Origin of the sequence: Cellulosilyticum sp. WCF-2, from assembly GCF_003990395.1 — a bacterium.
Classification (GTDB): domain Bacteria; phylum Bacillota; class Clostridia; order Lachnospirales; family Cellulosilyticaceae; genus Cellulosilyticum; species Cellulosilyticum lentocellum.
The window spans coordinates 1,424,555-1,482,225 of sequence record NZ_CP034675.1 but is presented as its reverse complement, the minus strand read 5'-3'; the positions used below and the strand labels follow the sequence as shown (position 1 = coordinate 1,482,225).

General features: G+C 33.6%; 48 protein-coding genes, 3 tRNA genes and 1 rRNA gene (2 of these 52 running past the window's edge). 9 read left to right on the top strand and 43 right to left on the bottom strand.

From position 1 onward, the window contains the following. From EKH84_RS06460 to EKH84_RS06430, 7 genes are all read right to left on the bottom strand, one after another. Positions 1-308, bottom strand: partial view of a hypothetical protein gene (locus tag EKH84_RS06460; protein ID WP_127065650.1) — the 5' portion only. Its footprint begins 247 nt before the window's first position; 308 of the gene's 555 nt are visible here — the first part of the coding sequence; the start codon lies at positions 306-308; its stop codon lies off the left edge, out of view. Positions 309-426: 118 nt separating this feature from the next. Further along, positions 427-750: a DUF1540 domain-containing protein gene (locus EKH84_RS06455; RefSeq protein ID WP_127065649.1), complete on the bottom strand. Its 324-nt coding sequence runs from the start codon at positions 748-750 to the stop codon at positions 427-429. Positions 751-768: 18 nt separating this feature from the next. Continuing rightward, positions 769-1,311, bottom strand: a complete 543-nt coding sequence (locus EKH84_RS06450) for an NADH peroxidase (RefSeq protein ID WP_127065648.1) — start codon at positions 1,309-1,311, stop codon at positions 769-771. A 75-nt stretch (positions 1,312-1,386) separates the two neighbouring features. Further along, entirely contained in the window at positions 1,387-2,574 is a 1,188-nt protein-coding gene (locus EKH84_RS06445; protein ID WP_127065647.1) for an SAM-dependent methyltransferase, read from the bottom strand. A 70-nt stretch (positions 2,575-2,644) separates the two neighbouring features. Further along, complete coding sequence (locus EKH84_RS06440) at positions 2,645-3,679, bottom strand: lysylphosphatidylglycerol synthase transmembrane domain-containing protein (protein WP_127065646.1); 1,035 nt, start codon at positions 3,677-3,679, stop codon at positions 2,645-2,647. Then, entirely contained in the window at positions 3,676-4,740 is a 1,065-nt protein-coding gene (locus EKH84_RS06435) for a glycosyltransferase family 4 protein (protein WP_127065645.1), read from the bottom strand. Before EKH84_RS06435 ends, EKH84_RS06440 begins: the two co-directional genes overlap by 4 nt. A 103-nt stretch (positions 4,741-4,843) precedes the next feature. Continuing rightward, a complete protein-coding gene (locus tag EKH84_RS06430) occupies positions 4,844-5,401 on the bottom strand; it encodes a hypothetical protein (protein ID WP_127065644.1) in 558 nt (185 codons plus the stop codon). A gap of 172 nt (positions 5,402-5,573) precedes the next feature. Here EKH84_RS06430 and EKH84_RS06425 point away from each other — a divergent pair, with 172 nt between their 5' ends. Further along, on the top strand, positions 5,574-7,136 hold the full coding sequence (locus tag EKH84_RS06425; RefSeq protein ID WP_127065643.1) for a putative polysaccharide biosynthesis protein: 1,563 nt from the start codon (positions 5,574-5,576) through the stop codon (positions 7,134-7,136). Here EKH84_RS06425 and EKH84_RS06420 read toward each other — a convergent pair. Beyond that, complete coding sequence (locus tag EKH84_RS06420) at positions 7,133-8,422, bottom strand: aminotransferase class V-fold PLP-dependent enzyme (protein ID WP_127065642.1); 1,290 nt, start codon at positions 8,420-8,422, stop codon at positions 7,133-7,135. The genes EKH84_RS06425 and EKH84_RS06420 overlap by 4 nt on opposite strands. Positions 8,423-8,696: 274 nt before the next feature. Here EKH84_RS06420 and EKH84_RS06415 point away from each other — a divergent pair, with 274 nt between their 5' ends. Further along, positions 8,697-10,355, top strand: a complete 1,659-nt coding sequence (locus tag EKH84_RS06415) for a phosphoenolpyruvate carboxykinase (ATP) (RefSeq protein ID WP_127065641.1) — start codon at positions 8,697-8,699, stop codon at positions 10,353-10,355. Between the two features lie 145 nt (positions 10,356-10,500). Here the strand turns inward: EKH84_RS06415 and EKH84_RS21910 are convergent, their stop codons facing one another. The 7 genes from EKH84_RS21910 to EKH84_RS06390 all read right to left on the bottom strand — a co-directional run bounded on the left by EKH84_RS21910 (position 10,501) and on the right by EKH84_RS06390 (position 16,437). Then, positions 10,501-10,677 carry a hypothetical protein gene (locus EKH84_RS21910; protein ID WP_190283506.1) on the bottom strand — a complete coding sequence of 59 codons (177 nt, stop codon included), beginning with the start codon at positions 10,675-10,677 and terminating at the stop codon, positions 10,501-10,503. A 360-nt stretch (positions 10,678-11,037) separates the two neighbouring features. Continuing rightward, positions 11,038-11,232, bottom strand: a complete 195-nt coding sequence (locus tag EKH84_RS06410; RefSeq protein ID WP_127065640.1) for a hypothetical protein — start codon at positions 11,230-11,232, stop codon at positions 11,038-11,040. 47 nt (positions 11,233-11,279) lie between these two features. Next, positions 11,280-11,474, bottom strand: coding sequence for a hypothetical protein (locus EKH84_RS06405; RefSeq protein WP_127065639.1), 195 nt, complete (start codon positions 11,472-11,474; stop codon positions 11,280-11,282). 35 nt (positions 11,475-11,509) lie between these two features. After that, positions 11,510-11,674: a hypothetical protein gene (locus EKH84_RS21905; RefSeq protein WP_190283505.1), complete on the bottom strand. Its 165-nt coding sequence runs from the start codon at positions 11,672-11,674 to the stop codon at positions 11,510-11,512. A 73-nt stretch (positions 11,675-11,747) separates the two neighbouring features. Next, positions 11,748-13,268 carry a radical SAM/SPASM domain-containing protein gene (locus EKH84_RS06400; RefSeq protein WP_127065638.1) on the bottom strand — a complete coding sequence of 507 codons (1,521 nt, stop codon included), beginning with the start codon at positions 13,266-13,268 and terminating at the stop codon, positions 11,748-11,750. A 286-nt stretch (positions 13,269-13,554) separates the two neighbouring features. Beyond that, positions 13,555-15,573: a methyl-accepting chemotaxis protein gene (locus EKH84_RS06395; RefSeq protein ID WP_127065637.1), complete on the bottom strand. Its 2,019-nt coding sequence runs from the start codon at positions 15,571-15,573 to the stop codon at positions 13,555-13,557. Between the two features lie 210 nt (positions 15,574-15,783). Beyond that, positions 15,784-16,437, bottom strand: a complete 654-nt coding sequence (locus EKH84_RS06390) for a DUF1836 domain-containing protein (RefSeq protein WP_243118645.1) — start codon at positions 16,435-16,437, stop codon at positions 15,784-15,786. Between the two features lie 193 nt (positions 16,438-16,630). Between EKH84_RS06390 and trhA the strand changes: the two genes are divergently transcribed. After that, the gene (trhA, locus tag EKH84_RS06385; RefSeq protein ID WP_127065635.1) at positions 16,631-17,272 is read left to right on the top strand and encodes a PAQR family membrane homeostasis protein TrhA; all 642 of its coding nucleotides are present in this window, start codon (positions 16,631-16,633) and stop codon (positions 17,270-17,272) included. A gap of 112 nt (positions 17,273-17,384) precedes the next feature. On the opposite strand, the gene EKH84_RS06380 is transcribed toward trhA, so the two are convergent. The 5 genes from EKH84_RS06380 to thyX form a co-directional block, all read right to left on the bottom strand. Then, on the bottom strand, positions 17,385-19,079 hold the full coding sequence (locus EKH84_RS06380; RefSeq protein WP_127065634.1) for a methyl-accepting chemotaxis protein: 1,695 nt from the start codon (positions 19,077-19,079) through the stop codon (positions 17,385-17,387). 235 nt (positions 19,080-19,314) lie between these two features. After that, positions 19,315-20,700: an NADPH-dependent glutamate synthase gene (gene gltA, locus EKH84_RS06375; protein ID WP_127065633.1), complete on the bottom strand. Its 1,386-nt coding sequence runs from the start codon at positions 20,698-20,700 to the stop codon at positions 19,315-19,317. Then, entirely contained in the window at positions 20,701-21,537 is an 837-nt protein-coding gene (locus EKH84_RS06370; protein WP_127065632.1) for a sulfide/dihydroorotate dehydrogenase-like FAD/NAD-binding protein, read from the bottom strand. Positions 21,538-21,919: 382 nt separating this feature from the next. Beyond that, positions 21,920-22,117, bottom strand: a complete 198-nt coding sequence (gene cspD, locus EKH84_RS06365; protein WP_013655645.1) for a cold-shock protein CspD — start codon at positions 22,115-22,117, stop codon at positions 21,920-21,922. Positions 22,118-22,469: 352 nt separating this feature from the next. Further along, positions 22,470-23,333 carry an FAD-dependent thymidylate synthase gene (gene thyX / locus EKH84_RS06360; protein WP_127065631.1) on the bottom strand — a complete coding sequence of 288 codons (864 nt, stop codon included), beginning with the start codon at positions 23,331-23,333 and terminating at the stop codon, positions 22,470-22,472. A 273-nt stretch (positions 23,334-23,606) separates the two neighbouring features. Between thyX and EKH84_RS06355 the strand changes: the two genes are divergently transcribed. Beyond that, the gene (locus EKH84_RS06355) at positions 23,607-24,095 is read left to right on the top strand and encodes a dihydrofolate reductase (protein ID WP_127065630.1); all 489 of its coding nucleotides are present in this window, start codon (positions 23,607-23,609) and stop codon (positions 24,093-24,095) included. A gap of 88 nt (positions 24,096-24,183) precedes the next feature. Here the strand turns inward: EKH84_RS06355 and EKH84_RS06350 are convergent, their stop codons facing one another. Together EKH84_RS06350 and EKH84_RS06345 are read right to left on the bottom strand one after the other, a co-directional pair. Further along, positions 24,184-25,962, bottom strand: a complete 1,779-nt coding sequence (locus EKH84_RS06350) for a DEAD/DEAH box helicase (protein WP_127065629.1) — start codon at positions 25,960-25,962, stop codon at positions 24,184-24,186. Between the two features lie 207 nt (positions 25,963-26,169). After that, the gene (locus EKH84_RS06345) at positions 26,170-27,561 is read right to left on the bottom strand and encodes a family 4 glycosyl hydrolase (protein ID WP_127065628.1); all 1,392 of its coding nucleotides are present in this window, start codon (positions 27,559-27,561) and stop codon (positions 26,170-26,172) included. 154 nt (positions 27,562-27,715) lie between these two features. On the opposite strand from EKH84_RS06345, the gene EKH84_RS06340 reads away from it, so the two are divergent. Beyond that, positions 27,716-28,564 (top strand): AraC family transcriptional regulator, encoded by an 849-nt coding sequence (locus tag EKH84_RS06340; RefSeq protein ID WP_127065627.1) that lies wholly within the window; start codon positions 27,716-27,718, stop codon positions 28,562-28,564. Between the two features lie 110 nt (positions 28,565-28,674). Here EKH84_RS06340 and EKH84_RS06335 read toward each other — a convergent pair. From EKH84_RS06335 to rrf, 18 genes are all read right to left on the bottom strand, one after another. After that, positions 28,675-28,756: transfer RNA gene (locus EKH84_RS06335), tRNA-Leu, on the bottom strand. A 121-nt stretch (positions 28,757-28,877) separates the two neighbouring features. Then, positions 28,878-31,490 carry a GAP1-N2 domain-containing protein gene (locus EKH84_RS06330; protein WP_127065626.1) on the bottom strand — a complete coding sequence of 871 codons (2,613 nt, stop codon included), beginning with the start codon at positions 31,488-31,490 and terminating at the stop codon, positions 28,878-28,880. After that, a complete protein-coding gene (locus EKH84_RS06325) occupies positions 31,491-32,759 on the bottom strand; it encodes a TRAFAC clade GTPase domain-containing protein (protein ID WP_127065625.1) in 1,269 nt (422 codons plus the stop codon). Positions 32,760-33,067: 308 nt separating this feature from the next. Continuing rightward, positions 33,068-33,700 (bottom strand): hypothetical protein, encoded by a 633-nt coding sequence (locus tag EKH84_RS06320; RefSeq protein ID WP_127065624.1) that lies wholly within the window; start codon positions 33,698-33,700, stop codon positions 33,068-33,070. Between the two features lie 8 nt (positions 33,701-33,708). Further along, positions 33,709-34,923, bottom strand: coding sequence for a vWA domain-containing protein (locus EKH84_RS06315; protein ID WP_127065623.1), 1,215 nt, complete (start codon positions 34,921-34,923; stop codon positions 33,709-33,711). A 3-nt stretch (positions 34,924-34,926) separates the two neighbouring features. Next, a complete protein-coding gene (locus tag EKH84_RS06310) occupies positions 34,927-37,248 on the bottom strand; it encodes a hypothetical protein (RefSeq protein ID WP_127065622.1) in 2,322 nt (773 codons plus the stop codon). Positions 37,249-37,280: 32 nt separating this feature from the next. Beyond that, positions 37,281-40,667, bottom strand: a complete 3,387-nt coding sequence (locus tag EKH84_RS06305) for a tubulin-like doman-containing protein (protein ID WP_127065621.1) — start codon at positions 40,665-40,667, stop codon at positions 37,281-37,283. Between the two features lie 24 nt (positions 40,668-40,691). Continuing rightward, a complete protein-coding gene (locus EKH84_RS06300; protein ID WP_127065620.1) occupies positions 40,692-42,473 on the bottom strand; it encodes a vWA domain-containing protein in 1,782 nt (593 codons plus the stop codon). A 14-nt stretch (positions 42,474-42,487) separates the two neighbouring features. Continuing rightward, entirely contained in the window at positions 42,488-44,254 is a 1,767-nt protein-coding gene (locus tag EKH84_RS06295; protein ID WP_127065619.1) for a hypothetical protein, read from the bottom strand. Between the two features lies 1 nt (position 44,255). Beyond that, on the bottom strand, positions 44,256-45,167 hold the full coding sequence (locus EKH84_RS06290; RefSeq protein WP_127065618.1) for a hypothetical protein: 912 nt from the start codon (positions 45,165-45,167) through the stop codon (positions 44,256-44,258). 49 nt (positions 45,168-45,216) lie between these two features. Next, complete coding sequence (locus EKH84_RS21900; RefSeq protein WP_013655630.1) at positions 45,217-45,363, bottom strand: hypothetical protein; 147 nt, start codon at positions 45,361-45,363, stop codon at positions 45,217-45,219. A gap of 1,240 nt (positions 45,364-46,603) precedes the next feature. Next, complete coding sequence (locus EKH84_RS06285; RefSeq protein ID WP_127065617.1) at positions 46,604-47,494, bottom strand: carbon-nitrogen hydrolase family protein; 891 nt, start codon at positions 47,492-47,494, stop codon at positions 46,604-46,606. Positions 47,495-47,816: 322 nt separating this feature from the next. Continuing rightward, positions 47,817-47,887: transfer RNA gene (locus EKH84_RS06280), tRNA-Gly, on the bottom strand. A 125-nt stretch (positions 47,888-48,012) separates the two neighbouring features. Next, the gene (locus EKH84_RS06275) at positions 48,013-48,582 is read right to left on the bottom strand and encodes a hypothetical protein (RefSeq protein WP_127065616.1); all 570 of its coding nucleotides are present in this window, start codon (positions 48,580-48,582) and stop codon (positions 48,013-48,015) included. Between the two features lie 129 nt (positions 48,583-48,711). Further along, on the bottom strand, positions 48,712-49,632 hold the full coding sequence (locus EKH84_RS06270; protein ID WP_127065615.1) for a stalk domain-containing protein: 921 nt from the start codon (positions 49,630-49,632) through the stop codon (positions 48,712-48,714). A gap of 337 nt (positions 49,633-49,969) precedes the next feature. Continuing rightward, positions 49,970-50,689: an SAM-dependent methyltransferase gene (locus EKH84_RS06265; RefSeq protein WP_127065614.1), complete on the bottom strand. Its 720-nt coding sequence runs from the start codon at positions 50,687-50,689 to the stop codon at positions 49,970-49,972. A 490-nt stretch (positions 50,690-51,179) separates the two neighbouring features. Beyond that, positions 51,180-51,252 (bottom strand) — tRNA-Gly (locus EKH84_RS06260). A 4-nt stretch (positions 51,253-51,256) separates the two neighbouring features. Continuing rightward, positions 51,257-51,374: ribosomal RNA gene (gene rrf / locus EKH84_RS06255) — 5S ribosomal RNA — on the bottom strand. Between the two features lie 301 nt (positions 51,375-51,675). On the opposite strand from rrf, the gene EKH84_RS06250 reads away from it, so the two are divergent. Further along, entirely contained in the window at positions 51,676-52,590 is a 915-nt protein-coding gene (locus EKH84_RS06250; RefSeq protein WP_127065613.1) for a magnesium transporter CorA family protein, read from the top strand. Between the two features lie 148 nt (positions 52,591-52,738). Here EKH84_RS06250 and EKH84_RS06245 read toward each other — a convergent pair whose 3' ends face one another. Beyond that, entirely contained in the window at positions 52,739-53,620 is an 882-nt protein-coding gene (locus EKH84_RS06245) for a LysR family transcriptional regulator (protein ID WP_127065612.1), read from the bottom strand. A 142-nt stretch (positions 53,621-53,762) separates the two neighbouring features. Between EKH84_RS06245 and asd the strand changes: the two genes are divergently transcribed. Next, positions 53,763-54,854: an aspartate-semialdehyde dehydrogenase gene (gene asd / locus EKH84_RS06240; RefSeq protein ID WP_127065611.1), complete on the top strand. Its 1,092-nt coding sequence runs from the start codon at positions 53,763-53,765 to the stop codon at positions 54,852-54,854. Positions 54,855-54,958: 104 nt separating this feature from the next. Here the strand turns inward: asd and EKH84_RS06235 are convergent, their stop codons facing one another. After that, complete coding sequence (locus EKH84_RS06235) at positions 54,959-55,363, bottom strand: pyridoxamine 5'-phosphate oxidase family protein (RefSeq protein WP_127065610.1); 405 nt, start codon at positions 55,361-55,363, stop codon at positions 54,959-54,961. Between the two features lie 133 nt (positions 55,364-55,496). Here EKH84_RS06235 and EKH84_RS06230 point away from each other — a divergent pair, with 133 nt between their 5' ends. Then, on the top strand, positions 55,497-55,820 hold the full coding sequence (locus tag EKH84_RS06230; protein WP_127065609.1) for a winged helix-turn-helix transcriptional regulator: 324 nt from the start codon (positions 55,497-55,499) through the stop codon (positions 55,818-55,820). Between the two features lie 58 nt (positions 55,821-55,878). Here the strand turns inward: EKH84_RS06230 and EKH84_RS06225 are convergent, their stop codons facing one another. Then, positions 55,879-56,451 (bottom strand): DUF1062 domain-containing protein, encoded by a 573-nt coding sequence (locus tag EKH84_RS06225; RefSeq protein ID WP_127065608.1) that lies wholly within the window; start codon positions 56,449-56,451, stop codon positions 55,879-55,881. 385 nt (positions 56,452-56,836) lie between these two features. Between EKH84_RS06225 and EKH84_RS06220 the strand changes: the two genes are divergently transcribed. Then, a protein-coding gene (locus EKH84_RS06220; protein WP_127065607.1) for an MFS transporter crosses the window boundary here: on the top strand, positions 56,837-57,671 show its 5' portion. Its footprint extends 374 nt past the window's final position; only the first 835 of its 1,209 coding nucleotides appear in the window; its start codon is at positions 56,837-56,839; its stop codon lies beyond the right edge, outside the window.

The following is a 57,671-nucleotide window of genomic DNA, read 5'->3' as shown; positions in this document are numbered from 1 at the left end:
TTAATTTGTTGCTTAACAGCTGCATCAATATCTTCACCTATACCTGAAAAAGTACTTACTTCAAAAAAACCTGTAGGCCCTTCATATTTATCTTCATATCTAGGATTTTTACTCCAGCTTCTAGGGTATTTAAAACTTATTTTATAACGTCTGCTTATAAATTCATCTAATAAGATGCCTGGCACAGTAAATTCTTTATTGCTCTCTTCGCTATTTCTTATGTCTACTAATGATTTTTCATTGTTTTTAACTAAGCTACTAACTGCCAAAACCCCTAAACCTAGCATTGAAATTGTTTTCTTGTCCATGCTTTAATACCTCTTTTAAAATACTTTCATATTATTCTATTTCTAAAAGAGGGAATAGGTTCCTAAAATGGCAATAAAAAAATCTATCTAAGTCCCTATACCTAGATAGATTTTAAATTTATCTTCTTTCAAAGCTAAGACAATCTGTTTCTGTGTAAATCTCTGCTTCTTCCTTTGAAGGTCCTATTTGAAGCTCGTTTAATGAACAATGCTCACTGCTATTATGAATGCACGTATCTACTTTACAAAGAATAGCATCTGTATCTCCTCTATTTTCAGTATATTGCGCCAAGTCACTATAACCTAAACGGTTAAGGAAGCTTCCACAACAAGTACTTTCATTATCTGTAGAGCCTTTGCCTCCAACATTAATAATACTAGCACGGCAAACTTTATCTTGATTATAAGAGCAGGTATCAACACCACAATGAATTTTAGGCATACTTTTTCCTCCTTTATGCTATTTAAAATATCTGTCGAGTAAGCCTTTGAAAGCACAGCCATGACGTGCTTCATCTTTTGCCATTTCGTGTACACTATCATGGATGGCATCTAAATTTTGTGCTTTTGCTAGAGTTGCTATTTCTTTCTTTCCTTGACAAGCACCATACTCTGCATCCACTCTAGCCATAAGGTTAGCTTTGGTATCTGCTTTAACCACTTCACCTAACATTTCTGCAAAGTTAGCCGCATGGTTTGCTTCTTCATATGCTATGCGTTTGTATGCTTCTGCTACTTCTGGATAGCCTTCACGATCAGCTTGTCTACTCATGGCAAGATACATACCTACTTCTGTACATTCCCCCATAAAATTAGCACGAAGTCCTTCTAAAATTTGAGGATCTACTCCCTCTGCTACACCAATGCGATGTTCATCAGCCCATTGGAGGCTGCCTTTCATCTCTTCAAACTTATCGCTACCTACATTACAAATAGGGCATTTCTCTGGTGGTGTTTCACCTTCATAAATATAACCACATACTGTACAAACGTATTTTTTCATTATCTCATCCTTTCCTTACCTAATGATGTACAAGTTTATTATGCGAAAAAAAGGATATTTTATGCTAAAAACTAATTATTTGTATCGTGTATATAAATATTCTCTAGTCATTGGTAATTGGTTATTAACCCCTTTAGTAAATAAAATCTGATGTAAGTCAATAACGCCGTTATTAAAGCTGGCAGCACAAGAACATAAATACATCTGCCACATACGTATAAACCTTTCATCAAACAGATTTCTTACCTCAGGTAAATGCGCTTCAAAGCGCTCATACCAAGAAAGCAAGGTCTTAACATAGTGCCTTCTTAAACTTTCTACATCTTGTACATAGTATTTATAGTCTGCTGACAAATGAATAATCTCTCTTAAACTAGGTATTACCCCTCCTGGAAAAATGTATTTCTTAATCCAAGCATCACCAGGATATTCTCCATAAGCACTAATATAATGTAACAAGAACAAACCTTCTGGTTTTAATACAGCATCTACGCTTTTGAAAAATAAGTCATAATTCTCTCTACCTACATGTTCTAGCATTCCTACACTTACAACTCGGTCAAATTTTAGGTCTGAGACACGTAGTTCTCTATAATCCATTAATTCTACTTGCAAGTAATCCTCTAAACCTTCTGCTTTTATTCTCTCTTTAAAACCTTTATACTGCTGCTCACTTAGGGTAATACCTACTCCTTTAATGCCATAGGTCTTAGCAGCTTCAATTAAAAGATACCCCCAACCACACCCAATATCTAATAAACTCATACCTTGTTTTAGATTAAGTTTCCTCAAAATATGATGTACCTTATTATATTGTGCTTCTTCTAAAGTATCTGTTTCGTTTTTAAAATAGGCACAAGAGTAGCTCATAGACTTATCCAACCAAAGTTTATAAAAGTCATTTCCTAAATTATAATGCGAACAAACTTCCTTCTTTTGATTTTTCGCAGAGGTTGAGGTATGCAATAATTTTTTAAGTGCACTATAGTCTGTAGAAAATTGATTTTGGAATTTAAAAAGTTCATCTAGTGCCTCTATTAAATCCCCTTCTACTTCAATAGCCCCATTCATATAAGCTTCCCCTAAAGCTAGCGAGGTGCTCTTTATAAGTTTCTTGTAGGCTATAGGTTCATGAATAATTACTTTAAACTTCGCTGGCATCTGCCCAATATGCAATTCTTCTCCTGTTTCAAACTGAACGTCAAAAGAAGTCCCATCAAATCTTTTGAGGAACTTCTCCATTAATTTTGCTTGTATGTTCATCTTATCACTCCTCTTATAGAGGAGTATCACCGTTTTAGATGCATCTTATTCCATGTATATTCTATTACAACTAGGCGCCAATCTTACTTTCACCAGTTAAATTTCTAACTTTATGGTCAGGTAGCATGGTCATAACGCCACCTATACATAATGGAATGTAAAAAGTAATCAGTCGCCAACATAAAATAGCAGTCGGCAAAATAGTAGTTGGGAAGAAAAGTTGAAAGAACAAGAAAAAGCTACCTTCTGCTACCCCTGAACCTCCTGGAATAGGAACAAAAGATGAAATCATTACTATAAAAGCCGCTGCTGATATAATAACAAACATTTTAGTTCCTGCTAACCCAAAAGCTTTATACACTGCATAAGGAATTAAAAAGTAAGCTGTAAGCTGCATAATCGTTAACATACTTACTTGTAAAAGCAAACTTGTATTTTTCTTCAACAAACCAATATTTTTATTAAATAAATCAATTTGAGCAATGATTTTTCTTTTAATGCCTGTAGGATGTTTAATGATTCTCATATGGTGGAGTAAATTAACTCCCCAAAATCCTACTCTTTTAAGTTGTTGTTTCATAAATACAGAAGCAACCAAAATCATTACAATACCAAAATTAATTAAAAACCCTATTAAAGATAAATACACAACGCCACTAATCTTAGAAAAAAAGAATGGCATCTGTATTAAAAGTGCAATCATAGAATACAAGGTTAAAATAAGCTGATAAATAATAAATTTCGTCATCAATATACTAATAGACGTTCCTACTGGTACTCCTTGCTTCGCCATAATAAAAGCTTGCATAGGTTGTCCACCAGAGGCAAAGGGTGTAATGGCATTAAAAAACTGACCTGTCATTACTACCTTAAAGGCATTCCATAAGGAATGTCCTCTTTGCATCTTATTAGTAAGCATATATTGTATAATGGTTTCTACTCCTACATATAAGCCAATGCATATTAGTCCTATGAGTAACCATTTAGGTGCTAAAGTTTTAACACTTTCTAACATCATTTTAGGATTACCTTTACCTAGTAAAATCCATGCCATGATTAAACCTAATATGAATACAAATAGAACATTCCATTTATATTTTTTCATGTAGTAAATTCTCCACCTGCTAAAAGTATTTTCTTATTCGCGCACAATATTTCAGCATAAAATTCTTGCCACATTGAAAGGATATGTTCTCTTGAGTAAAATTCACTTCCCTCTTTTGACTTCGCAATATATTTTTCTTTATATGCTATGTCATTTCTAAGTCTTTGAATATGTCCTATGAATTCCTCATTCGTATTACCCTTCATATAGTAATCAAAAAGAATATTAGGATAAATATCTAAATCTCTTAAAAGAATCGGTGTATTGCAATTCATTGCTTCTAAAATAATCATAGGAAAAAGTTCACTATAAGATGGTAAAAACATAAGATCTGCTATGTTATAAAGTTCATTCATCTTATCCCTTTCTACTATGCCTAAAAATCTTACATTCTTAGGTGGATTGTCTAAAAGCTCTTTTACTTCTTTATACCCAGATGTGATATTTCCAAAGGAAAAACCTCCTGCCCAAATAAACTCTACTTCTGGCATCGCCTTAGCAATCTCTACAAATTCAAAAACACCTTTTCTAAGCTGTAATTGTCCTGCACAAAGTACTACAAATTTATCTTGTGGAATGTTATACGCTTTCCTTAATTCTTTTTTCTGAAGCTCATTCATTTTATAAAACTTCTCTTTAGAAACAAAATTAGGGATGTAAGCTATTTTATTTCTTGGAATACCGTAAGCTTCTAGCTTGTCAATAAAATTAGGATTAACAGTTACAAGATAGTCCATACTTTTATAAAACTCAATAATATATTTATAAAAAACGTGTGTAGCAATATGAGGTAATTTAATACTACCATCTACTGTTTCTGGTAGAAAATGTACGGCTCCTACTGTTACACTTTTTCTAGCCTTCGCGAATGGCAAGCTTAAGTAATACGGCAAGTTAATGGTGTGATAATGCATAATATCCGCACACTTTACCTTATTAACTTCTATTGTATATTCTTCTCCTAGTCCGTTTTGTACTAGGTCTAGTTGTTCTAAATAAGCAGAACCAACACCTTGTCCCTTTACCTTATCTGCTGCTGATAGCATATTGATTGTTGGCATATTTAGACCTCCCTGCCAAAATTTCTTATACATTTACAGTCACTATTATACCTTAATTTTTACCTCATTGTATAAATCTTAAGTTTTTTTAATATTTCTCATATTAAATATAAGCTTTAAGGTAATCATAGGCGTTTTTATAAGCTCTTGTATAAATACTACCACCATAGATTGTTTTTTTTTTTCCCTCTTTAGTTACTTTTTCACTTTTTCCGAAAGCTATTAATTCTTCTCCGATATACTCTTCCATGGAAGCTACAAAAAAACTATCTTTAACATATTGTTCCCCAAAATCCTGAAAAACCTCTTTTTTTGGATGTTCCAATATATGTTCCTCACTGTCATTAAAATGGAATTTATAAATGCAAAAGCAAAAGAAAATAACCTTATCTAATGATTCAAGGTTATCAAATAATAAATTATGAAGATATTTATTTCCTACGTAATCCGAGAATTTCATTCCCTTTTCTATTGCAAAAGCCTTTAGCCCTTCTGATGCAGGCTCATCGGAATCTAATTCTAAATCTATCAGTGCTTTTGCATCACTTTTCGTAGCTGCTTCTGGCAAAGTAATTCCTAAAGAACGTGCATAATCTTTTTGCATGCTTGTAGCTGGACTTTCATCTATACGATTAAGTATTTTTTGTCTTTGACTTCTCATATTTTTCCTCCTAAACAACTGACCATTTACAGTCATTATACCTAGCCCACTCTATTAAAATCAACGTCCAATTTCAACTAACTAGTCCTAATTTTTCATAGCTGCACATATACTGTTTTCATACAAGACTTTTAAATGTACCTTACTTTTTCTCTTTGAAAGGAGACAATCTATGAAAGAGCAGACACTTATGGTCAGTACGCTTATTTTAACAGCTACTTCTTTCTTTACCCGGACTATAGGCATGATTTCTATTGTTTTTTTATCTCATATATTAGGTGCTGAAGGCATTGGCATTTATGAACTTACTATGTCTGTTTATACAACTGCAGTTGCCTTTGCTTCTGCTGGTCTTAGCGTATCTGTATCTAAATTAGTAGCTGAAGAATTAGGCCGCAGGGCTCCCCATAACATTGCTAAGATTATGCGTATTGCTTTTACCTTTGCCCTAAGCTTAAGCTTTTTAATAAGTATTCTACTTTTTATAGGCGCACCTTATTTAGCCATGCACATTATTCATGATTCTCATGCTAGTATAGGCCTAAGACTCCTTTCTATTAGCATTCCTTTCATTAGCTGCTCCTCTTGTTTTAAGGGCTACTTTTATGCCACTAAAAAAACTGTTTTTCCAGCCAGTGCAGATATTATAGAACAAATTGTTAAAATGGGACTTATTCTTACTCTTGTACAGCTCTATTCTCCTCTTGGCCTCTCCTATGCTTATGGCGCTATAGGCCTTGGACTTACAATTGGTGAAATGACCTCCTGGAGCTATTTAGGCTCACTCTTTATTTTAGATCGCCGTAAATATCATCAAGCTCATAATAAAGAAAATAGTATCGCTTTAGAGAGCTCTACTAATTTATTTATACGTCTAATTAGCATTTTATTACCTATTGCTTCTATTTCTTATATTGCTTATGTGTTTATGTCTATTGAAAACATTTTAATTCCTACTGGACTTAAGAAATTTGGAAACTCTTTTCAAGAATCTATGGGGCTATATGGCATGCTAAAAGGCATGGTACTACCTATTTTATTTTTTCCTTCTGCTTTTCTTACAGCCTTCTCTACTACACTGGTGCCTGAAATTGCCAAGGCCAATGTGCTAAAGCGAAAAGAACGAGTGATTACAACTACTAATCGGGTGTTACAACTTACCTTTATCTTAAGTATTTTAGTAGTTGGTATATTTGTGAACTATAGCAATGAACTAGGCTTCGCTATCTATAAAAATGAAGCTATAGGCCCTATGCTATGTGCCCTTTCTTTAGTCGTACCTTTTATTTATATTGAAGTAGTTACAGATGGTATCCTTAAGGGCCTTGGTAAACAAATGAGCTGTCTTAAATATAGTATGTTAGATTCCATCTGTCGCATTATTTTAATTTACTTTCTATTACCAATTAAGGGCATGACTGCTTTTATGGGTATTATGATGATTAGTTGTATCTTAACCTCTACTCTTAATTTCAATGCATTATTAAATACGACGCATATTAAATTTCAGCTTACTAACTGGCTTTTAAAACCCAGCCTAGCAGCTGCAGCAGGAGGAACATTCTCTAGCCTTATTATTAATCGTTTTTTCCGTTATCAATTTGGTTTAACAACTAAAGTGATTATAGGTATTAGTTTAACTATTATAATCTATTTAGTTGTTCTCTTTATTATAGAATGTTTATCCTCTGAAGATTTGGCTTGGTTAAAAAAACACATGCCTTTCCTTAACTAATTATGAGCTACCATCATTTCTATCACATTTAAAAATTCATCTACTTCCTCTATTGTATTATAAAGTCCAAAGCTTGCTCTCACCATTCCTGGTTTTTCAAGTTTTGGATTAACTAAATATTTGTACCGTTCTTCATTGTCTATACCTAGAAGACGCATGACATAAGGTTGTGCACAAAAGCACCCTGTTCTAACAGCAATTCCTCTTTTATCTTGTAGAAATTCTCCTACTTTGTCCTGATGCATGCCCTGTATATTAAAGGGTATAACCCCCACTCGGTTTTGTTCTAAATAATCTCCATATAATATGACTTTTGAAATTTGTTTAAGGCCTAATAATAAGTGATTTCTAAGAATTTCTTCATGTGCTTGTATTGCCTCAAAGCTTATCTTTTTCAAAACTGTCATAGCTGCAACAACAGCCATGACACCTAAAAAATTAGGTGTTCCTGCCTCATCTTTATAAGGTGTGTCCTTATAATAAACATCATTATCAAATACAAACGAAACTGTTCCTCCTCCTTTTAAAAAGGGAGGACATTCTTCTAACATTTGCTTTGAAGCTATAACTACCCCACTTCCAAAAGGTGCATACATTTTGTGACCAGAAAACACTAAGAAATCAATGTTTTCATCCTTAGTCTTTCCTTTTATATTAATTTCTCTATGAGCTACTAATTGTGCCGCATCAACAATCAGCTTAGCACCATATTGGTGAACTAATTTGGCAATCTCATGGATAGGTGTAATATAACCAGTTACGTTGCTAGCACCTGTAACACTGACATATTTAATTGTTCCCTGAGCTTTTTTTAGTCGATCCTCCAAGGTATCTATTTCTAGCTTCCCTGTATTTTCATCTACCTCAGCATAAAAAGGCTGAGCTACATTCCTCCATGGTAAATCATTGGCATGATGTTCCATACGCGTTGTTAATATCTTATTGTGATTACGATTACATAATAAGGTAGCTAATAAATTAATTCCTTCTGTAGTATTTTTAACATAGATTACCTCATAACCGTCATTAGGTGTTAATCCAAAAAAATCAAGTACTTCCTCTCTTGACACTTCATAAGCCTTCGTGCAATAGGATGACTTATGCCCACCTCTACCAACCGAACCGTACATCATCATATTTTCATAAATAAATTCATCTACCTTTTTTAAAGGAGGAGTTGTAGCCGCATTATCAAAGTTGATAGGACACACAGACTCTCCATCTATAAGTTTAACCGGCACCTCTATACCATTAAACAATTCTCTGTATTTAACCTTTTCTTCCATCTATATTCTCACCCCCTAGAAAATTATATTCTTTCTAAATAAAATTATGAATATATGCCTATTGGTCTTTTATTTATATAAAATCAGTCAAATATGTTTCTATATTTAACTTTATTTTCAATATTTAATATTATTTTTTATAATAATATACAAATCAACTATATTTGTTGACTTATTCCTAAAAATAAAAGATAATTGTGTTTAGAGAGGTTTATCTCAAATTTAACAAAATAGCATGCAATGATACTATTTTTATTTTAAGGAGGATTTACATATGTCAACAAAAGCAAGATTCCCTAGAACTGAAATTGGAGCTAGTAATCCTATTTTCCACCAAATTCGTACCACAATCGAAACAGCATTCTATGGTAATAATGTAACGCCTGTAACATCTCTAAAAGAAGCTTATAAATTAGCTAAAAACTCTCCTGGTACTGTAGTAACAGATATTCCTGTATACAACCCAGAACTTTTAGGCCTTGATGAAGATAGTAAGATTCTTCTTTTCAATGATGGTGCTGTAAGTGGCCGTGCTGCTGCTGCTCGTAAAATCATGGGCGAACCAGGCGTTAATCAAGGAGAATATGCATTAAAAATAAGTGAAGCAATTTACAAAGCTCGTACTAAAAAGCTTTATCATGCACAAGCTATCGTAGGTCTTGATAAAGATTTCTCTGTAAAAGCTCACCTCTGCATTCCTGAAACTCAAGAAAATATTATGTATTCTTGGTTACTAAACTTCCAAGCGATCAACGAAGAAGTTTCAAGAATGTATGCTGAGTCTAAAGAATATCCAGATGGAGACCTTTACATCTTCTCTGATCCAGACTGGTCACATCCAGATCATCCAATGGGTCTTACCTTCTTTGACCCAGAACACAACTGTGCTGCTATCCTTGGTATGAGATACTTTGGAGAACACAAAAAAGGTACATTAACACTTGCTTGGGCTATGGCTAATCGTCATGGTTATGCATCTTGTCACGGCGGTCAAAAACGTTACAACCTTCCAGGTGGTAAAGCTTTCGTAGCTGGTGTATTCGGACTTTCTGGTTCTGGTAAATCAACACTTACACATGCGCGTCATGGCGGTAAATATGATATTACTGTACTTCATGATGATGCTTTTGTTATTTCAACAGAAGATGGCTCTTCAGTTGCTTTAGAACCAGCTTACTTTGATAAAACACAAGATTACCCACTTACTTGTGAAGATAACAAATACCTTGTTACAATGCAAAACTGTGGTGCTACTATGGATGAAGATGGTAAAATCGTTCCTGTTACAGAAGATGTACGTAATGGTAATGGTCGTGCTGTTAAATCTATTCTCTGGTCACCAAACCGTGTTAATAAATTTGATGAACCAGTTAATGCTATCTTCTGGATTATGAAAGACCCTACTATTCCACCAGTAGTAAAACTTAGTGGTGCTGAACTTGCTTCAGTTATGGGTGCTACACTTGCTACCAAACGTTCAAGTGCAGAAAGACTTGCTCCTGGCGTAGATCCAAATGCTTTAGTAGTTGAACCATATGCTAATCCATTTAGAACCTACCCACTTGCAAATGACTATGATAAATTTAAAGCATTAGTTGCTGAAAGAAATGTAGATTGCTACATCATCAATACAGGAGACTTCATGGGTAAAAAAGTAACACCAAAAGATACGCTTGGTGTACTTGAAGCCATTGTTGAAGGTAAAGCTACTTTCAAACCATGGGGACCATTCTCTGATATCGAAATTATGGAAGTTGAAGGCTTTGTTCCAGACTTCTCTGATAAAAACTATGTTGACCAATTACAAAAACGTATGCAAGACCGTGTAGATTTCGTTGCATCTCGTGATACTGTAAAAGGAGGCTTCGACAAACTTCCTGCCGATGCTCTTGAAGCATTGAAAAAAGTTGTTGCTGAAGCTAAAAATGCTTAATTTATTTTAAATAACCTAGTGTGAAAATCGCCAATTGAAGCACTAAAAAGGCATCCTATCAAACGAAAATCTCTCGTTTCATAGGATGCCTTTGTTTTTTAAGTCTAGCTACTTATCATTTAATAATCTTAGCTCTTATTTATTTTCAAGCTCTATTAGGATATATCTTATCATTCAAAAGTATCACCTTATCTATTGACTGTGGCCTTACAGGATAAACACCATATTTTAGCATAACTATTGCGTTTGTTTTTTGCGAGATACTTATTTCAAATCCACCTGCCATTTCCATCAGTTCATCATCTGTAAGTTGTTTAATCATTTTTTTTACATTCTTTCATTTTAAATTCCCCCTTGATTTATTAAATTTGAATTTTTGATATAGAAATAATGCTTTCCTTATCAACGCCTAACTCAATAGCATCAATAAAAGATTACACCATTTGATTTATAACAAAGCATCTTAAAGTCCGAGGAAAATATGCAATTAGATACTCTTCAGCTTCTATGTAATGTACCCTCATTTAATACTCCTTCTCCTTTAATTTATAGATACAATATTAAATTAATAATATAAGGGAGTTTAGCCCATTCATTTAACTAAACTCCCTTATATAGAAACATTATTAGTACTACCTTTATCTTCACATACTATTTCTAACATACGAAGATAAAGAATCATTTAAAATTTTGTTATAATTGGAGAAATAGCATAAAGTGCCATTATAGGTGGTATTACCTTAACTGGTGGTAATAACGGCGGAAATAAAGGTGGGAATTTAATTATATTTATAATATTAGGAAAACTAACCCCACCTACTAAGTCCATAAGTTCTTCATCTGTTAATGTTTGAATTGCTTTTTTATTTTCTTCCATTTTATTCATCTCCTTATCGATTATTCAAATTTTTTAATTTAAGTATTCTAGCATTTTGTATACCTTCTAATAACACCACCAATAGGTATAAATTTATCAGGTACTGCTACTAAACCTGATAATATAGGAGGCTTCAATCCAGGTAATGTATTGATTGCACTTATGGTTCCTCCTGATATTTCTTGTAATTCTTCAATAATAATTTCATCCATTATAAGTTCTTTTTGCTTGTTATTATCCATACGCTTCTACTCCTACAATAAATTTTTCTTGCTTACTAAAATAATCCCAATACTCTTTTTATGAACTCTGGAAAAATAGGACGAATAGCATACATTAATACTGCTACCTTATTTAGTGAAGTTTCTGCTATAAATCCTCCTGCTAATTCCATAAGTTCTTCATCCGTTAGCTCTTTGGTCACTTTTTCGTTTTCCTGCATCTTTAACCCTCCTTGTTTTTAATATTTATTTTTAAGTTTTCAATAATGAAAATTAAAAATACCTGGTTTTACTCTAAGAAATCCCTAATCTTTTATTAAATAACTCCTCATATGGCTTAAATTCTTTATACTTTAATGTAGCCTCATAAATAAGGGCTTGGGCTTCTTCTAACTGATTATCTTCAACTAAAGTAATTGCTAAATCATAATACGGGTCTAAAAATGTATGATCTGTATGTTCAATAGCTCTTTTTAAATAAGCTATTCCTTCTTCTACTTGTCCCATCTTTGCTAGCGTTAGACCTAGTCCTTTTAAGGCATATACGTCCAACGGATTATTCTTTAAAATACTTTCATTACATTTTTTAGCTTCTTCGTAGTTCGCTAACATAAATGCGACAAATCCATAGTTTTTATAAGCTTCTAAATCAAATGGCTCATGTTCTAAATATAATGACAGTGTCATCTCTGCTAATTGATACTGCTTATATTGTAAAAATTTCATAGACTTAAGTAAGAGTTCTCCAGTGTCTATTACTCGGCTAAAAGTCTCTTGAGCTTGATCCATTACAAGGCTATATGAGCAATACTTGTTTTCTTCATAAATGCTGCCTTTATGGACTAATCGGGAATTCGTACATCCCCCTTTACAAATAGACCCATACTTACATTTTTGGCAATTCCCCTTTAATTGTTCTTTTACTAATTGACGATTCCAACTAAAAGCATCTGCCTTTTCCCAAATTGACTTTAATGGCTCTTCTCTTATATTTCCTTCTACTAACTCGTTATCTCTAATAGATACGCACCCTATAATATCTCCATTATGTAAAATGCCAAAATTATGTTTTCCTGCTCCACAGCCATCCCAACCATATCCTTCTTGCCCTGAGTTTTTTTCTCTTACCTCTATTTCTTTTGCATTGAAATAACCTATACAATCTGCCAAATCAATGATAATTCCTCCCTTTTGAGTTTCTTCATATGCAAAATTGATAATATCATTTATAATTTCTGGTGGAGTTACTAAATCTTGATGGTGAGCCATATTTCCCATCGGTAAGCCTATTTGAAGTTGCCATCTTTCAACACCTTTATCTATTAATATATTCTTTATCTGCTTTAATTCATTTATATTTTTATTATGAATAGTAGTAATAGCTGCCGTATGTACAGAGGTGTTTCTTAAACATTCAAAAGCGTTCATAGAACATTCAAAGGAGCCTTCTCTTCTCATATAATCATGGGTTTCTTGAAGACCGTCTATACTAATTGCTAATGTATTAATGCCCGCAGCTTCAGCCTTTTGCGCCTCTTTTTCTGAAAATAGCCAACCATTTGTAATCATATTTGGTATAACACCATTTTCGTTAAGTGCCTTTGCAATTTGATGCCAATCTTTCCTTATAGTAGGTTCCCCTCCTGATAAAGTAATCCATTTTAACCCCAGCTCCCCTATTTCTTTACATAGTCCTAGTGCTTCTTCTGTGGTTAATTCCCCTATCAAAGCTGATGAGCAACTGGAACCGCAGTGCTTGCATTGCATATTACACCCCATTGTAATCTCCCAAACTGCTGTAATTGGTTTATACATCTTTACTCCCCTTTCGTCTTTTATAAACTTTTCACTACAAAAAGTTTTTCTCTTATAGAATAGTTATGACAAACTGGTGACTTAATAACTAAAAAACAGTACATTCATTTTTAAATTTTCAAAATTTTATAAAAAAATTTTACACTATACTTTTATACACTTCAACCTAATGGCCTGACATGTATGTTTATGAATATATAATGTTACTATTCTTCAAATCATTTACATAAAAAAGGTGTTACATAGCCTCTTAAAACGAGCTATGTAACACCTTTTTTCTATATCATTAATACAGTTTAAATTGTTTTGTTAAACTTGCCAATGCTTCTGATGCTTCTTTATTTTCATTTACTTTGGTTAGTATTACTTGGTTTTGTTTTTCTATACTGCCCATGCTTGCAACAATATCTGTTGCTGCACCTACAATATGAGTAGTTGCATTGGAGATGTCTCCCATATTATGTGTCGTATAAGAAATTGCATCAACGATTTCTTCTGACTTTTCCTTAATTCCTTCTACCATCTGTTTAACTTCATTACCTGCTTCTTTATATTTAAGCGTAATGCTAATCATATTTTCATAGTCATCTAAAACCTGGTGCTTAAGAATATTTAACATGTCTGCTGAAGCCGATGAGAGGTCTTGTACAGCTTTTAACACCTCATTAATATTGTTCTGAATAACATGTACTTGCTCTCCTGTAGCCTCTGCTAGATTTTTCACTTCATTAGCGACAACCGCAAAGCCTCTCCCTTGTTCTCCGGCACGTGCTGCTTCTATTGTTGCATTTAGAGCTAATAAATCTGTCTGCTCCGCAATAGCTAAAATACTGTTAGATACAGTAGTAATTTCTTCAACAACTTTCACTTTCTCTAAAGCTTTTCCTAGTCTCCCACTAGCCTCCATATACAGCTGTTGTACCTGATCTTTAGATGCAATAGTCTCTTCATGTAATTTGGTAGCTTGCAACTGAATATCCTTTGCCATAGCTACTCCCTTTTCTACATATCTATTAGACTGTCCTGTACTATTCTCCACATTATGTATAACTTGATCCATCTCTTCTAGATTAGCAGATACTTCTTCTAAGCTTGCTGTGATATTCTCTACTGTACTTGTTGTATGGCTCACTTCATCTGTAATGCCTTTCATCATACTTTCTATTTCATTTCTACTCTCTAGTACTGCACCTTCTGTATCTTTAATCTCTTGCATTGTCTTATGAAGGACCTTGATCCCCTCATCTAATACTTCTAACGCCTCACCTACGTCATTATTAGGATAATGAGCTACCTGATCTACTATAAGTTCACATCTACCTAATTGTTTAGCTCTTTTGTTCATTCTTTCAAGTGAGTTCTTCATGTAATAACGTATAAGTAAACTTATTATAATAGAACTTATAATAATCAAAATAAGCGTAATAATAATATTTGTCCATAATATATGATTTAAAGGCTGTAGTTGCTCTTTCTTTGACTCAGTAACAAGCAAAGACCAAGCAGTTCCTTCTAGAGGTTCATAGGTTACGTATCTCACCCCATCATTAAAATGATATTCTCCTTGGCCACTTTCCTTAGCCATTAATTGATCAAGTAATTCATTTAAATAGGTACCTTGCTCTAGAAATGGTACTCTATTAAATACTAAGTCCATATCCTTATGAGCCACAAATTCTCCTGCATTATTAACAATACACGCATATCCACTGTTACCAAAACCTACTTGTTGTATAATCTCATTAACACTATCTAAAGTTATACTTCCACAAAGTATACCTATTATTTCCCCTTCTTTTCCCTTAATAGGTGTTGTTAAGGTAATAATGCTGACACCTTCATCTTCTACAATATAGGGCTCCGTAATAACAGGTTCTCCTTTAATGATAAGTTTAAAGAAATCCTCTTCCTTTTGATATTTAATAGCATTTTCTTTTGCATAATGCACATTCCCATCTGTATACGCTACAAACAAATCTCGATATTGCCATGCATTAGCTTCTCTAATCAAAATTGCTTGTTGCTCATTCCACTGCATAGAACGTACTTCATCTAATACTGCAATATTTTCTAATTGTTGTTTTCTTATCTGAATTTCCCGTCCTACGCTCCTTGCTACTTCTCTACCATTTTGTTGTAGGTGATTCATCGTCAAGTCTTTTATTGTTTTTTTACTTTCATTGTAAGAAATCATGGAAATAGCTGTCGCCACTACTATAATACATAAAATACTACATAGCGTAATTATCAAATCGATATGTAGCGACATTTTCTTACTCTTATTTACTGTCCTTTTTCTAGTCATATTGAGTCCCCCTTGATGATTTTGTTTACATAATTTTTTCACTGTATTATAATACAATATTTATTAAATAAAAGTCAATTTCATATACTTTATATTTTTTACTTAAACTAAATAATATATCTTAATCCTACTATTTTGATAGAAATCCCTATACGACTTGCAAACTTCTTTAACGCTAAAAAGACAAGAACTTTTATAGCTCTTGTCTTTTTACAACTCATTTACTTTAATTTTTTCATCTATTATTTTTTCTGCTAATCTTTTATAATAATTTGCTCTTTGTGTAAGCATAATAACCATAAGCATATCTTCTATTTTAGGTTTTACTTTTTCATCTGTCTCTCTGTTCTCAGCTAATTCACTATCTAATTCTCCCACTTGCTTTAGTTCCAATGGGATTAAGTTAGATTCTTCTAATTGCTGATTTAAACTAACTTTAACCTTCTCTACTTGCTCTTTAAAGTCATCAATCCCCTTCTTTTTAAGGGTTAAATAAATTTGGTATATCTCTTCAAGCTTTTTGGCATCAACTCGGTCTTCTTTAACAATAATGCCAAATAAAGTCTTGATATCTGAAATAGTTAAGATTTGCTTCATTTCATATAAAAGGATCATAAGTATAATGTGTTCCCTTGTATACTTTTTCTTCTTAGCAGGCATAAGAAGTTTATCCTTTGCATAATTATTAATCATGGTTTTTGTCAGTAGTTTATCTTCTTCGTTCCTTTTCGTATGTGCCAATTTTTCTTCGAAAAGTGTAATGACTTGATCCATATACAAATCTAAGTTAGGAATGCTTTGAGGTTCTATTACTTCATCTAATTTTAAGGTCTCTATTATTTTATTAATCTCTTTATTTTCCACAGTGCCCTCCATTAGTAGTCTTCCTATCTTTATAAGCTCTACATTACTACTTTCATCATACACATCCCATATATTAAAATCAAGAGAATTTATTTTAAAAACGCTATTGACTTATATGCTAACAATATGATAAATTTTATATATAACATTAAGTAGTATTCGAAACTACTTAATGAGTTTAGGAGATGATTATATGAAACAATATTTACGAGAACCAGTTAATGCCTTAACTCATTTATTCGGTGCTGTACTTTCATTAATTGGCACAATCTTTTTACTTAACCTTACTGATATTTCTCTTAGCACTACAGCTATTGTTTCAATTATTATATTTGGTATGAGCTTAGTTGCTCTCTATACAACTAGTGGCATTTACCACTTAGTCCACACCACTGATGCGATTTTGCTTAAACTAAAAAAATTGGATCATTCTATGATTTTTGTTTTAATTGCTGGTTCTTATACCCCATTTTGTATGCTCTCATTAACAGGTGCTTGGAAATGGAGTATTATTATTACTGTCTGGAGTCTTGCAATCATTGGTATTATTTTAAAAGTATGTTGGATTAATATGCCTAGATGGCTTTCTACCGGCTTTTACATTGGTATGGGTTGGATTGCTCTTTTTGCACTTAAACCACTGTATGCTTCACTTTCTTTAGGTGGCTTTATCTATTTGCTACTAGGAGGATTAATGTACACCATTGGTGGTATCATTTACGGCTGCAAGAAACCTAATATTTCACCTAACTTTGGCTTTCACGAAATTTTTCATATCTTTGTTATGTTAGGTAGTGCCTGCCACTACTGGGCTATTCTTAGATATGTCCTTTAATAGGCTTTAAAGTCTTTAAGACTTTAAATAAATTCACCAATTGAATAAGATAACCTCAAAAAAAGAAGAGCTTTTACAGCTCTTCTTTTTTGAGATTATCTTATTCAATAAATTAAACCTTAAAAGTATGCACGTTATCTTTTAACTGATTGATCATGTCTTTAAGTTTCATTGCTGATTGTGCCACTTCTTCTGTTGCGGTATTTGCTTCTTCACAAGCTGCTGATACTTCTTCACAGGAAGCCGATACTTCTTCTGCAATAGAAGAACTATTTTCAATGCGCATTAATATACTCTCCTTTTGTCGTTCTAAAACATGCGCTTCTTCATTAACTGATTTAATCTGAGGAACAATTTCCTCCACTGCTTTAGTAATCAACTTGAATGACTCAAACATTTGCTTTAAGCTATCATCTTGATGTTCTAATTGCGTAGTCATCTCTCCATTTCCCTCAATAAGTACCTTGGTTTCTACTGAAGCATTACCAATAATTTCAGCTATATTTTTAGTAGCCATTTGACTTTGCTCCGCTAAGTTTCTAATTTCCTCAGCAACCACACTAAATCCTCTTCCCATTTCACCTGCTCTCGCTGCTTCAATAGCTGCATTTAAAGCTAATAAATTTGTTTGTTTTGAAATATTTTCAATGACTATGATAATTTCATCAATATTTTTCATGTGATTCTCAAATGAATTAATTTTTTCACTATAATTATTGAAGTATTCCCCAAAGATTCTCAGTGCTTTCATTACCTCTTTTATATCTTCATTACCTTTGAGAGCCACTTCATTAATTTGTTCTGCTTTTTGATTAATTTGATCTACGGAAGAAATAACTTGAGCTATACCATTCCCTAATGCATGAGCCTCTTCATTAATACCTACTAAGTCAGTAGCTTGATCTACTGTACCTTCTGCTACGCCTTGAATAGTCATAGTGATATTATCTATTACCTTTGCCATATCTTCTGAAGAATTAGATAACCCTGCTGATTCACTATCCACCTGATCTGCCAGATGATTCATATAAACTAAAGTCTCCCTGATGTCTTTTTGCATCTGTGTAACACTTCTGCTAATATCTCCTGTTTCATCAGCAAACTCTTGGATATAATTTGAAGCCTCATATGTAAAATCCTTGTCTTTTAAGTAATCTACTTGCTCGCATACACTTATAATACGCCTACTAATACGTGTACTTACAATTCCCATAGCAATAAAAGCCGCTAATAACAGAATTAATGTGGTAATTAAAGTCCACTTCAAATAGTTCTCTATATTTGCTATATGCTTCGATCTATCTGCTGCCATAAATAACATCCCTATAGGCGTCCCTTGCTCATCTTTAATAGGCTCATAACTACAAGTGTAACTAATTCCCTTGATTGTCCTTCTTTCTTGAAATAATTTTCCTTGCTTTAGTACCCTATCAATAATTTCATTACTTATTAGTTCATCACTATTTACCTCTTTAATAGTACTAGCAATTATAGTTTGCTCACAAAAGATGATATACTCATATCCTGTATATTTCTTTAGTACATGAACTTCTTCTATGCCTGTTAAACTCTCGTCTCCTTTTATCAAGTCATTTTCTACTTTTTTGTAGGATCCAGGATAACGGCTATCCATGTCAAAGTTAAAAAAAATCATATTAGTTTTCATTTGATCTCTTACTAAGCTTGTTGTATTAAAAACAAATGAAATACTACCCAGAATAGTAAATACTATGCTTATGACTAATACCATGGGTATAATTAAAGCATATAATCTTCCTTTTAATCTCAAATTTAATCTGAATTTCACTACCTTTTCCTCCTACTTATCCATTTATTTTCATATTTTAACACAATATCACAAAAACACTCAATCTTCTTTGCTCAAAATAATTGACAAATCTAAATAAATTTTTTAATAAATATAAGATATTTTTTTGTATAATAGTCAAGTTGTTTACAATTTCACATGAAAAATAAGGCACATATGGTCAATTAGCCATATATGCCCTATAAACTTCAAAATTTTTTTCTGCTAAAGTTGATTATTTCGATTGAATGTATTCATCCATTGCTGCTGCTGCTTTTTTACCTGCACCCATAGCCAGAATAACTGTTGCTGCGCCTGTTACTGCATCTCCACCAGCGTATACACCTTCTCTAGTGGTTAAGCCAGTTTCTTCTTCTGTAATAATGCAGCCACGTCTATTGGTTTCAAGGCCTTTTGTAGTACTTATAATAAGAGGATTAGGACTTGTACCAATGGCCATAATGGCACAATCGATGTCTAATACAAAGTTAGAACCTTCTTTTACAATAGGACTTCTTCTTCCTGATTCATCTGGTTCACCTAATTCCATTTCTACACATTCAACACCTGTTACCCAACCTGCTTCACCTAGGATTTGTACTGGGTTAGTAAGATTTTTAAAGATAATGCCTTCTTCTTTAGCATGCTCTACTTCTTCTCTTCTTGCCGGCATTTCTTCTTCACCGCGGCGATACACAATATATACGTTTTCTGCCCCAAGACGCTTAGCACATCTTGCAGCATCCATTGCTACATTACCACCACCAAATACAGCTACACTCTTACTATTATGTATAGGTGTATCACTTCCTTCTTTATAAGCTTTCATCAGGTTAACACGTGTTAAAAATTCATTAGCTGAATATACCCCTTTTAGATTTTCTCCTGGGATATTCATAAAGTTAGGAAGACCTGCACCTGAGCCTACAAAAATTGCCTCAAAGCCATCTTCGAAAAGTTCATCGATAGAAATAACTTTACCAATTACCATATTAGTAAGAACTTCTACTCCCATAGCCTTTAAAGTATCAATTTCCTTTTGTACAATGGCTTTTGGAAGTCTAAATTCTGGAATACCATATACAAGTACACCACCAGCTAGATGAAGTGCTTCAAATACTGTTACTTTATAGCCCTTTTTAGCTAAATCCCCTGCACAAGTAAGTCCTGCAGGGCCAGCACCTACAATTGCTACCTTGTGTCCATTTGCCTCTGGTACTTTTACTTCTTCTTTGCTATTAGTCATATGATAATCCGCTACAAAACGTTCAAGGCGGCCAATACCAACACTTTCTGTTTTAATACCCCTTACACATTTAGCTTCACATTGTGTTTCTTGAGGACAAACTCTACCACACACAGCTGGTAAACTACTAGATTCATGAATCACTTCATAAGCTTTTTCAAAATCACCTTTTTGAATTTCAGTAATAAAGCCTGGTATATTAACATTTACAGGGCAGCCACTTACACACGGTGAATTTTTACAATTTAAGCAGCGGCTAGCTTCTTCCTGTGCCATTTCTAAAGTATAACCTAATGCAACTTCCTCAAAGTTTCCATTTCTCACTGTAGGATCTTGCACTGGCATTTCTAATTTTTTAGGGCTCATGTTTGCCATTTATTTCACCTCCATTAGATTACAGTGATGTTCTAGTGCATGTTTTTCAAAGTCTTTATACATGCTAGATCTAGAAATAGCTTCATCAAAGTCTACTTCATGGCCATCAAAATCTGGTCCATCTACACAAGCAAACTTCACTTTGCCGCCTACTGTTAAACGACAACCACCACACATACCTGTACCATCAATCATAATAGGGTTCATACTCACTACGGTCTTTATACCATATTGTTTAGTAAGCTGTGCTACAAATTTCATCATGACTAAAGGTCCAATAGCAATGACTTCATCATATTCATTACCTTCTTTAATCAATTTTTCAAGAGCTGCTGTTACAAGGCCCTTTTCTCCATAGGAACCATCATCTGTCATAATAAACAGACGATCACTTGCAGCTTTGAACTCCTCTTCTAAAATAAGTAAGTCTTTATTTCTAAAACCAACAATAACATCAACTTTAGCTCCTAAGTTATGTAATTTCTTAGCAACTGGATATGCAATAGCAGAGCCTACTCCTCCACCAATAACAGCTACTTTTTTAAGTCCTTCGACATGAGAAGCTACTCCTAATGGTCCTACAAAGTCACAAATGAATTGACCTTCTTCAAGTTCACTTAGAGCTTGGGTTGTTTTTCCTACAATCTGAAAAATAATGGTTACTGTCCCGTTTTCACGGTTAAAATCTGCGATTGTTAAAGGAATACGTTCTCCCTCTTCATCTACTCTTAAAATAATAAATTGCCCTGGTTCTGCTTTTTTAGCAATAGCTGGTGCTACAATATCCATAAGTACGACTGTAGGATTAAGCACACGCTTTTTAACAATCTTATACATAGTATCCTCCTTTATTCTTCGTAAATATATTTCCTATATACCAAGTACCCTTCCCCTGTGTATTTAAGAAAAGGCCACGATGATCGCAGCCATTTTTATTACCTTAATTGCCGCGATTCATTGCAGCAAAACGAGTTGTTAATTCCTTAACATTCCATTTCTAGTTTATCATTGTGTCCTTTATATTTCAACAAATTTTTATACTATTATATACTTTTTGTTAATATTATTGTATTTTTATTCATTTTAGTTTTCATTTTCATTCTAGATTCTAGTATGCAACTTCTTTATAGGCTATAATTTGAAATTTTTTATAGCTAACATCTACAAAAAAAGACGATACCCAAAAGTATCGTCATTATCTACAATTATTTAACGCTAACTATGCTTTTGTAACGTTAGCAGCTTGTGGTCCTCTGTTACCTTCAACGATATCGAAGTTAACTTCTTGACCTTCTTCTAATGTTTTGAAACCGTCGCCTTGGATAGCTGTGAAGTGTACGAATACATCATCTCCACCTTCTCTTTCGATAAATCCAAAACCTTTTTCTGCGTTAAACCATTTAACTTTACCTGTCATGTTACTAGGCCTCCTTAAATAAAATCTTTTATTGCTAAAACACTGCTACGCAAAACGTTATTCGGTCTTGCTAGTTTTTTTGTTACAAGAGGCCTACCTATCCGTTTTTGTTTCAATATTTTAACTTACTCACTAATATTATCATAATTGTCGCGAAAAATCAAGATGCTTTAAATTTTTTTACATAATGATATTAGAATTATAAAAATTTTTTAGAGGAATTTTTGTAGATTTTCCAATTCATACATCTACTGTTTAGCTAATATTTTATCTCATTTAACAAAAGGGCAAGGCCCTAATAATACTTTTACTAATCCAGTACTATGAAGCCTTGCTCTTATAATATTCTTGATTATTTCTCATATTTTTTAATAATTTTACCATGCTTTTCTTTATAATAAAGCATCTTACCACAAGTCATCTTACCTTCTTTACATTTCCCATGAACGCAGGTAGGGACTGCATACTTGAATATAGTTGGAGCAATTTCCATACAAGCTAACCACATTTCATAGGCCATATCTCTAATTTCTTCTTGTGCTCTATCACATAGTCTTTCTTTAAAGAAATTAAAAAGTGCTCTAACATTCATTGTTACTTGAATTTTTGTTTCACATGCATTTGGAAGCACATAACGTGCATTTTCTATAGCAATCTTTTCAAGCTTTGAATAGAGTTTTTTATCACTATCCTTGAGAATCTCCACTAGAGCCTCTCCCTCTATACCATTTGCTATAGCTGAGCTCACTTCTTCCGTTACTTTGCCAGTTGCTGCTTGTTCTTTGATTTGTTCCACTAACAAACTAAGGGTGATATGATTATAGTCCTCTTGCAATTTCTCCATCATCTTAATATAGTCTGCTTTTAAACGATCATATTTAGCTATTGGCTTTGGAATAACATACTCAAACTGTCCTTCACTTACATAACGTTGTGATTTCTGAGAATAGCTGCAACCTATTCTATGACGTACTAATTGATGCGTTAAGGAACGACTTACACCTTCAATTCCAAAGGTAATGCTACTATGCTCTAGAATGGAACCATGCCCGATTTCTAAAATCATATTTAAAAATCTTTCTGCACTTTCTGGTGTAATTTGGTCTCTTAATTCTTCTATATCTGCTGAACTATAGCAAAGTCTAGCTCCTCTTACTATATTTTGTTCAAACTCTGGTGTATGACTTAATATGACTACATTTAATTTAGTTTCCACTTGATTCTCCTCTTATCTTTCTGTATATATTAGACAACCTATCTAAACTAACGCTTATGGTTTATACTATAATTTGATTAGTTATAGATAAAAGTAATAGTAGATTAATTTCTCTCTATGATGAAAGTGTATTACAAAAGACTTCCACTGGCAAGTATCTTATTAAATCCTGTCTTTCATTAATGACTATTAACCTTCTTTTCTATATTAACCTATTAGTATCATATCCTTGATATACTATAACTCTATCAAACTTTAAAGGAGATTACACTATTGATTTGTTTAATCGCAGCTGTTAGTAAAAATAATCAAATTGGACTTCACAATCAAATGCCTTGGCATATTCCTGAAGACCTAGCTTATTTTCGTGAAATAACAAGTGGGCATACTGTTATCATGGGAAGAAAGACCTTCGAAAGCATAGGTAAACCTCTCCCCCATAGAACCAATATGGTTTTAACTACAAACCCTAACTTCTCTGCGGAGGGTGTTGTTGTTCTGCATAGCTTAAATGAAGCATTAGAGTTATGCAAAACAACAACAGAAGCAGTCTTTGTAATTGGTGGTGGTGAAATTTATAAAGCCTTTTTACCTTTCGCAGAATATTTATACATTACTTTAATTGATGAAGTTGTTGAGGGAGATACTTGTTTTCCCGATTATCAAAAAGATTTTCTATTGATAAAATCCACTTGTAGTAAGTCGCAAACACCTACTGGTCATTATTTTTTCTTTACTCTTTGGAAAAGAATAGGTCATTAATATATATTTCCTACAATAAAAAATTGCTATCTCATATATATTTTACAATATATGAGATAGCAATTTTTATTGACTTCATTTGCTCATATTATCTATTATTCTTATCATTACTACGAGAACGGTAGTTTGAACGGTTTCCATCTTGGCGTCTATTACTATCTCCACGTCTCTCACCATTGTTTTCCTGACGTCTTGATGTACTACGACCCATTTGTCTATCTCTACCATCTTGTTTTCTATTAGCTACTTCAATATTCACTCTTCGTCCTTTTAAGCTTTCGCCTACAAGGTTAGCCATAATATCTCCAAGATGTTTTTTTGGAATTTCAAAGAATGAGAATTTATCAAGCATATCTACACGGCCAATTTCCTTACCTGTAATATTACAGTTAGATGCGATAAATTTAACAAGTTCTGATACTTGAAGGTCGTCTTTACGTCCAAGGTTAATAAATAAACGTACAAAGTCTCCATCAATTTTGCTTGTATCATAATTGCTACGTGCTGCTAAGTCTTCTACTGAATACTCTGCTGAAGCTCCCATAACCATTTTATCCATAGTCATTTTAAGGAAGGCTGCTGCTACTTCTAGAGATGTTGCGTAATTTTCATCCTCAATGTCGCCTACTTCTTCAAGCATCTTTTCAATAAAACCTGTATATTTTGTAAGCTTACCTTCAGCTAAAATAGCTTTTACTTCATCTATAATTCCAGAAAGTTTATTTTCTTGAATATCTTCAATTGAAGGTGGCTTAATAAGCTTAATTTTTGATTTTGTATAACGTTGAATATCACGTAATTTAGCTAATTCTTTACCAGCTGCAAAAGTATAGGAAACACCTTCTCTTTGTGCACGACCTGTACGACCAATACGGTGTACATAGTACTCTTCATCACTTGGTACATCATAGTTAAATACTGCATCTACATCATCTACGTCAATTCCTCTAGCGGCAACATCTGTCGCTATAAGAATATCAATGAGCCCATTTCTAAAACGAGACATAACATTATCTCTTTGAAGTTGTTTCATATCTCCGTGAAGTGATTCTGCACTGTAACCTCTTGCTTGAAGGTCTCTACATAAATCATCTACACGTCTTTTAGTGTTACAGAATACTACTGAAAGCTTAAAGTTATTCGCATCAATTAGACGAGATAAAACTTCTACCTTATTGCTATCTCTTACTTCTAGATAGTATTGTTTAACTGTTGGTACTGTTAACTCTTTATGAACAACATTAACAGTGATTGGGTTATTTTGATATTTATTAGCAATATCTAAAATGGCTTTTGCTAAAGTAGCTGAGAAAAGTACAAATTGACGTTCTTCTGGTACACTTTCTAAAATAACATCAATATCTTCACGGAATCCCATGTTAAGCATTTCGTCTGCTTCATCTAAGATAATCATTTTTAAATGTTCTAATTTTAAAGTTCCTCTTCTAAGGTGATCCATAATTCTACCTGGAGTACCTACAATAATTTGAGGTCTTTTTTTAAGAGCTATAATCTGTCTATCTATTTGTTGTCCTCCATAGATAGGAAGAGTACGTATACCTCTCTTATATTTAGCAAGAGCTGAAAGCTCTTCTGTTGTTTGGATAACAAGCTCACGTGTTGGACAAAGAATAAGCACTTGTACTTTTTCATTCGTAGTGTCAACACTTTCTATTGCTGGAATACCGAATGCACAAGTTTTACCAGTTCCTGTTGGCGCTTGTGCAATAATATCATTACCTTGTAAAATAATAGGGATCGCTTTCCCTTGAATAGGCGTTGTTTCTTCAAATCCCATATCATGAGCCGCTCTAATAATGTCTTCTGATACTTCTAGTTGGTTAAATAATATACTTTCTATAATCATTACCTCTACAATCTATTAAATAATTTATAAGTGAAATTAATCTATTCGCTTACATCCATACCTTTAATCATACTACATATTACTTGAAACCTCAAGGAGTAAAATGTTCCTATTATAGGAAAAATGCTTCTATTCAAGGGCTAGCGAGTTTCTTGAATAAAAGCATTTTTGTGAATTATTTTCTATTAAATTTTAACTGCTCTATATTTATAATTTCCAACCAGGTAAATAATTTGCTGTATTTTTGAGCATTTCTTCAAAAAGCTCCTCTGTATCCTCTAAGGATATATTAACTAATGGGTCATTAGCAAAAGCTACAAAAGCTTTTTTCTTATCTTTTTCTAATGCGGCTTCTAGAATAAGATGTGCATTGGTAATATGACGTGTTGCTATTCCTTGAATAGCACTTGGAAGTTTTCCCGCTACTATAGGTAATACCTGTCCTCTTCTAAAAATGGCATTGGTTTCTACAATAGAGCCTCTTGGCAGATTAAAAATTTGACCTTCATTAGGCAAGTTAACATTGGTTACTAGGTCTTCAAGACCAACTAATGCCTTGATTTGTCTAACGCCTTCTTCTCCTGAATCTTTAACTTCGAAAACTTCTTCGCCTTTAACAAGTCTCTTGCTTTTAGCTAATCTTTCTTTTAAATCCTCTTTTCTCCAGCTAACAGGTGTTAAACTAAATTTCCAATCCATAACTGTTTCTGGATTCTCTATATACCAGTTACCTGACATAAACTCAGCTAGGTGTCTATCTCCTGCTGCTGCAATAATACCGTATCGCTTAAAAAGATCAAACTTCACTCTATTAGCTGATTCAAAGAAGTCATTCATCCAATTTCCTGTTTTCCCTTCTTCAAAACCGTTTTCATAATATTTGTCTACAAACTGCTTGTAGATTGGCATTAAATCTAATCCTTTATAAGAAGCCTCATCAATCCAGGTAAAATGATTAATTCCCTTGACATTTATCTTGATTTCTTCTCTTGTAGCGCCCTCTATGCCCTCTATATCCTTTAATGCTGCTGCTAATAAATTCTGTGCATTAAATACCTCGTGGCAACAACCAAATGCTTTAATCCGTGGAAATACCTCATAAAGCGTTTTTACACATAAAGACATAGGATTGGTATAGTTAATAACGAAAGCTTCAGGACAATTCTTTTCTATAGCTTTTGCGAACTCCACATACATAGGGACGGTTCTTAATCCCCTAATAAGTCCCCCTGGGCCAACTGTATCCCCAACAGATTGATAAATCCCATATTTTTCTGGTGCGTGTACATCGGAAGCCATCTCATCAAAAGTACCTGGCAAAATGGAAATCACAACAAAATCCGCTCCCTTTAAAGCACTCTCCAAGCTTTTATCTGCCCTATATTGCCACTTACCTTTGACATCTTCTCTATCTTTTAGGCGATTACCTATTTTTTCATTCTGCAATGCTGCTTCATAATCAATATCATAAAGCGTTACTGTCCCCGCTAATTGTGGCTCTCTTGCCAAATCACTCATCAGTTGCCATGCCCAACCTCTAGACCCCCCACCAATATAGGTGATTTGTATATCTTCGACTCTATCTTCAATGTACTTCATCTTTTTTAGGCTCCTTTCCCCTATCATATATCTTTATTGTACCTTTATTATTTTTATATTTCTCTGTATTTATTGTTCTTTTTCTTTAAATTAGTCTTTTTTTGTTCCTATTTAAAATTATATATTATATACTTAACAAGGAGGTGCATCTTCGATGAGTGACAAACAAGATCCTATCAAGCAAAGCGGCTATATCATTGAATATGTTAAGCGCGAAACAGCACTTAATATGCCATCTAATCACTATCATAGCTATTATGAAATTTATTACCAACTCTCAGGTGAACGTTATTATTTCATTAAAGACCGTTCTTATTATCTCAAAAAAGGTGATATTGCTCTTATTAATAGTTATGAACTACATAAAACACTGCAAGCTGGAGGCAATACTCATGAGCGTATTTTAATTTACTTCGATCCTAGCTATCTAAAAACATTTAAAGAAGCTGTTGACGACTTTGATTTATTTCAATGCTTTGAAAAAACCACTCCTGTGTTTAATCTAGGTCCTAAAGAACAACTTTTTATAGAAAAGTTACTTTACTGTATGCTAGAAGAAGATACCCAACGCTCAGAGGGCTATACTTCTTGTACAAAGGTTTACTTATTAGAGCTTCTTATTTTTCTAGGTAGGTTTTCTCCTGAAATTAAAAATAGCTACTTAGAATTTCCAAGTAGCCTACACAAAAAAATATCTGAAATCACTAGCTATATTAACATTCATTATAAAGAAGACCTATCTTTAGATAAAATAGCTAATCTGTTTTATATGAATAGTTACTATCTCTCTAGAACCTTTAATGAAGTAACAGGATTCCATTTCACTCAATACGTTAATACTGTTCGTATACGTGCTAGTGAAGAGCTTCTTCAAAAAACTAATTTAAGTATACTAGAAATTGCCATAGCAGTGGGTTATAGCAACTCTACTCACTTTGGGCGAGTCTTTAAACAACTTCTTGGTGTTTCTCCTTTGCAATATCGTAAAATTAATAAATTTTAATAAAACACAGATGAAGTGAGAAGAATATCTTCTCACTTCATCTAATAAAAAACTATTTTATTCAAACAAAAAAAGACGTATTCATTTAAAATGAATACGTCTTTTTATTATGCGGGCGAAGGGAGTCGAACCCTTACACCTCGCGGCGCTAGATCCTAAGTCTAGTGCGTCTGCCAATTCCGCCACGCCCGCAAACCTGATACTTGATTATAATAACAGAAAGTATCGGGTTCGTCTAGTCTTTTTTTTATAAAAACTTGTCTTTTACCATAGTTTAAATATTATATATTTTTCCAATCACTTTTCAACTTATTTAGTTTCCTGTATGAGATGAAGTATTTTCTTGCTTCTTATTGTCATTTTGCGATGTATCTGGTGTTTCAGACTTAGTCTTAGTTTCTGCTGGGGTCTTTACTTGTTCCTTATCATTTACTGATGGCTGAGTTTTTTCTTCTTTTACATCTGCCTCACCTTGCTTGTCTTTATTAGTTTCATCAGTTTCGTTTTGCTTTTTATTATTTTCTTCTAAAAGCTTAAGCTGAGCTTTCACTTGGTCTTCGGGTAATCCCAGCTCATTTACTGGTAGTTTAATACTTTGCTCTAATTCTGCTGCTGTTGTATCTATAATAGGTGGTGGCGCTAGGTAATAATTATAAGCAAAGTAACCTCCTATGCCTACCCCTGCACAACCTATTAGAATCATGCCGGTTATAGCTATTGTCTTCCCATATTGACTAAGTAGCTTTATAATGGCTGGTTGCATTGCTTTATTCAGCTTAGCATATAAAGTCTTTGTTTTTAATTGACCTTCTAACTTTTGTTTAGCTAGTTCTTTAGGCCACTTACCCTCTTTTTCTTTAAGTTTAGTAAAGAAACGAATCACTGTTGTATCAAAGCTGGTCTTATTCATATAAATTTCTTGTCCCTTACTCCAAATAATAAAATCTAGCATGATAGCAGGGCTAATAGGATACAAATATTCCAGAACTTTGGTTAAATTTAAACGCCACATTTCCTCACTATAAGCCTCTTTGTTTGGCTCAAGAAATGCATACACTAACATATAAAAATCTTCTTTTTTTACAGTTTGTTTATAAAAGTGTTGAATTTGTTTTTGTACAGCTTTATTTACTTTGATATGCTTCGGACTCATTGCCTCGAGACTTGTCTTCAGCTTTTGATAGTCTTTAATAGCTTCATAATTTTCATCATCATAAATATGTTTAAATGTAATATGACATAAAGCTACTTCAGACTCTATTGCTTCTAAACGTATATGCTTTAAGAAATGTTCTTCTGCTAAAACAACAAGTTCTTCATATAAACGCCCTTGATGCTTTTCACACCACTGCTGGACTTTTTCTAATAGCTTGACTTTATTGCTAGCTGCCCTTAAGCAGTCCATAAATCTCGTTTTCACTAAATTAGAGTAATAAACATCAGTAAACAAAATACTTTCTATAGGCTCAAATTGTTTTACCTGAGTAATAAAAGCATCTAGGTTATTAATACCCTCAAATGCTTCTTTTATATAGGTATAAGCCACTTGTTCTTTTAATTCTTCTCTACTATATAATTTTCCAAATAAACTTTGATAAAGCGCTGTTTCCTTGCTTGCTTTAGCAAAGATTTCTTTTATATAAGCTCCATTATTTTCTCTTCTAGCTACTTCTATGGCTTCTAATAAAATACGTAGCATATCTTCAAAGTTAGTTTTACTGCCTTGATTAACCTTAAGTTTAAATTTCAGCATAGCTACTATTTCTTCCTGACTTAGAAGCACTCCACCTCTTAAACTAGCTTCTAAGCTACTGATTGCATATCCAATCACCTCTATGAGTTCTCTCTTAAACTCATCTCCAATAGGTAGGTTTAAATAACTTAGTGCTTCTGTTAAAAATCCTTGTCTTTCTCTACCTTCCTCTAATACATAAGGCTTATGATTAGACAAATACGCATAGATAACAAATAAAGTAGCCGTACGGTTATAAAAGCTAAGGGTCTTCTCTCCCTTGTCCTTCATGGCATTTAAGAGCTGCTCACCATAGCTATTAAATTTTTCCCATAATGGCTTTATCGACCTAAACATAGCTGCCACTTTAAAATAAGGATCTAAATGAGTGGTCTCATCTAAGTTTAAGAACTTTTGACTCACGAAATCTAATACAAATTCCTTTGTTACTTTTCCATCATAACGAAGTACATCCTTCTCTAAAAAGGTAATATGAATATTCTTTTTAGCTTCGCTGCTACGTGAATAGGTGCTTACACCTAATTCCTCTGTTACGCTCCAAGGCAAACTAAGGTACACATGATAAAGTAAAGCCTTGGCATAAGTCCCCAGTTCAGAAATAGGAACATCTAAAACAATAAAGACCTTTTTCTTTGAGCTCGCTGCAGTAAAAATGGCAGCTAAAAGCTTTTCAAAAAGTATTTCATCCATTTTTAGCTCACTTAAGAGGCGTGCTCTATCCTTAAATAATACTGAATTTCCTTCATAAGGAATAGCTGCTAAAGTTGGAAGCTCTGATCCTAAGCCTATATCATAAGCTGTTTGAAACTGGGTAATACCAAATAACTTTTCTGGTTCTTTTACATAACGGTGTTTTTCATTGGCTGATAGCACATAATTATGCATGAAGAATGTAGAACGAAGACCTGTAAAGTCTTTACTTTTATAGACCGCTTGTCCGATAATGAGTTCACCTGAAGCTACTGGCATAATCACAAGATTGGGGGGATATTTAGTCTCATCTTCCTCCCCACTTTTTTGTAGTTCGCTAGGGCTATCATAGCTACATAATGGATGAAGATATTTTTTAATAAATTCTAGCTTGAGCTTAGGAGACTTGGCAATGGTATCATAACCATCTGTTTTTGAGAACAGACCACCACGTTCCCTTGTATAATATTGTTGCTCAATCATTTATTTCACCCCTTCATTGCTACTTATATAACCTAATTTATATAATAGCCATAAAAATGGCTCATCAATACGCATAGGTTGAATCACCTTTTCTAATTTTCCTTCTACTGGATTTTGTCCTAGTGAAGACACTGCGAAATAAGAGACATTTTTAAAATGTACTTCTACGGCGTCTTTAAAAGCAAGATCTACTTTTTCTAAGAAACGTTGTACTTCGCCATTAATATTTTCATATTCATTTAAGTTAAAATAACCCTTGTGGATATAATTTTCAAATACATTACTATTAGGTTTAATATATTCCCCTTCTTCTTCTGCTAAAGAAGTAAGCATATCACTTTTAGTAATCACAACAGCTGTTGGTATACTAGTTTTCCCATCTTCCTGGCTTCCAATAAAATGTTCAGCAAGGGTTACAACTACATCTCTAGATTCTTGATATTGAGAAGTAAAATCTCCTCCATTGTCATCTTGATTAAGTATTAACTTACGTCTGATAGTAGAGAGCTGTAATGGATCCACTAAGAACAAAATCCCCTCTGCATTTCTAATATGATTAGCATAAAGATCTAAATATTCCTCTTCTACCATTCCTTCTCCTGCTACATCAAAGAATACCAAGCTTAACGGTGCTTTAGAAGGATCCTTGAACTTAAATTGAAAAATAAAGGGTTCTTGTTTTCTTTCCTTTTGGGTAGATTCTATTAAACTATTTTGCAAGAATAAAGGATCTAAATATTGACTACGAAAACGTCTACTTGTATCACTATTGATTGGTAAACAAGCTGCTTCAAAGTTATGCGCTGTAACGTTTTCTAAAGTATTAATAAGCGAGGCCATATAAACAGACTTCCCTACTTGAGAGGCTCCGATAATAGCAATGATATTACTTGGAGCACGCCCTGCTGAATAAGGCAAATCATTGTGACAATAAGGACATAATCTCTTCTTTGTTTCTACGTTATATTTGTCTTTCATGCTAATGAGTACATCATCTACATAATGCCTATTTTCTGCTGGTACCAAATAAGGATTAAGAACAGCTTCTAGTTCCTCACTTCCCTCTAAGCCAAAGCGCTCTAAGTATTCATTCAGCTTAGCATCTTCTTGAAGACAATACTCTTCATCTTCTTCCTTTGAATGAGCTGCTCTAAAGACGACTGTATCTGGACTAAATTTATTAAAACAATGCGGGCATACAATAGGAAATTTCTTTTGCACAGGTGCTTCTTCTTTCCTCCCGCCAAATAAACTTTTAAACAAACCCATTTCTTCACTCCTTTCAATATTTAATTACACACCTTTTTTATCTTTAAGTTATATTAAAGTTATATTTAACACATGATTGCTGTTAGAAATGAGAGAGGGGGCTGTCCTCAAGGGACGACTTCGAAGTATTTTCAGCCGTCACTTAGTGAGTGTTTTGGATGGTTTTTAGCCCACGTGTTTGAGGCATAGCCGAGTTTGTGGGCGTTCATCCAAATAAATGAACTTAGTGACGGCGAAAATATTGAGCGGAGTACCTGAGGATGGTCCCCTCTCTCATTTCCTCAACAATGTTTAATATATATACTTTTCTACTCTTTATAAATACCATACACTTCTTTATGCTCTACTTCATCTGATAAGTAAATTCTAACGTACTCATCCTTAGCAACTTCTATTTCTGGTAGCAGATTATCACCAGCTACAAAATCCGAGATAAATTGAAATTGCATACCGTCCTCATTATTAACAGGAATACTTCCTTTTTTCTTGACATAACAAAGCGCTTCCCTAGGTAAATCCACTTCACAAAACACTTGCATTTGAACCATCTTACTATTACTAAAAAGCTTTTTTCTTTCTTTTAAAATGTATCTAATGGCTATTTTTCTAGTCATGACCTGTACTCTATTATTGCCTTCTTCGCTACTTATCAAATAAGTTTCTTCTGGTGTTTGTACATATGGACATACTTCATATTCAATAAGTCCCATCCCTGGATGCGAATCTATAACCCCTCCAAAACGCACATATTCACTTTGAGTATATTTTCTATAGGGCTTATCCCTATTAAAATCTTCCTTCTCTAATAGATTTCTACGGTAAATATAAACTTGCTCCAATTCCCTAGGCCATTTAAAGCTAAGATATACTTCATCTTCTTTTACCTCAGCTTTGAGCCCCGTGAGCCTAAGGAGCGTATTATCACTCATTTTTACTTCCATCTTTTAGCTTAAACCTCCCTTGTTCCGTGATAACTATCTTTAAAAGTTATAAGGCCTGTAAAAGTTGCGAGGCAAAGCCCAAACATAAGCCAATAGCCTAATCTTACCATGTAAGGTGTTGTTCCTTGTTTAAATAGCATTTCTACTACAATACCACCAATTAAACCTCCTAAAGTGCCACCTATCATCAAGCCTTTAGCCAAGAAACGATTGTCAAACATAATCCCTAAAGCTAAAGCCATTAGAAAGGCTAAAATAGTTAAAAAGCCTACTCTAAGAACCATATAAAGCGTTACCTCTGCTTTTTCATCAGAACGCTCAGTCATAAGTTCTCTTTTGCCCTCGTCATAACGAATTTGTCCAAAAGCACCTGCTATCATAGTCGTATCAGAAGTACTATAATGCTGCCCACCTGTAAGATTAGCTATATCTATTAAATACTGCTCAGCAGAATTATCGCCATACATCATACCTATGGTATAAATAGGGATATTATTTTGGACATAGTTACTTACTAAGCCAGGGATATTGGAAGCTGAATCATCTGAAGGTGCTCCATCCGAAATCATAATCAAACTACCACTATGATTTTTTGAGTTATTTTGAATTAACTCATAAGCTTCATTGATCATATCTCTTACACCAGTCTGTCCATCGTCATTCTGCTGATAGCTAGCTATCTTAGCTTTTACAACTTCTTTTTGTTCCTTCGTAGTAGCTTCCATAAAATTAAATTGAAGAATCGGACTATCGTCAAAGGTCATAAAGGCAATTCTTCTATTGCCTTCTAAATTGTCAATCAAACTACTAGTTGCTTTAAAACGTTCACCATTAGGGTCTGATTGCTCCATACTACCAGAGGTATCTATAGCAATAACAATATCTTTAAAAGCTTTTTCCTTATTCACATTCATACCATATAGGAATTGAAATAAGCCACCACTTAGGCCTAGCATTAATAAGGTAACAGGGATAAATAGTTTTAAAGAGGTCTTAAAATACTGCTGTTTCCATCTATAACCGATTAGTTGTGGTGATAGCCATTGTGAGGTCAATAGCAAAGCTGCTACAAACATAGTACCCACACCAAAATAAAGCCCCATCCTTAAATAAGCTGGCCATTCCTCCCCAAAATGAAGTAACAGTTCGCCTACCAAAAAAGCTAAGAGGCCCCCTATTACACTAAGTACTACAGCTGTTATACTAAATCTCTTACTTCCCATTCCTTAATCCCCCTTTTTACTTATTTCCTGGTTACTTGAAAATAAATAACCTTCTTTTATATATGCATCATAGTAGCGCTGAGCTGTTCTAGTGAAAATTAGGTCTGAAGCCTTAAAGCCCCCCATAAGCTGAAGTTTTTCTAAGCTACTTTTTCTTTGATCATTAATATAGGCTAACTTATAACTTCTAGAGGTTTTATCCTTTTCATAGGCATATATCATAAACTCACTCTTGCGATCACCAAGGAAGTACTTTTCCTCATAACGATGAGTGGTTGCCGCTGAATCTAAGTAAACACAAGGCTTAGAATTCTCTTCTAAACTTAAATAGAGCATGTGATAAAGCTCACTTTTAGCTGCTACATCTTTTTCCTCATAGCTGACTAACATATTGGCCCTTGCTAAAAGTTCTTCTTCAAAAGATAGTCTAAAGAGCTTTTCATCTTGTAAAATATATTTTTCTTGCAATATAAAGAGCTTTTCTAAAAACTGCTCTCTGCTCTGACTTAGAACGCTGGTGATATCTCCCATATATTTTTCTTCAAGTAGGAAATGTTCACCTCTAGCTTTCTTTAATTGTTCTAACTTGTTATGTACTAACTTTTCATAATACTCATTAACATTCTGTACAAGGTAAGCCTCTTCAAATTTATTGGCTTCCTCCATTAGCATCTTCAGCAAGCTACCTACTTCTTCTAATTTCTTAAGCTCTATTTTGATTTCGTTATAAATTTCCTCCAGAATGTCTTTTATAGTCTCCATAGCCTTAAGCTTTAATTTCTTCTCTAACCTTTCATACTTCAAGCTATAAACCTCACTTACTAAATACCCTTTTACATCCCTTAAATATTTCTTATCAAATAAACCAAACTTACTTCCTATCACTTCTCCAACTGATTTATTTTCTTTTTCTTCAAGGGTTACTTCTAGCTGTTTTATTTCATAGCCATATTGTTCTCTTAGCTTATCTATAGCCCTCGTTTGTTCTATCTTAAAGAGTTCTTCTAATGCATAAGGACCATAATCTGGATGATTGATGACCTCAGCATAGATTTGCTTTTTTATTTTCTCCTTACTCACTTTCTCTGCTAACTTTCTTTCACTACTCTTAGTAAAGTTGGCACTGAAAAAATCCTCTAGACTTTTTTTATAAAGCTGCTTTTCAGCATCTTGAAAACTTAAACCCTTTAATTCTCTAAAGCCTATAGACTGAGAAATAACACTATAAATCTCACCCAGGTTTTCTTTTGGCGGTATAATATCATCTATCAAACTACTTAGCCTCATTTCATTTAAGCCTACAGCTTCTAATAAAGCCTTGCTTTCCTGAATGCCATGATAGCTCAATTCTTCTTTATAGGCATTAAAGAGATGATAAGCTGTAGCTAAATAAATACCCACCCGAGGCTTTTTCACCTTTGCAAGTCTTGCACTAGCAAAACGATGTTCGCCTCCACTCATGATATTTGTCATAAATACACTATTATTATACTGCTCTCTAGCTTCAGCTAATTCGATTTCCTTTTGTTCTCTATTCTTTAACAAATTAAAAGCTGCTATGGTTTCATAATGCTTTTCTTTAGCGTGCTCTATTTTTTGCCCATTTTCTTTTTTATCAGATAAAATGAAAGTTAAATTAAATAAAGGTTGATTATAAACTGTATTTAATTTTAAGCCATCCTCTAAAAGTTCTAATGGCTTCTCATAACAATAATCTCTAGCTTGGTAAGTCTCAATTTCCTTAAAGAAACTCATACTTATAGCTTGCTCTAATGGTGTATAAATGGTCTCCTCTAATACTGTAAATAAGTCCACTGTCACTTGTTTAAAGTCTTGTTCTAATTTTTTCTTTAGGAGCACAACAATATCCGGCAATAAACTATTCATCTCTTCACTGGCATCTGTAATCACACTGACCTGAATCTGCTCCCAATAGTGAAACATCTTTCCCTTTTCTAAAATAGCTTCTCTTACCTTGGTTATTTGCTCATTTAAAATCTTTAACGCATTTTCCTCTTCAAATAATTGGCTACTTAAAGTGCCTCTAGACGACTTTTCCTCTCCTTTACCTAGTGGTAATACAAGAGACGAAGTCTGCCCATCTTCTATTCCTTGTTCTAGTCCAATATATAAATACATGATGCCTTCTGCATTCATGACATTTTGGCTAAACTCAGTCTTCATGCTTTTTATACTCTCTTTAACCTTATCTCCTAAAACCACAAATAAAATAGGGGACTTCGCCCGAATTTCATTACTCCTCAAAACACATTCATCATCCCCTAAGGCATAATGATATGCTCTTTCTAGAATTTCCTCTTTCACGCTAAGGTCCCCCCTTTTTGATTTTTATTAAACTAACTTAATTTCTTTTTCAGTTCTTTTGTATAACTTAGTATATCACGGTAGAAATCATAAATCTCCCTGCCATCTACAATCTCATGAACTTCATCTTCTATTTCTTCTCTTCTTTCTCCATAAACTTCAAGAATCTGTTCTAAGCTTGCCATAAGTTCACTAATATCTTCGCTTTGAGTTAAAGCTTTTACACGTCTTTCTGCTTTTCTAAGCATCACTTCCTTCTGTTTGCCTTCCATAGCTGTAAAGCGTTTGAAAAGTTCATACTCAGGATATTTATTAACATCCATCACATTTAGAAGTGGGTCCCAAAGTTCTTCTTCTGCATCTTTATCATAAATATAAAGTGCTCCTTTTTTATAAATAGTCTTAGTATAAATCGCCTTTACAAAGTTCTCTGTTGCTTTAGCTTCTTCTTCAGCTAGGGCAATAGCACCCCTTAGTTTTTCGATATAAGCTTCTACTGCTTCATACTTTTTAAGCTCTGCTTTTAAAAGTTCCTGTTGTTTTGGATAACGAAGAATACCTGAAAATGCCATTTCTTCTGAATAGCTATTCATAATAGGATATTCTACCTTATTACCTTTTAAGCCTTCTTTTACTTGCTCTTCAAAGTCTGTTAAAGCTTTTTTGATACTTGTAAAGTTTGGTTTTTCAAAGTCTATACCATAAGCTTCTGCTTGCTTTTCTAAATCAAAATCAGTTACGCAGTTTAAAACATATTGATTAGCAAGACCGGTTTCTTCTTTTTTAGTTACCACATGATATTTAAGAGCTGCTGCAAAACGTGTTTTTAAAGTACCTGCTTTATCCTCAATACGATTATTTTTATAAGTATCTCCCCAAGCTTCTACTGGAATAGGAGAAGGTAGATTCATCCAGTTTTCCTTCTCTGTCATAACCAAATGGCGGCCTACACCTTCTTTAGTAGCAATGGTTTCCTCATAGAGTTTTTCATAGCTCTTAAGTGGTCCATAAGCATAAAGAGGTATACCATTTCTAGTAGTTACCCAGAAAATACGATTGGTAAGCTTGCTTTGTCTAAGTGAGAACTTAGCTGCAGAATTAGGATACTTTTCTTGGAAGTTCTTAAGTCCCTTATAAATACTTGGTGTATTGGTTGGTACAGAAACCATAGCATAGTATGGGAAATTAAATTCTGAACTATTGGTTAAGTAGAATAATGGCACTGCATCTCTTGCTAATTTGGAAGCAATTTGTTTTTCTACTAAATCTGTTAAAGATTGTTCCTCTCCATATTTCATGACTAAGAATTCTTCCATGGTTTTAGAAATAAGATCTGAGAACTTATCTGTAATAAAGTCAGAAATACTTGTGATAATATCAATCTCAGCTTCATTAATCCAGCTATCTGCTTCTTCTAAAAGCATACTTGTAAACTCAGAAACTAAAAGCTGTGGATCATACCCATCGATAACTTTATCAATATGTTTTGAAATATCTCTTACACTTACTACGTTCCAGTGATAAGTTACATTTCCTCTTTCATCTACAGACTCATCTGCATTTACAAGGATTTCTCCATCCTTTTCAAAGATATTTCTAAGGGTACCTAAGATTTCCTTAAATACAGCATACATTTTATTATTTTGATCAATAAGAAGTAATCTTAAATCTTCATAAGCTGCAATCATCTTTGTATATTTCTCTGTGTCAGCTCTTAAAATATATTCTGAAATTTTGCTGCTAATGTATTCATTCTTTTTCTTTTCTTTAGAGATAAACGCTGATTTGGCTTCTTGCATTTTTTCAATACAAGTATCTACTTGATATTGTATTTGCTTAGGCAAGTTAGCAAGCTGTTCTTTAAGTGAAACAATATAAGCCTCGATGGTTTTAACTAAAGAGAAACCTTCTCTATTCACAATCATATTTGAAGCATACACTGGGCCATGCTCTGGACTTGTGAAAAGACGTCTTATTTCCCTGGAAATAGTTTCCTTTAACTCATTAGGAAGCTGATTAGCTGCTTTGTTATATTCTTCTCTTGCTTTCAAGAGGTAGTTCTTTTCTAACTCTGCATCCATATTAATAGCTTGTGTTTTTACGACGTTGTTATATGCATATGCCTCCCTTGTTTCAAAGCCTGGCAGTGGTTCTGGTACGCTATCTTCAAAACGTTTACTCACACTATCGATGTCTAACCCTAAACGTCTAGCCAGTGCCATAACCTCTTCTTCTGTAGGTACAGCATCAAACATACCTTCAATACGTTTAAACACTTTAAAGGCCATATAAGTTGTCATTTCTTCAATTGGTAAAATGGAAGCTGAGGCACCTATGATATTGTATTTATAGTTAGCTGGTAGTACGGCTTCACGCATTTGCTTAATATTCGTTTCAATATTGCTAATATAGTCATGGATAGCAAATTCTTCTCCTGACTGTTTATCTTCACTAGCCATAAAGTTAGTGATGTTCTCTGCTGTTACATTCATGCAGTAATCATAAGCATTGTGAATGGTCTTACCCTCTGTATCAGTAGCAGAAATAAGGTGGCAAAGATCAAAAGGTGCTACCTGACAGTTAACACTTAATCTTGTGCCATAGTCTTGGATAAAGTGTTCACCACGTTCTTCAATGTTCATCCAATAATCTAGCTCCTTAAGAGCTGCATAACCATTCTTTTTAATATATTCCTGAGTATGTATACTAAGAGATGGATTAGCAAGGTTCACATCTGGTGTAAATAAATACCCCATAATGTCAGAACGATCAATACCACTACCACCTGCTTCAATATCTAATATTGCTCTAGTGATATAAGCAATATCTAAGAAACAACCACTACCTGTTCCACCTGATAAACCTGTTAATAAAAAGATATAGATCTTTTTATCAGTTCCTTTTTGTAGCTCTTTAATCTTCTTTTGAATGGCGTCTACAACTTGATTAATCTTAGTGAAAAGTAATAATCTACCACCTTGCCTTACCCCAGAAGCTCCATTAATCCCATCTGCAATATGAAGCTCAGATGAAAGCCAAGATGACACACTTGGATGTAATCTACTTCTATTTTGAAGCATAGAACCTATCCCTGCTTCTGAGAGAAGTACAAGTTCATTAAGTGGATCTAGCCCAATCCCCTTATACTTTTTATTTTTATCTTGTTCATTGGTTTCAAAAGCTAAGAAATCTACATTTTCTGGCTTATCTTTTCTCTTCTTAGTAAGTGGATCTACTGGCAAGTTAAAACGTCTGTTAATTTGATATTTAAGTCTTAGCAAAGCATCGATACCTGTACCACCTAAACCAATAACAAGCATAGGATTGTCAATCGTATCTACCCTAATCTTCTTACTTACAATACCTCCACCCTTTTGGATGTCTAACTGTTCGATATGATCTCTAATAATTGGCTTCATTTTCTTCCTCCCTTTGTCCTTCTATTATAATAAATACTCTATTTGTACGGTCTGACCACTGTCTGCAATATTAATACTTAATCTGTCACCCTTTTTAAGTTCAAGCCCTTCATTTGCTTTCACCACTCTACCACTTTTTTCAATAGCATAAGCTGAGTTATTATACAAAATCACCTTATCACCTGGTGCTGCCTTTAAAATAACCTTCTCTGTTTCTTTAAACTCTGGTGCAAATTGTAATAAAGCATGTAAACTTACTTTACCTTGGAATAAACTTAGCTTTTTGTACTGTGGTGGTGTAAGCTTTCCTGTGGTATTATCCTTGAGTTCTAGTACGACTTGACCAACTAAAGGTGTTTTCGCCACTTTATAAGCTTTTAAAGCAGGAGCGATAACAATTAGTAAAACCACGCCTAAAATACCAAGACCTATATAAAGCCATAGTGGATTACTTTCTTCTTTTGTATCTTCCGTGTTATTTAGATTGGGTGTTGCTGCTGGACTAGTTGTAGCTACTGCACCTACTTGAATCTGAGTTTCAGTACTTTCTCTTACGTAGCTTGTATCTTCTACAATCACCTTAACTGTATAATCGCCCTTATCTTTTAAAGTATATTCACCTGCAAAGCTTTGTCCTTGTAGTTGCATATTAATTCTAGTTTCTATGCCTGTTTGATTCTCTGTTAAAACCAAGTAGCCTTTAGCACTATTATATAAATTAGGATCATTTACAGCATTCCCCTGTAAACTGAGATAAGCTTCCACACTCAGCTTATCACCTACCCCATAGTTACTTTGACTTAAGGGCTTCATCGTTACTTCTATATCGTAGTTGTATACTAAGTCAATATTAATTTGATCACCCGCAACCCCTTTGACATACAGTTTCCAATCTCCCTGCATAGGCCTTGCTAGTTTTAAAAGACTATAGCTATTAGAAGTATGTAAAGTGATATTTTGTGATGGAATCGTTTGCTCATTTCCATTTGGGTCCACTAACTTAAATTCTACCGGACTTTTTGAAGTTGCTGATAAGTTAGCTTCTAATACATTGCCATTGGGAATATTAACAACCACTTCTTCAAAATTACCTGTTCCCGTAATAGGTCCTAAAGATTGTACTTTTAAATTAGAATGTGCCGCAAAAATTTCAGTTAGGATATCTGGTAGTTCTGCTGGGTCTTTAGTTGCAAATGCCTTTGCCTTTGTATCTACTGAAATTTTTTCTAAGTAAGCTTCATTCAATTTACCATTGTCATTTAAACCAATTGTATAAATCGGATAACCTTCTGACTGAGCCTGGTTTATAATAGCAGCTAAGTCTTTATCAATATCTGCTGGGGTGCGGTTAGCCACTCCACCAATTGCATTATTACCATCTGTAAAAACAACAATCAAGGGACTATTTCCAGAAGCATTCCTTTGATTTAGCATCTTCACTGCTTCTTTTAGACCTGATGTAATATCTGTATACTCTAAATCTCTGGTGATACCATCTACGAAGTTTTTAATATTTTCCTTGTCGCTTTGGTTCTTAACCAAACTCATAGGGTAGGTCTGAGACACATCAGAACCATAGGTTACTACACCCACCTGATTATCAGTAAACCCCAACATATCTACAAAGAGCTTAACACCCTCTAATCCTAATTTATTAGGGTCTGTTTCCTTCATAGACCCACTAGCATCTATCACTAGAACAGCATCTAACTGTGAATCACTAGTAGCTGCCATTAACATGCTTGGAAATAGAAGGAGCATAATGGCAAACCCTATTATAAAAATTCTATTGATATATTTTCTCACTTGCCCGCCTCCTCTTACTCTTTTTGCATTTCTAATACTCTAATTTTAGGCCTTAATACCTCTAGCTGAAGATCAGTATTATAGAATGGCTCCATACTTACAATTTCACCAATAACCGTATAAGAACCTTTGTTAATGGCCACACCATCTTCTCTATAAATATAAGCCATTGAATCAGAATAGAAAGTATTACCTACATAATAGTATGCATTTACTATACCATCATTTGAATCCTCTGACACATAACAACTAAACTTAACTAGTTTGCCCTCATAATTTGCTAAATTAGTATCTGATAAATTAATAGGTGTGGTTGCTATTTCTTGTTTCTCATAGCCCTCTTCTCCTAATATATAATCATAGGTATAAGGAATCGCCTCATTACTTGGATTTGTTATTTTCAAATGTTTAAGGCCATCTATTAACTCTATCTGATCGCCTTCAAATTCTGTTAGATATTCTAATCTATTATTGGTAAAACGTAATATTGGCAATCTAATCGCTTTATTGGTTCCTGCTACTCTGAGTCCAACTAAATAATCCCCTACATCAATCTGCTTTACCTCATCTGGAGTAATACCTAAATCATTTAAGTTAAACTCATGGGTATTAACTTCATAATCTTGATATTCGCCTATGAAAAGTATTAATTCTAACTTATTAGTATTTTTGTTCATAGCTATAAGATACTGATTCGCATCAAAACTATTTGTTCCCGTTTGAATAAAGTCATACTGCTCTATAGGCTGCTGAAGCAGCATTTCCGGATGCTCATACTTTTGCATCTTCTCGGCCACTTCTATTTCCTTTGTATAGTCTTTAAAATACTTCAATTCCTTATAAAGTGTGATGAGTGTATCATATTCCTTGGCTTTTAAAAATTTTTCTATTTCCTTTTCTTTTTCCACCATAAAATCTTCTACAATCTTCTCTATAGCCTCATCCTTATAGGCTGGGTCTGCTCCACTTCTATAAGCACTTATGTACTGTTCAAAAGTCTTAGTCTCTTCTTTTGATTTTTGTATTAATGTCTCATACATGAATCTTTTAACTTGAGGTGTTAACCACTCTGTCTCAAAATCATACGCTCTATTAGTCACATAAATGTCACTTAGTTTGTCTATTAAATCTCTAAAAGTTTGAATGCCTGTAGCCACTGCATATCTGTCATAAAGTTCCTGATCACACTTTTTAAAGAGCGCTAAGATGGCATCTTCCTTATCTTGTGAAAAATACTGGGCTGGTACTAAAAATATTTTTTCCTTGGACCAATTATACTTGCCTTGCATAGGATTTTCTAACTCATTTACAATACTAGCTTTAAAATGTGTCCATCCAGTGAAAATAGCTTGATCAATCGGATATTTTTCTAAAAGATACTGTCTTTGTGAATCTGTTAGATTTAAGAATCCCGATACTTCATATTCACTAACATAATCCTCAAAGGCATCTAAATCTTTGCCCTCACTACTTTCTGTTACTTTTCCATATAAATCAGCTATGTAATCTTTATACTCCGTGATCCAGCTTAATGCTGTAAGTGTACTAGTAGCTTCTTCTTCCTTGTAATGAAACCATCTATAACCTTTTGCACGCTGTAAACTTTCTTCAGCTTCTATCCACTGCTGCTTTTTATAATGCTCTATCCCATCATTTACAAAGCCCATTTTCCCTATGATATGCCTTGCTTTAAAAACGACTACCACTAATATTACTGCAAATAATAGGAGAATAAACCCTTGAACTAGCTTTCCTCTTTTATATCTATTTCTTTTATTCATCTCATTTCTCCCCCACCAATGTCGCTATCTGACTAATGATTTCTTCTCTAAGGGCCTCATCAGAGATCCCATCTTGAATCTTTCTTAATCTTAATAATCTTTCTTTTGGTAGGTAAGGTAAATACTCTTTTAATGCTAAAGCATATTTATTTAATAAAAACTTAGAGCGAAGTGCTCCCCCAAGCACACTAGCCACTATTTCTTCGCCCTTTTCTTCCGTTAAAACTTGCTGTCTATAACGTAGTATGTAATTAATGGTCGCTTCATCAATAAGCTCTTTTTTTAATTTTGCTACTTCATAAATATATCTAATAAGAAGCATATTACAATCTGGCAAAAGTACGGTTTTAAGTTCTAATGGTAAGTCTTTTCTTAAATGAAAATGATTTAAGCAAATAAGCTTATAAACTCTTATTTCTTCATTATCTACTAATTGGCTTAAACATCTTAGCTTTTCATAAGCACCTAAGTAATCTCCATTATTCATCTGTTCTTTACACACTTCCCATTGCTTTTCAAGGTCTAATTTGATTCTCTGGCTATTGGCTCTGACATGCTTTTCTAATTCCTTTTTACAATAAGCTTCTTTATAACGTAAATAAATTCCCCCATAAAGTACTATACAAACTATTGTATAAACTGTTCCCCAGAAAATTGCAGTCCAGCTCATACTTACTACAAACATGAGGGCATAAAGCATCACAAGAATACCCATGCCATTTAAAAAATGTCTTTTAACTGTTTTTTCAGCAATACATTCAAGAGATACACTTACATCAGCTTTCCCACATTTAATGCAAGGCTTTTGATCATTCATATGATAGGTATTACAGCCCATGCAATAAGCTAAATAGTCAAGCGGACTATCATAAACTGGTAGCTGGTCAAACTGTACTACTAATTTTTCTGTCATATGTTTACTCCTTTAGTTCTTCTTTTTACAAAAGTCTTCCATACCTTTATTATTTTCCATTTACTAGCTCTATCAATTCCTCACCAACAACTTTTTTATCTTTGGCTCTCTTTTTATATTTAAGCCCACAAAAAAAGTAATGGCCTAATAAAACTAATTGGACAGCTCCAATAATCCCCATTAGTATAATAGACATATTCCACCTCAGAATCCTATAATATACGCTTATTATACGCTCTAGCATATTATTTAACAATAAAATATCCTTTACATTAATATTAATTTTATATTTAGTTTGCCCTTATAAAAATTAAGATTTCTTAATAAATATTAAAAAAAGGACTACCCTAAGTACTTAACCAGAAGTATCTCTTTCATACTAATCATAGGTTAAGTAGCATAGGATAGCCCTTAATAATTTATATATAACTAACTTATTTAAAGATTTTATTTAAAAATCAAATAGAAATTTGCTTGATCGTTTATAAGGATTGCTGCTAGGCAGAAATGAGAGGGGAGAGCTGTCTTCCGTGACTCCCCTCTCATTTCTTACAATCATTATTGACCTTACAAACGTTCAAGACCTTAAACGAGGAGTGCAAAAAAGATATAATAACAATTCGTTACTTTTTATTAGGGATTCGGCTTTTTGGCTACATATAGATAAGTGTAGAAACAAAATAAATAACTTCCCACGGCATAATTACCACAGCTTCAATCTGAGGAACTGACCGGGTCAGCCAAGTCTCAATCTATTGTTATAGGTACCTCTGGACTTAAGGAAAATGTTCACTGATGCGCTGCAAGGAAGGCGCCACTTATAAGTTGTTCTAAATGTTTTTATACGTAGCATTACCAAATAAAGTTTTAAATCAGAGTCTTAAGGTCTTAGCTTCCTAGCATAGGGTGCACCGGCCAAGACTTTTAGGAGCTCCTCACTCATTGGTTTAACTTTCATAACTAGTCATAGTAGGCACTAAGCTATAACGCATACGTGCTGAGGAGCCATCTTGCGCCTTGTTTAAGGTCTATTTAGCTAGCCACGAAAGTTCATTTCAAGAGTCTGGAACAAAAATAGCTCTTCAAGTATTGATACTACTTGGGGAGCTATTTTTGTTGTCTCTAACTGCTATCAATAAAATGAATTAGCTTTTCTTTTTCTTGAAAACGCTTTGGGAGAGTGACTTTACGCGTTATTGTTGGTAGAACTGAGAGAAGGTGGCTGTCCTAGCGGGGTGACTTCGGAGTATTTTCATTAGGCACTTAGCGAACGTTTTGGATGGTATTTAGCCCACGTGTTCGAGGGAACCGAGTTTGTGGGCGTTCATCCAAAAAAGTGAGCTTAGTGCCTAATGAAAATACGGAGCGGAACCACGCAGGATAGTCACACTCTCTCAGTTCCGCCCAAATAGCCTAGTGAAGCCACCGACACATTTCTACTTTTCTCCTGCAAGCTCTTTATACCATTTCGCATAAAGTTCTGGCCTAAAATCCGAATGTCCTAGTCTAGAGTTCTCTTTAAAGATCCCTCTTTCAGCTAAACTTAGATCAATAGTAGCTATATACATTTCTTGCTCACCTGCATCTGGTGCATCAAAGGGTTTACCTGCGTAATAATAAACCTCTTGCATCTTTCTAGAAGGCCCTATGATGCTACTGCCTCCCCAAAAATCATTCACTAAATCTATGCCACATAAATTAGCCGTTGCTACATATACGCCATTCATTAAAACCGTACTTTCTAAAGTCGCTCTCCCTTTGGCTGCTCCTCTACTTTTAGCATATGCAGTACTATTCACAATCAGTCTCGCTCCTTTAGCTGCATAATAACGAATCAGTTCTGGAAAAGCATATAGATCATAACAAATAGCAATTCCTATAGGTCCCCAAGGTGTTTCTACTAGAAGTGGCTCTTCCCCTGGCGTAGCCCAATTAGGTTCATCTAAAGCTAGATGTATTTTTCTATAAGTGTAACTCATACTTTCTGGTGTAAGTACTAATGCCGAGTTATGAATAGTTGCATCATCCTTCTTATTTCTCTCAGGCATCCCCAGCACGATATACATATTATATACTTTAGCTAAATCTAATAGTTCACTCACCATTTCTCCATATTTATTTTCCGCTAACCTAACTTGCATCTTTTGTTCTTTAGCCACATGGTTTTCATCATCATAACCTGTTAAACATAATTCTGGTAAAACAATAAGATTTACTCCCCTTCTACTAGCAGCCTCTATATATCCTACTATTCTTTCATAGTTAATGCTTTTCTCTCCCCATCTAGCATTAAAATTTACAACTGCTACAGATATAATCTGTTTCATACCTATCACCTCTTTTAAATATAAATTATTTTAACTAGTTAATAATAATGTTTATATGACCAAACAAATTGAGCTAATTAAAATTATAGTATTAATTATTTAATAGTTCAAATTAATTTTATCCACATTTTGAGGATAAAAGGCATGTACTCTGTGTATAACTTGTTATTTTCTTGTTAGTATGTGGTTATTTATGGGGATAATATAATCACTTCTTATATCTAATAACAATTTATATCAAGAAGTAAATTACTTTTTTTATGAATAGAATCAAAAAAATAAGAGCTACGAAATTTTTCATTTCGCAACTCTTATTTAAGTAAGCGGGTGATGGGAATCGAACCCACGTAGTCAGCTTGGAAGGCTGAAGTTCTACCATTGAACTACACCCGCAAATGTTGTTTATCACTATATAAATAATACAAAATTTATTACCATATGTCAAGCAATTATTTTACTTTTTTTTGAAAAAATCTAGGCTAATAAAAAGAAGGCATCCTAGAATGTCTTCTTTTTATTTATTCGTTCTTTTGCCCACAGTTTGGACAAAAAGTAGAATCTATCTTCATTTTTTGACCACAGCTTTTACAAAACACTTCTGGTTCTGCTGTTGTAGTTGGTGACGTTTTAGCTGTAAACTGCTCCACTACTGATTTTGGGATTTCTACTTGACTTACAAACATATCAGCTTCGCTTGTATCTTTCCCTGAAAGCTTTTTGTTAATCTCACTTGTATTTTTGCAAATAATGATGAGTACTAATAAAAACTCATAAGAAATTCTTAATATAATATTCCATAAAACAATGATCGCAATGCCTAATACAAATGAATCAAACAAAGAAACAATTCCTAATAAAGTTATAAAACATGCAGATATTAAATAAATAACCTTTAATATGGCTTCCACTAAGAGTTTCTTAAAAGCCAAAAAATCATATAACCATCCCATAAAACCTGTAAACTTCTTGTCGTTTTTAGGTGTTAAAAATAGAAAGTATAAAAGTATACCACCAATAATAGCTACTAAAAAACATACTCCTATAGCACCTGCGTTACTTACTCCTCCATAATAACTTCTCTCAAACATCTTTTCACCCCCATAGAATTTTGTACATGAACATATTTTCTTCATATACAGATTTATTCTACCATAGGCAATGTCTGTTTAAAACAAAAAGTATCATCATTTACGAAATATTGTATATTTTTATACAAATCATTTTAATAAATGAGCTGTCTCCTCAGAAACCAAAATACTACCTGCTTGTAATTTATTTACTTGCTGTAGTATTTTTACTTGATTATTAATAGAACACGTTGATTCTCCTATTTTAAAGGTTACTTCTAATTCTCCTTTAGTGAGAGTAACTTGCTTATTTTCATTATCCCAATTGATTTCATATTCTAAATCAGTAGCAATCTCTCGCAGCACTTTATAATCCGCTGTTACTTCCGTTTCTCTTTCGCTATTCTCATTTATTAACTCTCCACTAGCTACTTTTTCATTATCTAAAATCATTACAAAAAGTGGTGTCGTTTGCGCTGGAATACTACGTGTAGTTACATCATAAATAACAGTAGCATTTTTATTTTTAATATCATCAGCAGTAAAGACGCGGCGTTCACCTTTTATATTCTTAATCACTGTATTTTCACCAATATTAAGTTTCAAGGTATTCGCTTCATTTACTAGATTTTCATCAAAGTATCCTACTTCTATCGAATTTTTAGGTGAATTGATTATCACTAAAACAGCTGATGAAGACATTGGTGGTTGACTTAATGCCATTGGTGAATTCTTAGGATATATAACAGTTACTTCCATCCCTTCTTTTAAATCCTTTTGAGATTTAAAGCTTAATGTATTAGCATCTAATACAGGTACTTTAGGTTGCAGATTAAAAAAGATACCATTATTATAGTCTCCTACTAAAATACGTGTACCATGTTTTGTTGTATCTATTTCTGTTATTTCACCCTTTTGAACTAAATATAAACCCTTTTCTTCTTTTTGATCCATAACAATTTGAGTTGCTTGTTCTACTTCATTAACACTTACTGCCTGAGCCATTACACTGGCTTGTGTTACTAATAAACTCATTCCTAATACTGCACTTAAAAATCTTTTCTTATACATTTTCTCACTCTCCTAGAATATCTTCTACTTTAGTATGAACTAACTCTAATTATTATATCCCACATTTATGGTGTAACGTACTTATGTTATCTATTCGTAATAATTTTTATACAATTAACCTTTTATGTTATTAGGTCTCTTTATTGGTATAGCTTTATCAAAAGTGTTTAAAGAAAAACATGTAAAGAAGATAGTGATTATCATGCTTATCTTTTCCGGACTATCTCTAATCCTTAACAATCTTATTCTCTAGTAATCCTCTCTATAGACACAAAAAGCCGTAAATTCTTTTTTCGAATTTACGGCTTCATTAATTAGTTTAATCATCCATATAACATTACTTTTTTATTGCTGTCATAAGTACTAATGTAAGGTAGTTTTCTATATCCGCATCATGGAGATCATAATCAGCTGTCATTCTCCAGATTGATTTGCCGTCAGGAATTTCTTGCGCACAAGTAACATCTACCAAATCTGTCTTTTCCCAGAGCTGTTGCCACCACCCTGCGCTGTGCCAAGCATACATATTAGGTTCCCAGAAAGGTTTCATTTTTTCTGGTAAACCGTTAGTAAACTCCTTTGAAAGACCAGGATTGACAAGGCCAAACTGTCCACCTGGTTTAACTAGCTTAGCATAATGATCATATAAATAGCATTCATCTGTACCAAAGTAATGATAAGCATCAATGCTGATAGCTGCATCGAAAAAGTTACTTGCAAAAGGAAGATTATGTGCTTCCGCTCTAAAAGGGAATACTCTATCTTCTACTCCGGCTTTTACAAATCGCTCATAGTTCTCTGTTGCACAAGACCATAAATCATTTGCAAATACAGTAACACCAAATTCTTTTGCCAATATAATTGAAGTGAAGCCTGCTCCACAACCCATGTCCAATACACGCATGCCAGGTTTTAAATTTATTTTTTCACATAAAATTTCAATAAGACATAATGCATCTGGTCCCATGATATATTTATAGCTATGACTGTTATTAAAATCATCAATTAAACTTTGAATTAATGTATTATACTTTTCCTTTAAAATAAAATTCCGCATTTGCAGAACCTCCTATTATTGTTATTTTTTGATCTTCATAGTTGAAGGAGGCAAAAGAATAACAACCTAAGGCGGTAAAAAATGGTTAAGATGCCATCGGCTTTATCCTAATGCCACCTCAACAACAATGCTATATTTTTTAAACATACTAATCACATCCTTTCCTTATTGTACTTAAAATATATCAGCTAATTAATCCAAACTCAAGTTAAACTTCTGAATATTTTCATTTGTTTTCTGTGTTTCATAAAAGGTATTATTTTTTGATACTAACCCTATTAAATCAAGTTTTATTTCTATCTGTATAAAAGTGGTGAATTTAAGGAAATATTAAAAGTACAAGAGAAAGGGAAAAAGAATTAAATTTCATAGATGAGTTTCTGATTTTTCTAACATACGAGCAAATAACGGAAATGAGTCTTGATTAACTATGCCATAAATTATATATCTGCACAACAAAAAAATCCCTTGAAATTCAAGGGATTTCATAAGCGCGAGACGGGACTCGAACCCGCGACCCTCTCCTTGGCAAGGAGATGCTCTACCAACTGAGCCACTCGCGCATAAATCTGGCAACCACTTACTCTCCCAGTCAGTCTCCCGACAAGTACCATCAGCCGCTTAAGTCTTAACCTACGTGTTCGGAATGGAAACGGGTGTTTCCCTTAAGCGCATCATCACCAGAAATTTCGTCGTCATTTCTCTTGACGACTATTTAAATATACACTATCCCATTACATATGTCAACTACTTTTTAAGATTTATTTTGCTAAGTCGCTATTCTTTCTATACTCAGCAGATGAAATTCCTGCTACACTTTTGAATACCTTTATTTTTTGTATTAGATACCTAAATTTTATAAGGTATCCTTTTTTCTAGAAAGTGATAAAATAAAAATTAGGAAGTCTGAAGAGTGAGAAGTATAAATGAAGAGTTAATCGTTTATGGTGGAAAAACAATAAACAATCAAGAAATCAGGTGAGTTAATGTATTATATGATTAAAGAACGGCTTGTACCTTTAGAAGATAAGCCACAAGGGGATTTAACCGTAAAGACCGTGCAAATAGTGACATTAAAGGAGTGGCAAACTAGCGGTGCTACTTCTAGTGTGCATGCAGAAAGTTTTAAGAGCTATGCAAATATTCATTTATGCAAATTAGAGAACTATGCTGATTATATGTTAGGAACCTTTTGTATACCCTCAAAACAAAACTCTAAACAAAAAAAGCGCTTTATCTATTATATTCACAAGGATGGCATTGTCTTTGTGGATGATAGCGATTTAGTCAAAGCTTTACTTGAAAAAATGAGTCATACCAGAACTTGGGATACGCCTACCTTAGAGACTTTCTTTAGTAATTTTTTGGAACTACTTATTGATAAGGATTTGCTTTATTTAGAGGAACTTGAAAATAGAATTGCTAAGATGGAATCTACCATTTTGAATGGAGAAATTGCTCATTTTAATCATACGCTTATGGATTTTAGAAAAGAACTTCTAACACTTCATTACTATTACTCACAACTTGTAGAGGTAGGAGAGGTCTTGGGAGAAAATGAAAATGATTTCTTTAACGAACATAACCTAAGACTTTTTGACTTTTTTACAAGGAGAGTCAGTCGTCTTCAAAGTAATGTACAAATGCTAAGAGAATATGCCCTTCAGGTAAGAGAAGAATATCAATCCCAAATAGATATTAAACAAAATAATACCATGAGGATTTTAACTGTAGTAACTACTATCTTTTTGCCACTTACTTTAATTGCGGGTTGGTATGGTATGAATTTTACTTATATGCCTGAATTAAGATGGAAGTATGGTTATCCTCTTGTTATTGCCATCAGCTTAGCTATTATTTGCTTAAGTATTTGGATTTGTAAAAAGAAAAAATTTCTTTAGTCTTCTGTTTTGAAACCCTAGGTTTTATATTTTGCTATTTTAAGCACAGTAAAACATATCATATTGGTCTGAGGAGCTATTACTATGTTCTTTTTTAATTAATGTTTATTTCATACTTAATGCTGCACAAAATTAAAAACCAACTTACTTATAACATCTCTTTGCACAAATTAATAAACGCATCTAACGTCGGTGAGATCCATTTATTTTTATGATATAAAACCTGTGAAACTATTTCAAATTCTGCCCCTTGCCATTTTAGTGGTATTAACTTACCACTTTTTACCTCTTCTTCAACTGCTACTCGAGGGAGTAATGATATGCCTAATCCACTCATAGTAAATTGTTTAATAGCATGAACACTACCTGATTCTAGAGTGATACGAGGACTAATCCCCTCATCTTTTAAAATGCGTTCAAAGGCTGCTCTGTAGCTACAACCCACTTCTGTTAAAATAAGTGACTCTCCTTCTAAATCTTCTGGAAGAATCTTTTCTTTTTCTAATAAATGATTACCTGGATAAGCTAAAAGTAGCATCGGTTCATCTCTTTCTATCTCAGAAATAAATTCACTTCCATCAATTTTGGCTCCTAACGAAAAGGCTACATCTATTAGATTATCATTTAAATAGCGTCTAAAATCTGCACAACTTCCAAATTTAAGGGCTATCTCCACTTCTGGATATAGTTTTCTATATTCCTTAATAATCTCTGGCAAGCGTATGACACACAAAGATTCTGCTACGCCAATGGTCAAAACACCTTTTGGGTACTCATCTTCACTAATATTATTTTTAATATCTGTAGAGAGCTTCAGCATTTGCTGTGCATAAGGAATAAGCTTCTTACCATCATGTGTCAATGATATATTCTTTCCAATCCTCTCAAATAACTTTACACCTAACTCTTCTTCTAACAACTTAATTTGAGTAGTTACAGAAGACTGAGCATAATTAAGTGTATCTGCTGCTCTTGTAAAGCTTTGCAATTTACTAATCATCAGAAAAGTATTAAGCTGCTTTAAATCCATAAGACCAACCTCCTATTAATGAAGTTTCTATAGTTCAAAAAAATCGAATGATATTATCTATATTATCAATTTTACTAATGCTTGATTTTATCATATGCTAATAAAAAAGAAAATTCAATCATTCATTAAGGAGGTTTGTGAAATGAAACAAAAATTACAAGTAGGTATCATCGGCGCTACTGGTATGGTAGGTCAACGCTTTCTCTTACTTTTAGAAAATCATCCTTGGTTCGAAGTTACTGTTTTAGCAGCTAGCAAACAATCTGCCGGTAAACCTTATGAGGATGCTATTAAAGATCGCTGGAAAATGTCTGTTCCTATTCCTGAAAAATATAAACAAATGATGGTAGAAGATGGTGAACAAATAGACCTTATTAGTCAAAAAGTGGATTTTATCTTCTGCGCTATTTCATTAGATAAAGCTGCAACTAAAGCTTTAGAAGAAGCTTATGCCAAAGCTGAAATTCCTGTCATCTCTAATAACTCAGCTAACCGCTATGTAGAGGATGTACCTATGCTCATTCCTGAAATTAATGGACATCATATCGCAGTTATTGACTCCCAAAGAAAGCGCCTTGGTACCAAAAGAGGCTTTATCGTTGTCAAACCTAATTGCTCTATTCAAAGCTATGTGCCGCCACTTTCAGCTTTAATGGCTTTTGAACCAGAAACTATTCTAGCTTGTACTTATCAAGCCATATCTGGTTCTGGAAAATCCTTTAAAGAATGTCCTGAAATCCTAGACAATGTCATTCCTTTTATACCTGGCGAAGAAGAAAAAAGCGAACAAGAGCCCCATAAAATATGGGGAAGTGTTCAAAATGGTAAGATTGTTAATTCCAATTCACCACTCATTACAACTCAGTGTTTAAGAGTACCTGTTTCAGATGGTCACCTAGCTGCTGTTTATGTGAATTTCAAGAAAAAGCCTACTAAAGAAGAAATCTTAGAAGCTCTTAATCATTATGAATTCAATCCACTGGCCCAAAATCTACCTAGCTCCCCTGAGAAGTTTTTATGCTATATGGAAGAAGAAAACAGACCACAAACAAAATTAGATAGGAACTTTGGAAAAGGGATGGGTATTACCATTGGTAGGCTTAGAGCTGATACTGTATTTGACTATAAATTTGTTTGCTTATCTCACAACACATTAAGAGGTGCTGCTGGAGGTGGTGTATTATCTGCTGAATATCTAGTAGCTACTGGATATCTCTTTGCAAAATCACTTTAGTTGTCTCAATCACATATGATAATTTTATGAGAGACTATAACATTATGAAACTTAAAAAGCACGTACTAGCTTATACTAGAACGTGCTTCTATTAAATATATACTTTATAACTCATAAGTTTTTGGCGGATTACCTGAGAAATCAGCTATAGTAGCTTTTGCTTCATCAAGATAAAAGATTTCAAAGATAGGATTTTCTGCTGTTTGGTAAATAGATTTAACAAGGCCACTTGTTGCAAGAATGGCTTTCTTTATTTCTAAATCCGGAGAAAATACTACTTTTCCACTTAATCTCAGCCAAGCAAACTTCGGACTAGAAGTCACAATTTCTACATAGGGATTGTCTTGCATTTCTTTATAAACTTCTTTTGTATTATTAGTACAAAAATAAAGCTTGCCACCTTGATCAAGCATGAATTGAAAAGGCCTTACCTTTGGTCTGCCATCAAGTCCTATTGTAGCAAAATACTGTACTTCATTCTCTTTTAAAAATTGAATTACTTCATCCATTCCTTCATTCCTCCAAATTAACTTTATTGCAATCGATTGCTTATGAATTTATAATAATTCTAAAAGTAACTTTTGAAAAGTAAGCACCTTAAAGTACTATAGGTACCTAGAAGAAACTATTGGAGGAATAATTATGCAAAAAATACTACCACCTTGTCCAATTGAAACCACTCTACTTCTTATAGGTAACAAGTGGAAAGTACTCATTTTAAGAGATTTATTTGATGGAACCAAACGCTTTGGAGAACTAAAAAACTCTATCGGAGATATTAGTCAAAAGGTATTAACTCAAAACCTACGCAAAATGGAAGAAGATGGCCTTATTAACCGTAAAGTTTATCCAGAAATACCACCTAGAGTTGAATATTCCTTAACTGAACTAGGTCATACCTTACAACCTGTTATGGACTCCCTATGGCAATGGGGCGAAGGTTATCAAAATCTGAATAGCATCTAAGTATGTATTTTATTTATCTAAAAACACAGGGCAAAATTTTTGCCCTGTGTTTTCTTTACTATGGTAGTATATCTATATACATTTTACTTTTTAGCTTAGCCTTCCATAATTTCTTTTCTTCCCTACTACTTAATATACCTTTTTCTACTAAACTTCTAACTTGCGCTCTAGATATTTCCAATTGCCTACTTAATACTTTATCCATGCGTATAGTAAATACTTCTTCACATTCCAGAAGTATGGTTACCTTTTCTTCCAATGCTTGTATATCCAGTGTTTTCCCTTCTATTGTATATTCTATTTCATGGTAATCTAGAATTGAACCATTTCTTCTATGAGTATCTACATCAAATGCGTAAAATCTCGCAAGCTCCTTATCATTATCTATAAACCATTTATACTGATTATTTGGTATTTCTTTTGGATTAACTCTTGACAAAATAGTCATATTCCATGTTGTCTTACACTTTTTGCACTGGTAGATAAGCCAAACATCTAATTTACTTTGATTAGCATTCACTCTAAATTTTTTACTATTTTCAAAGTGTGCTTTTCCTCCACATTTAGAACAATTCCTTATTACATTGGGTTCATTGATAGGTATAACCTTCCATCTAATAATCTCTTGCATCTTGTGCTCCTTTTTTTATGAAGCCGCACAAAAATATAAGATTTTTTATTTTAATTTAAAAATGTATTCCTATTTTCATACAGCTTATTATTGAATAGAATAAGAACACATTTGAACTGGTGTAATCATAAGACATTTCCTCCTCTGATATGATGTCCTTAGCATATCATCTCTCTCATCACAAAAACACCTTAACCTCATTATAGAATAAAGAATAAGGCCTACCAAAGACTAAGCCTTTTGCTCTATAAAATTTCTTAAAGATGAATATGATGTAACTTTTATAATTTACCAGTAATATACTATAAGATTTATTAAAACCACAAAAATAACAAGCAGAATAATATATAATGAAATTATAACTTTGTTTTTAAAGGAGATAAATATGAATTTTCATTATAAGCACACCATGTATGCTTCATTCACTGGCTATATAGTTCAAGCTATTATTAATAATTTTATACCTTTATTATTTTTAACATTTCAATCACTATATGATATACCCATTTCTAAAATTACTTTTTTAGTAACCTTTAATTTTGGAATACAATTAGTCATTGATTTATTGTCAGCAGGATTTATAGATAAAATCGGTTACAAGGCTTCTGTGATTATTGCCCATATTTTTTCTGCTTTAGGCCTTATATCGCTTACTATACTGCCAGAAGTTTTTAGTGATCCTTTTATAGGATTGATGATTTCAGTTATGATTTATGCTGTTGGCGGTGGCCTTATTGAAGTACTTATAAGTCCTATTGTAGAAGCTTGTCCCACAAATAATAAAGAAGCTGCCATGAGTCTATTACATTCTTTTTATTGCTGGGGTCATGTAGGAGTAGTTTTACTATCAACCTTATTTTTCACTTTGTTTGGTACTTCAACTTGGAAGGTACTAGCTCTTCTATGGGCTATTATCCCTGTACTTAATACCTTTTTCTTTGCAAAGGTTCCTGTTACTCATCTGATTGAGGAGCATGAAAATGGATTGACTATACGGGAATTATTTTCTAAGAAAATTTTTTGGAATATGTTGCTTTTAATGATTTGTGCTGGGGCGAGTGAGCAAGCTGTAAGTCAGTGGGCATCTACTTTTGCTGAAAAAGGACTCGAAGTTAATAAGTTTATTGGAGATCTAGCAGGACCAATGTTTTTTGCTGTTATGATGGGGCTTTCAAGAATGCTATATGGTAAATTGGGTGAAAAAGTAAATCTTGAGAAAA

Bases quoted from the DNA above. Each gene is read 5' to 3' on its own strand.
- EKH84_RS06320 (WP_127065624.1), bottom strand. From the start codon at position 33,700: ATGGAAGTAAAAATGAGTGATAATACGCTCCTTAGGCTCACGGGGCTC.
- EKH84_RS06440 (WP_127065646.1), bottom strand. From the start codon at position 3,679: ATGAAAAAATATAAATGGAATGTTCTATTTGTATTCATATTAGGTTTA.
- EKH84_RS06425 (WP_127065643.1), top strand. From the start codon at position 5,574: ATGAAAGAGCAGACACTTATGGTCAGTACGCTTATTTTAACAGCTACT.
- EKH84_RS06325 (WP_127065625.1), bottom strand. From the start codon at position 32,759: ATGGGTTTGTTTAAAAGTTTATTTGGCGGGAGGAAAGAAGAAGCACCT.
- EKH84_RS06405 (WP_127065639.1), bottom strand. From the start codon at position 11,474: ATGGATAATAACAAGCAAAAAGAACTTATAATGGATGAAATTATTATT.
- EKH84_RS06350 (WP_127065629.1), bottom strand. From the start codon at position 25,962: ATGATTATAGAAAGTATATTATTTAACCAACTAGAAGTATCAGAAGAC.
- EKH84_RS06445 (WP_127065647.1), bottom strand. From the start codon at position 2,574: ATGAACATACAAGCAAAATTAATGGAGAAGTTCCTCAAAAGATTTGAT.
- EKH84_RS06305 (WP_127065621.1), bottom strand. From the start codon at position 40,667: ATGAAGCCAATTATTAGAGATCATATCGAACAGTTAGACATCCAAAAG.
- EKH84_RS06415 (WP_127065641.1), top strand. From the start codon at position 8,697: ATGTCAACAAAAGCAAGATTCCCTAGAACTGAAATTGGAGCTAGTAAT.
- EKH84_RS06395 (WP_127065637.1), bottom strand. From the start codon at position 15,573: ATGACTAGAAAAAGGACAGTAAATAAGAGTAAGAAAATGTCGCTACAT.
- EKH84_RS06315 (WP_127065623.1), bottom strand. From the start codon at position 34,923: ATGGGAAGTAAGAGATTTAGTATAACAGCTGTAGTACTTAGTGTAATA.
- EKH84_RS06295 (WP_127065619.1), bottom strand. From the start codon at position 44,254: ATGAATAAAAGAAATAGATATAAAAGAGGAAAGCTAGTTCAAGGGTTT.
- EKH84_RS06430 (WP_127065644.1), bottom strand. From the start codon at position 5,401: ATGAGAAGTCAAAGACAAAAAATACTTAATCGTATAGATGAAAGTCCA.
- EKH84_RS06420 (WP_127065642.1), bottom strand. From the start codon at position 8,422: ATGGAAGAAAAGGTTAAATACAGAGAATTGTTTAATGGTATAGAGGTG.
- EKH84_RS21910 (WP_190283506.1), bottom strand. From the start codon at position 10,677: ATGATTAAACAACTTACAGATGATGAACTGATGGAAATGGCAGGTGGA.
- EKH84_RS06290 (WP_127065618.1), bottom strand. From the start codon at position 45,167: ATGACAGAAAAATTAGTAGTACAGTTTGACCAGCTACCAGTTTATGAT.
- EKH84_RS06345 (WP_127065628.1), bottom strand. From the start codon at position 27,561: ATGAAGTACATTGAAGATAGAGTCGAAGATATACAAATCACCTATATT.
- EKH84_RS06235 (WP_127065610.1), bottom strand. From the start codon at position 55,363: ATGGATGAAGTAATTCAATTTTTAAAAGAGAATGAAGTACAGTATTTT.
- trhA (WP_127065635.1), top strand. From the start codon at position 16,631: ATGAAACAATATTTACGAGAACCAGTTAATGCCTTAACTCATTTATTC.
- EKH84_RS06330 (WP_127065626.1), bottom strand. From the start codon at position 31,490: ATGATTGAGCAACAATATTATACAAGGGAACGTGGTGGTCTGTTCTCA.
- EKH84_RS21900 (WP_013655630.1), bottom strand. From the start codon at position 45,363: ATGTCTATTATACTAATGGGGATTATTGGAGCTGTCCAATTAGTTTTA.
- EKH84_RS06370 (WP_127065632.1), bottom strand. From the start codon at position 21,537: ATGTATAAGATTGTTAAAAAGCGTGTGCTTAATCCTACAGTCGTACTT.
- EKH84_RS06435 (WP_127065645.1), bottom strand. From the start codon at position 4,740: ATGCCAACAATCAATATGCTATCAGCAGCAGATAAGGTAAAGGGACAA.
- EKH84_RS06225 (WP_127065608.1), bottom strand. From the start codon at position 56,451: ATGCAAGAGATTATTAGATGGAAGGTTATACCTATCAATGAACCCAAT.
- EKH84_RS06285 (WP_127065617.1), bottom strand. From the start codon at position 47,494: ATGAAACAGATTATATCTGTAGCAGTTGTAAATTTTAATGCTAGATGG.
- gltA (WP_127065633.1), bottom strand. From the start codon at position 20,700: ATGGCAAACATGAGCCCTAAAAAATTAGAAATGCCAGTGCAAGATCCT.
- EKH84_RS06275 (WP_127065616.1), bottom strand. From the start codon at position 48,582: ATGTTTGAGAGAAGTTATTATGGAGGAGTAAGTAACGCAGGTGCTATA.
- EKH84_RS06245 (WP_127065612.1), bottom strand. From the start codon at position 53,620: ATGGATTTAAAGCAGCTTAATACTTTTCTGATGATTAGTAAATTGCAA.
- EKH84_RS06270 (WP_127065615.1), bottom strand. From the start codon at position 49,632: ATGTATAAGAAAAGATTTTTAAGTGCAGTATTAGGAATGAGTTTATTA.
- EKH84_RS06410 (WP_127065640.1), bottom strand. From the start codon at position 11,232: ATGGAAGAAAATAAAAAAGCAATTCAAACATTAACAGATGAAGAACTT.
- EKH84_RS06340 (WP_127065627.1), top strand. From the start codon at position 27,716: ATGAGTGACAAACAAGATCCTATCAAGCAAAGCGGCTATATCATTGAA.
- EKH84_RS21905 (WP_190283505.1), bottom strand. From the start codon at position 11,674: ATGCAGGAAAACGAAAAAGTGACCAAAGAGCTAACGGATGAAGAACTT.
- EKH84_RS06455 (WP_127065649.1), bottom strand. From the start codon at position 750: ATGCCTAAAATTCATTGTGGTGTTGATACCTGCTCTTATAATCAAGAT.
- EKH84_RS06230 (WP_127065609.1), top strand. From the start codon at position 55,497: ATGCAAAAAATACTACCACCTTGTCCAATTGAAACCACTCTACTTCTT.
- EKH84_RS06450 (WP_127065648.1), bottom strand. From the start codon at position 1,311: ATGAAAAAATACGTTTGTACAGTATGTGGTTATATTTATGAAGGTGAA.
- EKH84_RS06250 (WP_127065613.1), top strand. From the start codon at position 51,676: ATGTATTATATGATTAAAGAACGGCTTGTACCTTTAGAAGATAAGCCA.
- EKH84_RS06265 (WP_127065614.1), bottom strand. From the start codon at position 50,689: ATGCGGAATTTTATTTTAAAGGAAAAGTATAATACATTAATTCAAAGT.
- cspD (WP_013655645.1), bottom strand. From the start codon at position 22,117: ATGACAGGTAAAGTTAAATGGTTTAACGCAGAAAAAGGTTTTGGATTT.
- asd (WP_127065611.1), top strand. From the start codon at position 53,763: ATGAAACAAAAATTACAAGTAGGTATCATCGGCGCTACTGGTATGGTA.
- EKH84_RS06400 (WP_127065638.1), bottom strand. From the start codon at position 13,268: ATGTATAAACCAATTACAGCAGTTTGGGAGATTACAATGGGGTGTAAT.